Origin of the sequence: Alkaliflexus imshenetskii DSM 15055 (assembly GCF_000517065.1) — a bacterium.
Lineage (GTDB): Bacteria > Bacteroidota > Bacteroidia > Bacteroidales > Marinilabiliaceae > Alkaliflexus > Alkaliflexus imshenetskii.
Map to the genome: position 1 here is coordinate 4,067,669 of NZ_KI912105.1, position 41,052 is coordinate 4,108,720.

The 41,052-nt window shown below is 41.8% G+C and carries 34 protein-coding genes and 2 tRNA genes (1 of these 36 running past the window's edge); 7 read left to right on the forward strand and 29 right to left on the reverse strand.

Annotated features, from left to right (window positions below; all coding sequences use genetic code 11):
- A protein-coding gene (locus ALKIM_RS0116830) for a DHH family phosphoesterase (protein WP_044118041.1) crosses the window boundary here: on the reverse strand, window positions 1-902 show its 5' portion. 112 nt of this gene lie to the left of the window's left edge; the window shows 902 of its 1,014 coding nt (coding positions 1-902); the start codon lies at window positions 900-902; its stop codon lies off the left edge, out of view.
- A gap of 338 nt (window positions 903-1,240) precedes the next feature.
- Between ALKIM_RS0116830 and ndk the strand changes: the two genes are divergently transcribed.
- The gene (ndk, locus tag ALKIM_RS0116835) at window positions 1,241-1,669 is read left to right on the forward strand and encodes a nucleoside-diphosphate kinase (RefSeq protein WP_026475670.1); all 429 of its coding nucleotides are present in this window, start codon (window positions 1,241-1,243) and stop codon (window positions 1,667-1,669) included.
- Window positions 1,670-1,956: 287 nt separating this feature from the next.
- On the opposite strand, the gene ALKIM_RS0116840 is transcribed toward ndk, so the two are convergent.
- Window positions 1,957-2,262 (reverse strand): DUF721 domain-containing protein, encoded by a 306-nt coding sequence (locus ALKIM_RS0116840; RefSeq protein ID WP_026475671.1) that lies wholly within the window; start codon window positions 2,260-2,262, stop codon window positions 1,957-1,959.
- A gap of 157 nt (window positions 2,263-2,419) precedes the next feature.
- Window positions 2,420-3,544, reverse strand: a complete 1,125-nt coding sequence (gene recF / locus ALKIM_RS0116845; RefSeq protein WP_044118405.1) for a DNA replication/repair protein RecF — start codon at window positions 3,542-3,544, stop codon at window positions 2,420-2,422.
- A gap of 293 nt (window positions 3,545-3,837) precedes the next feature.
- Between recF and ALKIM_RS0116850 the strand changes: the two genes are divergently transcribed.
- The 4 genes from ALKIM_RS0116850 (at window position 3,838) to ALKIM_RS0116865 (ending at window position 5,296) form a co-directional block, all read left to right on the forward strand.
- A complete protein-coding gene (locus tag ALKIM_RS0116850) occupies window positions 3,838-4,515 on the forward strand; it encodes a tetratricopeptide repeat protein (RefSeq protein WP_026475673.1) in 678 nt (225 codons plus the stop codon).
- Window positions 4,516-4,603: 88 nt separating this feature from the next.
- Complete coding sequence (ribH, locus tag ALKIM_RS0116855; RefSeq protein ID WP_026475674.1) at window positions 4,604-5,098, forward strand: 6,7-dimethyl-8-ribityllumazine synthase; 495 nt, start codon at window positions 4,604-4,606, stop codon at window positions 5,096-5,098.
- Window positions 5,099-5,123: 25 nt separating this feature from the next.
- Window positions 5,124-5,206, forward strand: a tRNA-Tyr gene (locus tag ALKIM_RS0116860).
- Between the two features lie 17 nt (window positions 5,207-5,223).
- A tRNA-Gly gene (locus ALKIM_RS0116865) sits at window positions 5,224-5,296 on the forward strand.
- Window positions 5,297-5,358: 62 nt separating this feature from the next.
- Here ALKIM_RS0116865 and ALKIM_RS0116870 read toward each other — a convergent pair.
- From ALKIM_RS0116870 to sucD, 16 genes are all read right to left on the reverse strand, one after another.
- Window positions 5,359-6,156 carry a hypothetical protein gene (locus ALKIM_RS0116870; RefSeq protein ID WP_157363956.1) on the reverse strand — a complete coding sequence of 266 codons (798 nt, stop codon included), beginning with the start codon at window positions 6,154-6,156 and terminating at the stop codon, window positions 5,359-5,361.
- Between the two features lie 167 nt (window positions 6,157-6,323).
- Entirely contained in the window at window positions 6,324-7,394 is a 1,071-nt protein-coding gene (gene buk / locus ALKIM_RS0116875; protein ID WP_044118042.1) for a butyrate kinase, read from the reverse strand.
- 29 nt (window positions 7,395-7,423) lie between these two features.
- Window positions 7,424-8,320, reverse strand: a complete 897-nt coding sequence (locus ALKIM_RS0116880; RefSeq protein WP_044118043.1) for a bifunctional enoyl-CoA hydratase/phosphate acetyltransferase — start codon at window positions 8,318-8,320, stop codon at window positions 7,424-7,426.
- Window positions 8,321-8,502: 182 nt separating this feature from the next.
- Complete coding sequence (locus ALKIM_RS0116885; protein ID WP_026475678.1) at window positions 8,503-9,720, reverse strand: acetate/propionate family kinase; 1,218 nt, start codon at window positions 9,718-9,720, stop codon at window positions 8,503-8,505.
- Between the two features lie 115 nt (window positions 9,721-9,835).
- Entirely contained in the window at window positions 9,836-10,795 is a 960-nt protein-coding gene (locus tag ALKIM_RS0116890) for a 3-hydroxyacyl-CoA dehydrogenase family protein (protein ID WP_026475679.1), read from the reverse strand.
- A 55-nt stretch (window positions 10,796-10,850) separates the two neighbouring features.
- Window positions 10,851-11,858, reverse strand: a complete 1,008-nt coding sequence (gene pta / locus ALKIM_RS0116895; RefSeq protein ID WP_026475680.1) for a phosphate acetyltransferase — start codon at window positions 11,856-11,858, stop codon at window positions 10,851-10,853.
- Between the two features lie 691 nt (window positions 11,859-12,549).
- Window positions 12,550-13,218, reverse strand: coding sequence for an energy transducer TonB (locus ALKIM_RS0116900; RefSeq protein WP_052345621.1), 669 nt, complete (start codon window positions 13,216-13,218; stop codon window positions 12,550-12,552).
- 135 nt (window positions 13,219-13,353) lie between these two features.
- Window positions 13,354-13,638 (reverse strand): hypothetical protein, encoded by a 285-nt coding sequence (locus ALKIM_RS0116905; RefSeq protein WP_026475682.1) that lies wholly within the window; start codon window positions 13,636-13,638, stop codon window positions 13,354-13,356.
- A gap of 452 nt (window positions 13,639-14,090) precedes the next feature.
- Entirely contained in the window at window positions 14,091-14,864 is a 774-nt protein-coding gene (locus ALKIM_RS0116910; protein WP_026475683.1) for an amidohydrolase, read from the reverse strand.
- Between the two features lie 7 nt (window positions 14,865-14,871).
- Window positions 14,872-16,326 (reverse strand): D-alanyl-D-alanine carboxypeptidase/D-alanyl-D-alanine endopeptidase, encoded by a 1,455-nt coding sequence (gene dacB / locus ALKIM_RS0116915; RefSeq protein WP_052345622.1) that lies wholly within the window; start codon window positions 16,324-16,326, stop codon window positions 14,872-14,874.
- On the reverse strand, window positions 16,283-17,326 hold the full coding sequence (locus ALKIM_RS0116920; protein ID WP_026475685.1) for a DUF6340 family protein: 1,044 nt from the start codon (window positions 17,324-17,326) through the stop codon (window positions 16,283-16,285). Before ALKIM_RS0116920 ends, dacB begins: the two co-directional genes overlap by 44 nt.
- Before the next feature lie 74 nt (window positions 17,327-17,400).
- Complete coding sequence (locus tag ALKIM_RS0116925) at window positions 17,401-18,564, reverse strand: iron-containing alcohol dehydrogenase (protein ID WP_026475686.1); 1,164 nt, start codon at window positions 18,562-18,564, stop codon at window positions 17,401-17,403.
- 223 nt (window positions 18,565-18,787) lie between these two features.
- Window positions 18,788-19,534 carry a 3-oxoacyl-[acyl-carrier-protein] reductase gene (gene fabG / locus ALKIM_RS0116930; RefSeq protein WP_026475687.1) on the reverse strand — a complete coding sequence of 249 codons (747 nt, stop codon included), beginning with the start codon at window positions 19,532-19,534 and terminating at the stop codon, window positions 18,788-18,790.
- Between the two features lie 284 nt (window positions 19,535-19,818).
- On the reverse strand, window positions 19,819-20,889 hold the full coding sequence (locus ALKIM_RS0116935; RefSeq protein WP_157363958.1) for a mechanosensitive ion channel family protein: 1,071 nt from the start codon (window positions 20,887-20,889) through the stop codon (window positions 19,819-19,821).
- 266 nt (window positions 20,890-21,155) lie between these two features.
- Window positions 21,156-21,896 carry an NAD-dependent deacylase gene (locus ALKIM_RS0116940; protein ID WP_026475689.1) on the reverse strand — a complete coding sequence of 247 codons (741 nt, stop codon included), beginning with the start codon at window positions 21,894-21,896 and terminating at the stop codon, window positions 21,156-21,158.
- Between the two features lie 17 nt (window positions 21,897-21,913).
- Complete coding sequence (sucD, locus tag ALKIM_RS0116945) at window positions 21,914-22,786, reverse strand: succinate--CoA ligase subunit alpha (protein WP_026475690.1); 873 nt, start codon at window positions 22,784-22,786, stop codon at window positions 21,914-21,916.
- A gap of 259 nt (window positions 22,787-23,045) precedes the next feature.
- Between sucD and mnmE the strand changes: the two genes are divergently transcribed.
- Window positions 23,046-24,458, forward strand: a complete 1,413-nt coding sequence (gene mnmE / locus ALKIM_RS0116955) for a tRNA uridine-5-carboxymethylaminomethyl(34) synthesis GTPase MnmE (protein ID WP_026475692.1) — start codon at window positions 23,046-23,048, stop codon at window positions 24,456-24,458.
- Between the two features lie 7 nt (window positions 24,459-24,465).
- Here mnmE and ALKIM_RS0116960 read toward each other — a convergent pair whose 3' ends face one another.
- The 3 genes from ALKIM_RS0116960 to ALKIM_RS0116970 form a co-directional block, all read right to left on the reverse strand.
- A complete protein-coding gene (locus ALKIM_RS0116960) occupies window positions 24,466-25,872 on the reverse strand; it encodes an amidophosphoribosyltransferase (RefSeq protein WP_026475693.1) in 1,407 nt (468 codons plus the stop codon).
- A gap of 99 nt (window positions 25,873-25,971) precedes the next feature.
- Window positions 25,972-27,147, reverse strand: coding sequence for a PP2C family protein-serine/threonine phosphatase (locus ALKIM_RS0116965; RefSeq protein WP_026475694.1), 1,176 nt, complete (start codon window positions 27,145-27,147; stop codon window positions 25,972-25,974).
- A gap of 179 nt (window positions 27,148-27,326) precedes the next feature.
- Entirely contained in the window at window positions 27,327-27,518 is a 192-nt protein-coding gene (locus ALKIM_RS0116970) for a cold-shock protein (protein ID WP_026475695.1), read from the reverse strand.
- Between the two features lie 256 nt (window positions 27,519-27,774).
- Here ALKIM_RS0116970 and ALKIM_RS19960 point away from each other — a divergent pair, with 256 nt between their 5' ends.
- The gene (locus ALKIM_RS19960) at window positions 27,775-27,933 is read left to right on the forward strand and encodes a hypothetical protein (RefSeq protein ID WP_157363960.1); all 159 of its coding nucleotides are present in this window, start codon (window positions 27,775-27,777) and stop codon (window positions 27,931-27,933) included.
- 455 nt (window positions 27,934-28,388) lie between these two features.
- On the opposite strand, the gene ALKIM_RS0116980 is transcribed toward ALKIM_RS19960, so the two are convergent.
- From ALKIM_RS0116980 to ALKIM_RS20070, 7 genes are all read right to left on the reverse strand, one after another.
- Entirely contained in the window at window positions 28,389-31,196 is a 2,808-nt protein-coding gene (locus ALKIM_RS0116980) for a glycoside hydrolase family 2 protein (RefSeq protein WP_044118044.1), read from the reverse strand.
- A 38-nt stretch (window positions 31,197-31,234) separates the two neighbouring features.
- The gene (locus ALKIM_RS18985) at window positions 31,235-32,653 is read right to left on the reverse strand and encodes an arylsulfatase (protein ID WP_084555932.1); all 1,419 of its coding nucleotides are present in this window, start codon (window positions 32,651-32,653) and stop codon (window positions 31,235-31,237) included.
- A gap of 98 nt (window positions 32,654-32,751) precedes the next feature.
- Window positions 32,752-34,725 carry a glycoside hydrolase family 97 protein gene (locus ALKIM_RS0116990; RefSeq protein WP_026475697.1) on the reverse strand — a complete coding sequence of 658 codons (1,974 nt, stop codon included), beginning with the start codon at window positions 34,723-34,725 and terminating at the stop codon, window positions 32,752-32,754.
- 154 nt (window positions 34,726-34,879) lie between these two features.
- Window positions 34,880-35,974 (reverse strand): cellulase family glycosylhydrolase, encoded by a 1,095-nt coding sequence (locus ALKIM_RS18990; RefSeq protein WP_052345625.1) that lies wholly within the window; start codon window positions 35,972-35,974, stop codon window positions 34,880-34,882.
- A gap of 70 nt (window positions 35,975-36,044) precedes the next feature.
- Window positions 36,045-38,786, reverse strand: a complete 2,742-nt coding sequence (locus tag ALKIM_RS0117000) for a family 78 glycoside hydrolase catalytic domain (protein WP_026475698.1) — start codon at window positions 38,784-38,786, stop codon at window positions 36,045-36,047.
- Between the two features lie 153 nt (window positions 38,787-38,939).
- Window positions 38,940-40,358: a nucleoside hydrolase-like domain-containing protein gene (locus ALKIM_RS0117005; protein ID WP_026475699.1), complete on the reverse strand. Its 1,419-nt coding sequence runs from the start codon at window positions 40,356-40,358 to the stop codon at window positions 38,940-38,942.
- Between the two features lie 117 nt (window positions 40,359-40,475).
- On the reverse strand, window positions 40,476-41,052 hold a 577-nt coding region (locus ALKIM_RS20070; protein WP_026475700.1), incomplete at its 5' end, for a nucleoside hydrolase.

A 41,052-nucleotide genomic window follows, 5' to 3' on the forward strand; every position in this document is an offset into this window, starting at 1 on the left:
TACTTCTCCGAATACTTATTCACAGATATATCACCTCGTGAGCGCAGTGATATTTTAACCAACCCTTTGTCTTTTTCGGTGATTAGAGCAGACACTTCAATGCCATCAATAGACAAGGGGTAATTCACCAATCCCTCGGTATCGCCGGGTTTATAACTAAATTTTGCCAACTCTTCGGCTGACAAAGCAATAAGTGATACTTTCCCGGATGTCAGAACATCCAACTCATTACATAAAGCGTGCCCAAGAAGACGCATCCTGCTAAGAGAATTGCTGTGAAACACCTCCCGATGCACCATTTCCTTGTCAATTCCAGCTTCGAGCAAATGAGCAATTATATGGTATAACTCCGGATTTGATGAGTTGTGGTTGAGCATCCCTGTATCGGTCATAATGCCGGCATAAAGACATTCTGATGCATGCTTATCAGGCACCAGACCCATGGCAACCATTACCTTGTAGGTAAGTTCACATGTAGATGAAACTGCGGTATCTGAAATAAGCACGTTGACCACATTCTCGTCGGGAAATGGATGATGGTCTATCATCACCCTGAATGCCTGACTATTGGTAAGTGCATCAACCATCTTCCCGGTGCGGGGCAGGGAATTAAAATCCAAAAAAAGAAGTATCTCAGCTTTGGCAATTTTCGCTTTGGCAACCTCACCACTTTTCGTGAAATCAATAATCGTTTCGCTTTGATTCATCCACCTTAAACTGCCTGGCACTTCGTTTGGCGATATCACATCAACAGCAAAACCTTTGGCTAACAACACATTGCACCAAGCCAATGCGGAGCCGATGGCATCGCCGTCAGGGTCTTTATGCGGAACAATTACGATGTGATTGTGATGGGTAAGCTTTTGACTAAATGTAAATATTTCGTTGCTGAATAATGTCATATCGGAATCTATCTATCGTACAAAGATAACTAAAATTAACACCTTTGCATTGTTCAATAAAAAAATTAGCTATATTGAGATGCTGTTTAAAAATGTTGCGTATTTATATTTTTTGATGGCGCAACTTAAAGTTTAATCATCAGCATATATGGATACGTGTGTTGCGAGCAAGCACCATTCTGAAAGATTTTGAGGGGATAAGGCGTTTGGAGAGATACTTGGGAAGTGACCAGTTCTATTTCCAGAAAGCGGACAGTAGTTGCTCAGTTTATGAGCCTTTTGCGTCGAGTTATTTTTCAACCTTTGTTTAATCATATCAAACCATTAAACCCTTGTTTATGTCAACAGGAAGAATCACACTCACAATGATTAAGCCATTTGCCGTGAAAGAGCATCACGTTGGCGAAATCCTTTCTTACATCGAAAAAGCCGGTTTCCATATCCGCGCCCTAAAAATGACACAGATGCCCATGGAAAAGGCCGAGAAGTTTTATGCCGAGCATCAGGGGAAACCATTTTTTAAGGAGTTAACCGAGTTCATGTCGTCAGGCCCGGTAGTAGCTGCCATTTTAGAAAAAGACAATGCCGTTTTGGATTTCAGAACACTTATTGGCTCCACAGATCCAAGTAAAGCAGCCGAAGGAACCATACGCCGGATGTTTGCCAAAGACATGACGCGTAATGCCATTCATGGTTCCGACAGCGATGAAAGTGCTTCACGGGAGTGCAGATTCTTCTTTAGTTCGATGGAAGAGTTCTCATATTAAAATAAGAGGCTGTTTAAATCTATATTAATCTGCATTCCGATTATTAGACTATTAGATGCTGAGCAAAGCGAATTCCCGCAATGCGGAATAAGATAGTTTGACTGACAGACAAGATAAAACAGAAAATGAGATAATTACAATCATCTTCCTCAACCACTCTATCTGTCTAGAATTTAACACGCTTCGCGTCTATATCACAGAATATAGATTAGATTTAAACAGTATCTAACTCATACCCCATATATCAAAATGCCGCTGACAGGAAAAATCTCTGGTTAGCGGCATTTTTATCTCAACACCAAATCGCGAACAATTTTGCTCCCTGCTGCCCGGTTTAAATCCTCAATGATTTTATCCTTGTGCATCATCAGTTCGCTTCGTATTATGCTTGAATTCAGATTGACGTAATAGACGCCGTGACTAAGGTAGACTTTAGTTGTTATACGGGCCACAGATGTACCAACTACTTCCTCCCACGCTTTTAGGGCACGGGATTCACCTATTCCCCTGTTTAGTGCAGGATCTCCGGTAATTTCGGCCAGTATGTCGCTCAGCCGGCGTGTAGATTGGCTTCTCTCGTTGTATTTCTTCATCTGTCTGTTCTAATTAAACCTGGCGGTGAAAATGATTTTAATATTAGGATGAGAAGGCGTATTTGTTTTTTGACTCGCAATAAATCAAGGCTTCATTAAGAAGCAGTGCGTCATGCAAAGATAGCCACCATAAGTCCAACATCAAAAAATAGAACAATCAATCATTCATCACATTTTGAGCATCCTTAACCACTTCACCCTCCTTCACATCAAAAAAAGCGTAATTTTTACCTGTATGCTTAACTATATCCAACAACCGCTGTTTTTGAGTGTCGGTTATAAAAATCTGCCTAAAAAGATCACTTCCAACCAATTCGACCAGCCGATTACCCCTGTTTTCATCAAGCTTGTCAAACAAATCATCTAAAAGTAAAACTGGGGGATAACCAAAATGCGAATTCAGGAACTCAAATTGTGCCAACTTCAACGCAATAAAGAAAGTCTTTTTCTGGCCCTGCGATCCATCCTTTTTAACAGCATAACTATTTAACAACAACTCCAGATCATCGCGGTGCACTCCCCTTGTTGTGTATCCCAGCACAATGTCTTTGGCCAGATTATGCTGAAGCATCAATTCAATATCCCCTTTTTGATGATGCGAGTGGTAATTGATTTTTACGACTTCGTTGCCCCCTGATATGTAGTTATGATACTTCTGAAAAACAGGCTCTAACTGCTCCACAAACATACGCCGACGATCAAAAATAGCTTGACCGGTCAATGCCAACTGGCTATTCCAGATATCAATCTGCGACTCTATTACTCCAGATTTTCCTCTGGCCGACTTTAGCAGCGTGTTTCGCTGGTTCAATATTCTATTGTAGCGAAGCAGCTGCTCCAAATAATTTTTATCAATTTGAGAAATTACCCCATCCACAAATTTGCGACGCTGGTCGCTCCCATCAACTATCAGACGCTCATCGCCCGGCGAAATCATAACCAACGGCAAAAGCCCAATGTGCTCCGAGAGGCGTGGATACTCTTTTTTATTGCGTTTAAACTGCTTTTTCTGACTACGTTTTAAACCGGCATAAATGTCCTCTGGCTGGCTGTCACGTTCATAACGTCCCTGTACTACAAAAAACTCCTCCTCATGACAAATAAGCTGACTATCAATAGAATTAAAGTAACTTTTGCAGAATGACAGATAATAAATGGCATCCAACAAGTTGGTTTTTCCTGCACCATTGTCGCCTACGAAGCAGTTAATTCCCTCGATAAACGACAGTTCGGCCTGACGGATATTCTTAAAGTTTAATAAATTCAGATGATTCAAATGCATTTGATGCCAGATTCGTTTATGCAAAAATAGCAATTTGCCCGAAGAGCTGAGTAGCTGTTCAAATTTAAACGCATAGATAAACATGATATGCCATTTGAGCAGCTATTTGCTGATATAATTCTGGTTAAAAATGATGGTCAAATACTAGTTCGTCAAGGTATCTGAGATGACATAACCAGTAAAATTGTATTGAAAATGGATTATTCGATAGGATAACAGGGATTTTTGCCGCCATTTGTTTTATATTAACCCTAAATTATTAAATTTGCGCATCAATAAAAAACCATTGAAGTATGTCTAAGAAAGAAAAAACAGCAGAAAATAATCTCGAAAATGTTGAGCATGCCCTTGGCAGAACCGAAAGGTTTATCGAAGACAATCAGAAAAACATTACCATAATAGTTCTGGCACTTATCATCCTTGTTGGTGGTTACTGGGCCTTCAAAAAACTTTATATGGAGCCGCAATTAACTGAAGCACAGCGTCAGGTTTTCTTTGCCCAAAACTATTTTAACAACGATGACTTCCAGACAGCTCTGGACGGTGATGGAATCAATCCCGGTTTTCTTGAAATAATTGATAATTATGGCAGAACTTCAGTGGGTAAATTATCCAGATATTACGTAGGCATCAGCTATTTGCATCTTGGCGAATATGACGAAGCCATTCAATACCTGAAGCGGTTTAGAACCAAAAACACGGAACTTGCTGTAGTTGCAAACGGTGCTATTGGCGATGCTTATCTGGAAAGTGGGAATAACGCTGAGGCACTCAAATGGTATGCAAAAGCTGCAGCTGTTGACAATGAAATTACTGCACCCTTTTATCTGCTAAAGAAAGGTGTTGTTCTTGAAGCACAGGGCGACAATACCAAGGCTCTTGAAGCATACATAACCATTCGCGACAAGTATAAAAACAGTGCAGAAGCACGCCAAATTGAGAAGTACATCATTCGTGCCTCAATGAAATAGAGCGTATAAAAAGTTATTGATTTTTTCAACAATATTCAGGAGATTGCCGTTACCGTGGCAATCTCTTTTATTCTTATAAAACATCAAAATGGCAACAAGTTTAAAGAACCTGTCATCGTATGATGCAAACAGCGTACCAGCAGCCAATAAAATGAAATTTGGCATTGTGGTATCAGAATGGAACAGCGCCATAACCGACGCATTGTATAAAGGAGCTCTGGAAACACTGATTAAGCATGGAGCCAAAGAAGAGAACATTGTAACCATTGGCGTTCCGGGCAGTTTTGAATTGACTGCAGGTGCACGTATGCTGGCCAAGAATACAGACGTAGATGCAGTGATTTGTCTGGGTTGCGTGATTCAAGGGGACACACCCCATTTCGACTACGTGTGCCAAGGCGTAACACAGGGAATTGCCCATTTAAATGTAAAATACAAGATACCATTCATCTATGGCGTATTAACAACTCTAAACCAGGAACAAGCCGAAGACAGAGCTGGTGGAAAGCACGGAAACAAAGGCGATGAGGCTGCAATTACAGCAATAAAAATGGTTGAATTAAATTGCAGATTAAAAAAATAATTGTATTTTTGCATCGTCAATGTGAGGGGGGATACCAAAGCGGCCAACTGGGGCAGACTGTAAATCTGTTGTCTTACGACTTCGGAGGTTCGAATCCTCCTCCCCCCACGTTTAACATAACAATTGCGGGAATAGCTCAGTTGATAGAGCATTAGCCTTCCAAGCTAAGGGTCGCGGGTTTGAGTCCCGTTTCCCGCTCAAAAGTAAGCCTTTCAGAAAAATCTGAAAGGCTTACTGCATTTATAGGGGTTAAGAAAACACTACTCGAATTCCTGAACGCACATTACGCGAACTGGCACCGACGGACCAGAGTATGCCAAACAAATCAGGACTTCTTCAAAATTGTGATTTGTCTCTTTTCGGACACCTACCTTATAGCGTTTCCCCTCCTTTGGAACAAACCCAGCCAAAGAGGCATCGAGTGCTACGGGCTGAAGATAATGCAAAAATGAAAAGTCATTGTATTCAACTGGCATAGTCTGATCCAAGGCAAACCACAAATTGTTATACAAGCCAGCACCACAAATCACCTTACTTGCTGTAACATATACCACACACTCATCACCTTCTTCAAAGTCAAAATCATACTCCGGCGATTCATAAACCATTTCCTCTTCGGAATAAAATCCGTTGTACACACCTACTGAAAGGTTCTCCACAGCATGTGACCCAATAAGTTCGGAGACGTTAAAGACCAACTCCTCGGTAATATAAGCCTCGCAATTGTCGCCATTTGCATTATGAATCAATATCATGCGTACTGAAGGGGGATTTCCGGCAATAATTTGCTCACCCCAAATTAGCTCAAATGCGTGTTTTCTGCATCCTCCGGGGTAACCAACTGTTATTTTTACAATATCGTTATCATAATGTACAGCCAACAAATCAAACGGATCGCCAATTGAGTTCATGCGTTGTACCATGGCACTGTTAAACATATCAAACCCAACTTTAAGCACCACATCGGAGGTCTCTGAATTAGCAGGAGATTTGTCGTTGTCTTTATTACATGCACTCAGCATCAACAAACACATTGAAAGCAGAACTATAGTCTTCATAATTAAATAAAATTGGATTAATAGAGGATTATTTGTTTATGTAAGACGTTCTAATTGCAAATGGTTGCGCCCATTAAATGATAATAATGTGCTGAGAACAAGAAAGCAGGCCTGTCAACGACTTGACAGGCCTGCTTAATAAATATCATGAATGAAAACAGAATTATCTACTCATACACCTTACACTCAACCTCTCCGCGTAAAACGTTCAGTCCATTCATGGCAAGTGCCTCCATCTCATCTTCGCCCGGATATATGGTTACTTTACCCAGATAATCAATGTAATCACGAATCATGCCAACTACCAATTTGTTGTGAGCCATGCCACCGGTTAAAATGATTCCATCTACCTTCCCTTTTAAGACCACGTGGGCGCCACCAATAGCTTTTGCAACCTGATAAGCCATTGCGTGAAGAATCAGTTTGGCATGTGCATTGCCTTCATTTGCCCATTGAGCAGCCACATGGGCTTGATTGGTTCCAAGATGAGCCACAAGTCCACCTTTGCCGGTAATCATCGCCCTTACCTCTTCATGGCTATAATTTCCGCTGAAACATAAATCCACCAGCTTGCCAGCAGGCACGGTTCCGGCACGCTCAGGTGAAAACGGCCCAAACCCATCGAGCGCATTGTTTACATCCACAATACGTCCCATAAAATGCGCACCAACAGATATACCTCCACCCAGATGAGCAACTATCAGGTTTATATCCTCATATCTACGTTCAATGGTTGCAGCATATTTTCGGGCAACGGCTTTTTGATTCAGAGCGTGAAACTTCGATTGGCGGGGCATAAGTGGATGCCCGGTAATACGTGCCACATCATCAAGCTCATCCACCACCACCGGATCGGCAATAAATGCTCTTGCGCCGGCTATCACACTTGCTATGTCATCGGCAATTAAGCCACCGAGATTACTGGCATGTTGACCCATTACGCCAATTGTAAGGTCGCGTTTCAGTGCATCATTCACCTCATACACACCGGATTCAATAGGCTTAACAAGCCCACCTCTGCCTACTACGGCATTGATTTCGTTGATGTCAATCTGAGCCGACTCCAACTCTTCAAGAATTACCTGTTTGCGAAAGCTATATTGTGAAGCGATGGAGTCAAACTCATCCATTTTTTCGATTGGATGCCGAAGCGTTTTTAGCAAAACAGATTTCTCATTTTCAAAGACAGCAATCTTGGTAGATGTAGAGCCAGGATTGATTACCAGAATTTTATACATTTTAATATATTTATGATTGATCGGATGACTTATCCCAAAACAGCCAGTAATATGCTATCAAATTTGCTCTCTTCCGAATCGGAGCGCGAAGTAAGTACAATGGGGGCAGATGCACCTAAAACCACTGATGCAACCTTTGCACGAGCAAACCATACCAAGCTCTTGTACAGCACATTGCCCACCTCAATGTCGGGCATTAAAAGAATATCGGTATCTCCTGCCACTTCGCTACGGATGCCTTTTAGCTGGGCACTTTCGTAACTGATGGCATTGTCAAATGCAAGCGGACCATCAATAATGCAGTTTTTAATCTGGTCGCGCTGATTCATTTTACTGAGTAGGGCGGCATCTAAAGTAGCTTGCATATTTTCATTTACCATTTCGATGGCACCCAAAATGGCCACTTTAGGTTTTTCAATGCCCAGTTTGTTCATGTATTCCACCGCATTGGTGACGATGGAAATTTTCTCCTTCAAATTTGGAGCAATATTCATAGCAACATCGGTAACGCCAATGAGCTTATGATATGTATCTACCTCGAACAAAGAAAAATGTGACAATAACCTACCTGTACGCAGTCCCCAATCTTTATTTAAAACTCCTTTAAGCAATGCCGGCGTGGATACTTTGCCTTTCATCAAGATATCTGCACGACCATCGTGCACCATACGAACCGCAATCTCGACACATTTTTCGGGGTTGGGTTCATCAATAAAAGTAGCCCCATAAAAATTGTACCCATGCTGCTTTGCCAGCGCAATGGTACTTTCCTGCAATCCAATGAGCACTGGGTCAATTATACCAGCCTGGTAGGCATCGTGAACAGCATCCAGCGAATTGGCATCCTGTGACACTGCTAAAGCCAGCCTTTTTCGCGGTTTACTCCTATCAATAAGCGCTTGAAGATCCGATAATTTATTAAACATTAGAGAGAGAATTAAACTTCGTTCTATGGTTTATGGTTTACACCACTTCCAAAAGGTTACCAAATGTATAACAGATTAATAATTTATTGAAAATATAAGTAAAAAAACATGATAAAAGGCCTATAAAGACAAAAATGGGAGATGAAAAAAATCATCTCCCATACATATCATAGATTGTTATATTACTTACGAACCAATGATTCAACAATCTCTTTGGTATCTTGAGCAATCACGAGCTCTTCGTTGGTAGGCACTACCATAATTCGTACTTTGGCGCCATCTTTGCTAATGTCCATCTCCTTACCTCTAACACCGGCATTTTTTGTTGTGTCGAGTTCAATGCCCATGTAGTCCAATTCCTCACAAACACCGGCACGCGTGAACTCACCATTCTCCCCGATACCGCCGGTAAATATAAGAATATCCACACCGCCCATAGCTGCCACATAACTACCAATATACTTTTTGATACGGTAGTTGTACATTTGCATGCCCAGTTCAGCCATTGGGTCGTTCACTTTCATGGCATCCTCAATCTCTCGCATATCCGACGAAACACCAGTAACTCCGAGCATACCACTGTGCTTATTAAACAAGACACTGGCAGACTGTGTACCTATCATCTCTTTATCCATAATGTAAGTAACAGCTCCCACATCCAGGTCGCCGCAACGTGTGCCCATCATTAAGCCCTCGAGTGGCGTAAATCCCATTGATGTATCAATTGATTGACCATTTTTAATGGCCGCAATAGATGCTCCATTACCCAAATGACATGAGATAATGCGCTGGGTTTTGTAATCAACATTGAGAATTTCGCAGGCTCTCTTTGAAACATAGCGATGACTTGTGCCATGAAATCCATAACGACGCACCCCATACTTTTTATAAAGCGAAAATGGAATGGCATACATATAGGCATGTTTGGGCATAGTTTGATGAAAAGCCGTATCGAACACTCCAACTTGGGGAACACTGGGAAGAAGAGATGATATTGCTTTAATACCCTTTAAGTTTGGCGGATTATGAAGTGGTGCTAAATCAATGCAATCAACCATTTTGCTGATTACTTCATCGGTAATAAATACGCTAGAGTTGAACGTTTCACCACCATGTACCACACGGTGCCCCACTGCATCAATCTCCTCCAAATCGGTGATACAGCCATGACGTTCGCTGGTCATAATTCCGAGGATATAATCGATTCCGGTTTCATGATCAAGGATCTCGCCCTCGAGCAGCACTTTTTCGCCATTGCTTTTTTCATGCTTTAAAAAAGAGCCCTTTAAGCCAATCTTCTCAACACCACCCTTGGCCATTACTTGCCAGACATCCTTATCCATGAGGAAGAGCTGGTATTTTATGGAAGAACTTCCACAGTTCAGAACTAATATCTTCATTGGTTATTTTTTTAACTTTTTGGTGCACCTATCCCTATCTGGAAAATCTGGTTTAGAATGCTTAATTCGGTGCGTTTACACCAAGCAGCATATTTTCTCAGAAAGAAAACAGGATTTACTCTGCTATTTTTTTTCCATTTGCGTCGTATCGATAGAAACCTTCGCCGGTTTGAACGCCCAGGCGTTTAGCCCTTACCATTCGTTTAATAAGTGGAGATGGCTTGTACTTGGGATCTCCGAACTCTTCAAAAAGGTTATCCATCCATTTAACTACTTTATTTAACCCAATAATATCAGCAGTGTGAAACGGTCCAAAGCGCATTCCCAAACCAATAACCATTGTTTTGTCGATGTCTTTCATTGTGGCGATGCCTTCCATAAGGGTTTGACAGGCCTCGTTAAGCAGTGCAACATATAAACGCACACTGATAAGACCGGCCGACTCCTCCACAGGTATCACATCACGGTTGATTAACTTCACAAAAGTGCATACTTTGCTGTAAACCTCGTCGGTAGTATAAAGGCCTTTAACCACCTCAATAATACGAGCTTCGGAGGAGGTGACAAAGAAGTGCAGGCTTACGCAGCGATCGCGGTAAACCAATTCGGAAGCCAACTCAGAAATGACAATGGTCGTAGCGTTTGTAGCAATAATGGTGTCACGATCAACAACCGCTTCGATGCTTCTGAACACCTGTTTGCGTACATCAATGCTACGCTCGCCGGTTTTCTCGTCGGAACGAATAGCCTCAATCACAAAGTCACAATCGGCCAAATCTTTATAGTCGAGCGTACCTCTTATCCGGCCCATTATGGCTTTTTTCTCACTCAATGTTAACCCCCAGTTTTCAATGCGGTTATCGAGTTCACGGCTGATGCCCATCAGCGCTGATTCTATGCGCTCCAGGCTGAGTTCAACAAATACCACTTCGATACCATGCCACGAAGCTATACGGGCAATACTTTGCCCTTCCTTTCCACAACCAACGACCCCGATTTTTGAAAAGAGCGTTTTTACACGCTTACGTTTGTTTAGCGCATACTTTTCAATGGGTTCAACAACAATTTCTGCCATTATAATTGTATTAAAACTTGTAATATGTAATTTTTTAAAAAGTCGGTTTCAGGAACTACTCGAGCGTACCAGCAGCCTGATTGGCAGTTATGGCAATCAGATTTACAATATCGCTGACCGAACAGCCGCGGGACAAATCATTGATTGGTGCTGCCATACCTTGCAGCACCGGACCAATGGCTTCGGCATGAGCCAGTCGCTGCACCAGCTTATAGGCGATGTTACCCGATTGCAAATCGGGGAATACCAACACATTTGCTTTACCGGCAATCTCGCTGCCGGGCGCTTTCTTAGAGCCTATTGCAGGAACCAGTGCGGCATCTGCCTGCAGTTCGCCATCGATTTTAAGATCAGGCATCAATAGGCGCGCTTTTTCCGTAGCAGCCACCACTTTATCAACCATTTCGTGACTGGCACTTCCTTTAGTAGAAAAGCTTAACATGGCAATACGTGGCTCAATGCCAGCAATGGAACGCGCTGTCATGGCTGAAGCCACTGCGATATCGGCCAGCTGGTTGGCATCCGGATCCGGATGAACAGCACAATCGGCAAATATCAGGGTGCCATCTTCACCAAACTCTTTGTCTTTGAGCACCATTATAAAAGCACCAGAAACCACACTAATACCAGGTATGGTTTTTACAATCTGAAAGGCTGGACGAAGCACGTCACCTGTGGCATTTTCGGCACCAGCGACTTCTCCATCGGCATCTCCATTTTTTATCATGAGAACAGCCAGATACAGCGGATCCTTCACAAGTTGGGCTGCCTGGTCAAGCGTCAAACCTTTGCTTTTTCGCAAGTCAAACAACAGATCCCGGTATTGATCCATTTTTTCATGGTTTTGCGGATCAATGATGGTAGCTTTATGCAGGTTTTTTAAAAACAAACGGGCGGCCTCACTTTGAATCTCCTGAGGGTTACCTATCAGAATTATATCGGCAAATCCTTCTTCGAGCACGGCGTCTGCCGCTTTAAGTGTTCGCTCCTCAAGTCCTTCGGGTAACACAATCCGTTGTTTGGCGTTGAGCGCCTTCGCTTTAAGTTTTTCAATAAATTCCATAATAATATGCAGCTTTCAGAGTTCTATATTATTTTATTACTTATGTTTTCCGTTAAAACCGTGCAAACGTTTGTACAGATATAATCATTTTATTATTTCCGGTAGTTCACTACATTAATATATGAAAAATCCGGAATAATGACAATTAATAACAACTTAACTGTAACTGTTGCTAAAAATTCAAAAACTACTTGGATGATGCGATGGTTTAGACTAAAAAAATCTTTACAAAAATAGACAAAATAATGCTATCGACTTATAAAAAAAAGCTAAAATGGAACGAAACTCCTTAAAATTCAATGCAGAATAAAATCTTTAATTATCTCTAAAATCGTAAGTGTCTCTTTGAAATGATTATCACATTTTCATCTGAAACCTTCAGTCACGGATAATTAAAATACACTGAAAAGAACCATGAGAAAGCCTTTTATCAACCCAAAAGATAACTATTGGCGTTCAAGTGGCATTTGAAACTAATTTTAGACAGCTGAAACATTAAACTATTCGCGCTAAACTTATCCATCAGTCCGATAGTGGTGAAAAGAGCGTGCTCTGTAAGATCATTGTAAAAAACACAAACCGACCCTAAAGTCGGTTTTGAATATCTAGCTCCATTCAGCAAATACTCAGACGGCAAAGATGCAGTTTCTAGTGTATGTCTGAATCTGACTGCTCACGCATCCACAAAAGATTATCTTACAGGAGGTGTACCCCGCTTGGTTGAAATAACCACCGCCCCATTTTTAGCAGCATCGCCATATTTCTCGAGGGCTTTTTCACCTTTTAACACCCTAATTGAACGCACGTTATATGATGGCAGATGCACCCGGCTTTGCACTATTTTATTATCAATGACATATAGTGGTGGGTTTTTATGCAGATCAAACTTTTGCAAAGTAGAAACAAAATCACGCTCCTCAGGTGTTAACCTAAACTCAACAGGAACAGAAACACGTGCATGCACTGCCTGCCCTCCACGCATGGCTGGACGCCAGGTTGTCATTAGGTCAACTATTCTAAGGGCTTCAATGTCCAGTAATGGGTGAACACTATTTTCGATGCTGGCGTTCATAAGCATTCCCTCCTTTGTAACCACAAATGAAACCTGAACTACTCCTTCAACACCATTCATCCAGGCGTCATCAGGATATACCATGTTTTGACGGATAAAACGGTGCATGTCTGAAGGCTTCCCTCTGAATGCCGGGGGCCTGTCGACCACTGAATAGATGGAGTCAGACACTATCTGCGCACTAGCTTGTGGCGCGATAAAAAAACAGAGCACCACCAACATCACGAGATAAGATTTGTTAAAACCGTAAAAACGGTGTTTGAATTGGAAGATAGAATTTGGTATCATGGCTAAAGTATTTAGTTGGGAACACCCTATACAATAACAATAATTATACCAATAGCAACTATTACAAAAAGAAAAAGGCCTCCTGGTAGCCTGATACGCTGCCAGTGGCCTATATTATAATCATTGCAGTAACGATTAACCTTTCCTGTTCTTATCGCGCATGGCATCGATGCGCGACATTACTTCCCGAAGGCTATCAAGGTTTTTCTCCGGGTCGGAAAATAACTGCTCTTTATTTTTTCCACTATTCCGAGAGTTTCCCTTTTGAGTTTTCTCCTGGGAACGAATCTCAAAACTTGGATATATGCGTGGCTCGGCAAAGCCTTCGACTTTCTCATAATCACAAAAATCAAGATATCTCAATAACTCCTCGAAGAACTCTACTTTTTCATCCCGCACTTTTACTCTGTAATTTTTCATAATCTCTCGTTATTTGTGAAACGCTCCAATAAAAATTTATCAATTCACAATCATTAAATTTATAAACTTAATATCGAATATCACCTATATCCATTAAAATTAGAACATTTTTTTGATGTTCGCAATCCTTTGAAGGATAAACAATCAGAAAAAGAGGATTTAAATTTAATTTACATAATAAAAATGTATTATTAAAATCATTTTAAATGAGGAGTAACAGGTTATTAAACAATCGCGATGAGATAGAAATTCTATTATAAACAATTTATGATAAGCAATTTAAAGCAGAAAAAGGAGGATTTTCAAGATAAGCATCAAAATGTTAGTTGCGTGATGCGAAAGTATAGCAAGGAATATGACAAAAAACATCAGATTACCAATACATTAAGCAAATACCTACTCTGACGAAAAATAAGCAACAAACCACAATAAATAATGCAATTGCAAAGAGCTTAAACAATTTCAAATGAGTCGGCATCCATCCAGGCAGGGAAGTCGTTATGAAAAGCATTCAATTGCGTTTTTTCCAATTGAGCTGTGATTACACCTTCATCGCCATCCCCTAAAGTATTAATTAACCGCCCTTTAAAATCGATTATCATGGAGTCGCCGCTGTAGTTACCCAAATTATCTAGTCCTACGCGATTAACGCCAGCCACATAACATTGGTTTTCGATGGCGCGAGCTTTAAGCAGTGTGGTCCACACATCGGTTCTGGCAGCTGGCCAGTTTGCGACATACAACGCCAGATCATAATCGTTTCTGTTTCGGCTCCATACCGGGAAGCGCAAATCGTAACAGATAAAGAGTGCCATACGCCATCCTTTAAACTCAATCACAACCCGCTTATCACCCTGGCTATAAACTTTCTGTTCACCTGCCATGCGAAATAGATGTCGCTTGTTATAATGTTTGATTTCTCCATCGGGATAAATAGCCAACATTCGATTATAAAACAGTCCATTCTCTTTTACTGCCAGACTTCCTACCATCAGGCAGTTCATTTTATCAGCCATACGCTTCATCCATCCAACCACCTCATGTTGCATGGAAACAGAAATACTTTCTGGTTTCATGGAAAAACCGGTGGCAAACATTTCGGGAAGCACAACCACATCCGGATCCACGAGCCCATCCAACATCTGTTCCACCTTTCTAATGTTTGAGGTGGTGCCTTCCCAATTGATGTCAAACTGAACCAAAGAGATATTTAACGTGTCTGTCATTCTACAACTAAAATTTTTCAATAAGCTCACCCACAAACTGTTCCACAGAGGAGCGCACCTCCCCTACCGGCTGTGTAAAGTGATTTACCGATATACAAAAGCACAATTTACGATCATTAATGGTATGAATGTATCCAGCATAACCTAATACGCCCTCCATAAAACCACTCTTGGCAACAACACGTCCTTTCCAACGCTGATTTGGCCACATACGGGCCAATGTACCAGATTCTCCACCCACGGCAAGAGAGTTTTGAAAATGCGCTGCGTATTCGGAATTTAACATGTACATGAGCAGAGAATTGATGAATCTGGCAGAGACCAAATTCTTAGGCGACAGACCACTTCCATCATGAAAACGGACAGGCATATCAAATCCTTTATGTTTCCAATAATCAGTCATCTGCCACGAGGCCAAATCCCATAACGAATGGGGTGCACCAGCGTTAGCAACAAGGGACAGAAACAGATTATCGGCTAAAAGGTTTTGGCTGCGCTGATTCACTACCTTGACAATTTCTGATACTGGGGGGGATTCAATATTTAATAGTAACGTACTTCTTTGAGATATACTAAAATCGCTATCAGACCTTACAACGCAGGATTTCAACTCAGGAATTGACCGGACCAATTCGGCAGCAAACTGCACACCAGGATTTGGCAAAGCCCCTCTGATAACAAATGCGTTACGACCAGCCGGTATCGATCCCCTTACTTCCCACATATTTAGTCCCGGGTATCCAAAAATATAAGCACTGTCTTTACCATGACTGGCTGAATAAACAAAGCTCTTGAAATCGATTCCCTGCAATTTCGGCTCGCACTTTACAATTGCGCACAGTTCACCAGCCTGTTTCGGGGATGAGAGCGTAAGATTAAAGCTGTTATCGCGCCACGAAACAGCTGATGGCGGAGCACCATAATAATTTGCCATGTCCTCCCACAAACGACCGGCAGGATAACGCGGCTCATATAACGTTGATTCAAACACAATCACATCACCTGTTATGGATTTAATGCCATGCTTACGGATGGCAGACGAAATTTGCTCAACAACTAATTCAGGTTTTGTTTGCGTAAAGAAGGCGGAACCCAAGGAAGCATCCATTCCGCCCAACACAAGCAAATCTCCATTTAAAATTCCATTCTCTATACTTCCGGTAAAACGGATTTCGGTATTGTAGCGATGCTGAGCACCAAGAATTTCTAATGCAGTGGCTGTGGATACGAGTTTCAACATGCTTGCAGGAACAAAAAGGTCATCTGCACGCGACTCAAAAAGAACCTCACCAGTAGATGAATCGGTAACCAGAACAGACACCGAAGCCCCTGTAAAAGTGAGACGATCGATACTCTGGCTACTTATGTTGGCAGCAAATAATTGAAAGGACGATAGAAAGATGAACCAAAAGCGGGTGTTAATTAACACCGCCCAACTGCTCTTGTAACTTCTGTAATTCATATAGTCTGTTAATTAACTCCAGATTATACAAACGCGTCATGTGTTTGTCTGTAGCAGAAACCCGCAAAGGACTCATTTCTTCAAACAGTTTACTACTGATGTTTGACCAGGCAATGGCCTCATCAAAATCACCTCTCACCTCGAACGATAGAGCTAAATTGTGCGCAGAACGAGCCTTTTGAAGCTTATTGCCATTCTCATATACATAGTACCAAACTTTAGCAGCTTCGCCCCAATTATTTGCTTTGCGCAGATCATTGGCTCTTGCAAAGAGATGGTGGCCACCAATATAGAAATAGCGGCTTGCCGTTTCCCAGCGCGGCGATATCCTATCGGGATAATTACGCCCCATAAAGAAGGCAAGCGTTTCGATGGCATCTCTTATGGCAGGCACTTCACGTGGCTGTGACCCGTAGGTACCCATTGCATTGTCCCAAAATATGGAATCCCGCTGTAAATAGACATCAATCACATCACCATTTAAATCATATAGTTTCCAAAGCATTTCGCCGGAGGCATCAAGGGTAATGTAATAATAACTCCCCATGTCTTGTGCGTTGATTTTAGACTTATATCTCACATTCTCGAGCGCAATAACAGCCTGTGCATTGTTTTCCAGTGCCAATTCATTTATCGTTCGAACAGGAAGCGTTTTAAAAGGGACTCCAAGCGGAGGCTTATTCATTGGCGTATGATGTAGTTTTACTGAATCAAAAAACTCTCGTTTGTTCAAAACATCAGTCATGGCCTGTACAGCCAGCCAGCCAAAATCATCTACCTGTATTGTATCCACAACAACTGTTTCACGCGGTAAGACAATCATGTTTACACTATCGCCCCTGAACGGATAAGTGTAATCCACTACCACTACCGAAAGAATATTTGGTGATATAGACAATGATGCCGGACGCATTACATCGAGCGGCATTTTGGCCATTGAGGCACAAGAGATCAGAAGAAACGAAATCCCAATTGTCACTAGAAACTGAATACTCCTCATACAAATTGGATTCAAAAATTATTATCGTGAAATAATGCTCTTACGATACATTACTTAGAAACATCGCAATTTCACTAAATGGCGCTCGTAAGAATGGCCGTTACATCTTCAGGGTTTAACTTTTTCATTAGGCCAATAGAGCCAAAGAGGCAAGCCTTCTTACCCATTTCTGTCAAATGTAGATCGTCAATATCAGCCTCCTTAAGCGATACGGGCATGCCCAGCGATGAAAAAAACTGCTTAACCGCGGCAATACCCTTCCGGGCAGCAGACATGTCAACCTCATCCTTTACTCCCCACACATTTCGAGCCAATTGTGCAAATTTCCAGGCATTATTTTCATCTAAAACGTATTCCATCCATGCGGGATGCACTATTGCGAGGCCGGCACCATGTGTAATATCATAAATAGCACTTAACTCGTGTTCGATGCCATGTGTGGCCCAGTCACCAGGAATTTTTCCCGCAGCCAGCAGTCCATTAAGTGCCAGCGTGCTGGCCCACATAATATTGGCACGGGCTTCATAGTTGTTGGGTTGTTCAAGCAATATAGGCCCGTAGTGTATGCAAGTTTTGAGCAGTCCTTCTGCAAGCATGTCCTGCACATGGGTCCCTTTCTCTGGTGTAAAATAGAGCTCAAAAATATGGCTCATAATATCAGTAACCCCGGCAGCTGTATTCCATTTATCGACAGTAAAAGTGTAAGTAGGATCCAAAACAGAAAAAACAGGCCGCAACAATTGAGAACCCATGGCGCGCTTTTCAAGTGTCTCTTCATTTGAAATAACGGCATTGCCATTCATCTCCGAACCGGTAGCTGCCAATGTAAGAATGGTTCCAATAGGCAGCGGTTCCTGCACAGTAGCTTTCATCATCATAAAATCCCATGGGTCGCCCTGATAGGGCACTCCGGCAGCAATGGCTTTGCAGCAATCGAGCACACTCCCTCCTCCAACAGCCAGGATAAAATCAAGCTTGTGCTTTCGGCATAGCTCAACTCCTTCACGAACCGATGAGATGCGTGGATTAGGTTGTATGCCGCTAAGCTCCACGAAAAATATGTCGTTGGCATTTAAAAGTTCAACTACTTTATCATACAATCCAATTTTCTTGATTGAACCACCTCCGTAAGCCAATAAGATCCTCGAACCAGAAGCCAATATCTCTGGTGTCATCTCATTCACCTTGCCCTTTCCAAAGAGTATTCGGGTAGCCGTATCAAAATTAAAATTGCGCATATTACATATGTATTAGAATTCGACTTAAATGTACAAAAGATTTTTGAAACCTATCGACGCGGGAATATTGTAAAAACCATTGCGTGGAGGATATGTTTAATCGAAAACATGAGGGATAAAAATTTCGAGAGTGTAATAGAAAACGGTTGAGACGCAAAATTAGCGCAAAAAAAAATCCCCAAACCGTTTCGGCTGGGGATTTTTAAAACGTTTATGGTTTGGCTTACATATTCATACCACCACATACAGGAATAACCTGTCCGGTAACATAGGAAGAGAGATCTGAACCAAGGAATACACAGGTGTTGGCCACATCTTCGGGTGTTCCGCCGCGACGCATTGGAATTTGCGCTTCCCATGATTTTTTCACATCCTCAGGCAATACACCTGTCATTTCGGTGATGATGAAACCGGGAGCGATAGCGTTGCTTCGAATTCCGCGCGATCCGAGTTCTTTGGCGATGGATTTGGTAAAGCCAATCATGCCAGCCTTAGAAGCAGAATAGTTTGACTGACCAGCGTTGCCACTAACACCAACAACAGAACTCATATTGATGATAGAGCCTGAGCGCTGCTTGAGCATGGTGCCCTGAACAGCTTTGGTGAAGTTAAAACATGATTTGAGGTTCACGTTGATAACAGCATCCCACTGCTCCTCGGTCATACGCATCAACAAAGTATCTTTGGTAATACCGGCATTGTTCACAAGAATGTCGATACGGCCAAAATCTTTGGCAATCTCTTCTACTACCTTTTGCGTTTCATCAAAATTGGCAGCATTTGAAGCATACCCTTTGGCCTTAACGCCAAGAGCTTCAAGCTCCTTTTGAGTAGCAAGAGCCGCCTCATTAATGGCAAGATCGGTAAAGGCAATGTTACATCCTTCGGCAGCAAAGCGCAAAGCAATAGCTTTTCCGATACCACGGGCTGCGCCGGTTACAATAGCGGTTTTTCCTTCTAGTAATCTCATGAGTTTTAAATTTTGATTATATAAGGAAAGAAAAATAGACATTTGATTGATTTGAAAAACATCCTTTAAATGTCACATTTATTCTTCCATCACAAAATTGCAAATAACGATCACCGAATTCGACCATAAGTTCGATTTATTCGGTTGTACAAAAGAACGTTGATCAGTTATTCACGCGGGCAAAGGTAAAAAAAAACAGATAAATGTCAAGTAAAAGGTAATTGAACATGGTTGAGGGCGGGCTATGAGCACTCTAAAAACGAGATTGATACAAAATATTATGGTTAACTCTCCATTTTAGTGGATGAATTCTCAATATTAACACGGTTGCGCGGAAGATACTCCGGATAATTAACCCGCATGAATTCGAGCATGTCCTCACGCAATTTAACCCTGAGATCCCACGCAGAAGGTGAATCCTTTGCGCTGGCCAAAGCACGCAGTTGCATGGACTTTTCGGTAGCATCGGTTACTTGAAGAACGTTCACTTTTCCATCCCAGTAAGGATTGTTCTTAAGCGCTTGGGTCATAAACTCACGCATCTTATCAACCGGGAAACCATAATCCACATAGATAAAAACGGTGCCCAAAATCTCTGATGTTTGTCGCGTCCAGTTCTGAAATGGATTATCAATAAAGTAATTTACCGGAACAATTAACCGTCGCTTATCCCAAATGGCAACTACCACGTAAGTAAGAGTTATTTCCTCTATCCTGCCCCATTCGCCTTCCACAATCACCACATCATCCAGCCGGATGGGCTGCGTCATGGCCAGCTGAAAACCTGCCAACAACATCGATATGCTTTTTTGAGCTGCAAAACCAATGATAATACCTGCAATACCTGCCGAAGCGAGCAGACTCACACCAATTTGCCTGATTGACTCAAAACTCAACAAAATCATAGCCAGCGACACAAACAGAATGACGAAGATACCAATGCGCTCCAAAACTTTAATTTGCGTATGTATTTTGCGGGCCTTGAGGTTGTCTGAAGCCTCCACATCGAAATTGGAGATTACAATCATTTTTACCGCCTTCACAATGGCTATGCCCATCCATGCAGTCGCCAACAAAAACAACACGTAAAATAGCTGCTGCAAATCCAATCCCTCAACAGCATGACTCTCAACGTATGTTCTGATGATGTTAACTGCAACGAGCACAATTACCGCTTTAAACGGATACTGTATGATGGATGCGACCTTATAAAAAGCGGGATTTTTTTGTTTGCGAAAAATGCGCTTAATAAGCCTGAACAGCCAAATGGCCGCAATCATTCCTGCGATAAAAATCAGCGATGAAATAAGTATGGCAACAGCAAAATCATTATCCTTAAAAAACTGTATCATCATCTATACTTTTGAAGTTAACAATGACCTCCTCCGTCAAAAAAGGCAACTGTCGATTGCTAAATAGTGAGAGCCTGTTTAAATTAACATTAAATATACTTTGAAGATTATTAGATGTTAGACATTTAGACTGATGGACAAGATAAAACAGAAAGTAAGACAGAACTAATACTCATACTTAACTACTCTATCTGTCTAAAATCAAAAACTCGTCGTGGCTATAGCATCTCTTACAGTTTATATTTTAACAGTTACTGAGCCCCCTCTTACTATTTGAGATATTGATTGAGCAAGCCAAAAATCTCACTCGCTTTGCCTCTCAGGTGGATGTCGGTGATATCACGTGTAAAAAGCGATTCTTCCGGATTGATTTCGATAATAACAGCACCTGAACGTTTGGCCTCGGCCGGTATTAAAGCGGCAGGCATCACTTCACCTGTACTGCCAACCACAATGCATACATCTGATTTGCGGGCAGCACCCATACTTAACTGATAAGCCTTTTCGGGAATCTGTTCACCGAAAAAGATAAAATCAGGCTTCATCAATCCTCCACATTTGGGACAATAGAGTGGCAGAACGGATAAATCGGCCTCGGCCGCCATTTCATGAAAATCGCACTGCAAACATACAAGACGCTGAGAGTTACCATGAAACTCATATACTTCGCGAGAACCGGCCTCCTGATGCAGGTTGTCGATATTTTGTGTTACAAGCGCCCTAATGATACCATCCTGCTCAAGCTTGGCAAGCGCATAGTGAGCGGCATTGGGTTTTGCCTTCCCAAAAAAATCGTAAAATATCTCTTTGATAACCGGCCAACACGTTTCAGGATGACTTTTAAAATATCTCAACTCGAGTAATGAGGGATCATATCGGCTCCAAATGCTGTTTTCGCCACGAAAGGGCGGAATGCCACTTTCAACCGAAACGCCAGCACCGGTAAAAGCCATGCAGTGTTTTGACAACCTGATAATCTCCGCAGCGTTCTGTATCTCTGTACTACTCATCAAACATGAATATCAATTTATTTACCTAAAGCCTGCTTCATTGTCACTCCTATGTTTGCAGGGCTATCCACCACATTAATGCCGCACGCACGCATCACCTTCATTTTAGCTTCGGCAGTATCGTCTTTTCCACCAACAATGGCGCCCGCGTGCCCCATTCGTCTGCCGGGAGGCGCCGTTTGTCCGGCAATAAACCCAACCACCGGCTTAGTTCCATGCTCTTTTATCCATAAAGCGGCTTCGGTTTCCATACTTCCACCAATTTCGCCAATCATTACAATACCTTCGGTATCGGGGTCGTTCATCAACATCTTAACGGCATTAAGCGTGGTAGTACCAATAATCGGATCTCCACCAATGCCTATGCAAGTGCTCTGTCCTAAGCCCAGTTTTGTAAGCTGATCCACAGCTTCGTATGTGAGTGTACCGGAACGACTAACGACCCCAATAGATCCTTCCTGATGAATAAAACCTGGCATAATGCCAATTTTTGCTTTACCGGGTGAAATCACGCCGGGACAATTTGGCCCTACAAGTATGGTGCTTTTTGTATCGATAAAAGATTTTACACGAACCATGTCGGCCACGGGAATACCTTCGGTGATAGCCACAATAACTTTAATTCCTGCATCAGCAGCTTCCATGATGGCATCGGCGGCAAATGCCGGCGGAACAAAAACCACAGAAGTATCGGCACCCGTTTGACCGATGGCCTCAGCCACGGTATTAAAAACAGGTAGATTGAGATGGGTGGATCCACCTTTTCCAGGCACTACACCCCCTACCACTTTTGTTCCATATTCGAGCATCTGTCCGGCATGAAATGTCCCCTCACCACCGGTAAGTCCCTGAACGATTACTTTGGATTGCTGATTGATAAGTACGCTCATAATTTAACTATAAACAGTTTAACTTGATTTGACTGATTTAAACGAATTCATTGCGACCGATAATTACTCATCGGAATCGACACAGATAAAACATCCTCTTAAATTAGTGAAATATTCTATAAAATAGTAAACAGGTGCCAAAAACAAATGTTCAACCACATCATATATGTAGCCGGGTGCAACAACTACTCGCGCAGTTGAAATGGGTTTCAAAGCCGGCTTATAATTTGTATTTTTGCACTTTAATTCTTCGAAAAACATGATAACCGACGATACAATTTGTGCCATATCCACCGCCCAAGGCATGGGCGCAATTGCTGTGATTCGCATTGCCGGACCCAATGCCCTGTTAGTTTGCAAAAAAGTTTTCACACCAGCTAAAGCGGGCAAAAAAATATCGGAACAAAAAGCCAACACCATACATTTCGGGAAAATATCAGACGGAGATAAAGACATAGACGAAGTGTTGGTGTCACTGTTTCGCTCACCGCACTCCTTCACAGGCGATGACATCATTGAAATAGCATGCCATGGCGCACCCTATATTCAACAGCAAATACTTCAACTGCTCACAAAAAATGGTGCGAGACTAGCACTACCGGGAGAGTTTACTCAACGGGCTTTTTTAAATGGCAAGATGGATTTAAGTCAGGCAGAAGCAGTGGCAGACCTTATTGCTTCGCGAAGTGAAGCGGCTAGACGCGTGGCGCTACAGCAAATGCGTGGCGGTTTTTCATCGGAACTGATACACCTCCGTGAACGTTTGCTCTGGTTCATATCCATGATAGAGCTGGAACTTGATTTCAGCGAAGAGGACGTAGAATTTGCCAACCGTGACGAGCTTATTGGCCTGGTGAATGAAATAGAGCAACACCTTTCGCGACTGGTAAACTCTTTTGCGCTTGGCAATGCCATAAAAAATGGCATACCGGTGGCCATTGCCGGACACACCAACGCTGGAAAAAGCACTCTGCTCAATGCGCTACTAAACGAGGAAAGGGCCATCGTTTCCGATATTCATGGCACCACCCGCGATGCCATCGAAGATACCATCAATATTCAGGGAATCACATTCAGATTTATTGATACTGCCGGCATACGCACCACAGCTGACAAAATCGAAAGTCTTGGCATAGAACTCACATACAGCAAAATAAAGCAAGCCGCCATTATTCTGTTAATGGTTGATGTGACCGATCCGGATGAAAAAATCCATACCGCCATATCAGAGATAATGACAAAAATGGAACTGGAACGACAGCAACTTATTGTGGTGGTCAACAAAACAGACCTTAGCGATGAGGCATCTATCCAAAAGCGATTCTCGCAGACCCAATTCACCGAAATAACAGGCCAAAACAGTGTGGTTCCCTTATCAGCAAAATATAAAGTAAACCTAGACAAACTTACCGATGAACTGCTTCGCACCATTAATCTGCAAGCTGTTGACAACGACGAAGTGATCGTTACCAACGCCCGTCATCACGAAGCCTTATCCAATGCTCTGGAAAGCATCCTGCGCGTGAAAGAGGGACTCCACAACGGCATCTCAGGCGACTTCCTGGCACAAGACATCAGAGAAGTGCTACATTACCTTGGTAGCATCACTGGTCAGATATCTACGGATGAGATTTTAGGAAATATTTTTAAGCATTTTTGTATCGGAAAATAACCCCTAACTAAAGAGAGCTTGAATTGTCCCAGCAGTGTGTGCAGAGTTTCTCTTTGGGCAACCCAATAGCAGTCACTAAATCGTCCAGATTTTGGAATTTCAGCGTAGTGAGACCCAAATCCTGGCGTATATACTCCACCATGGCAGCATATTTTTCACTTTTAGGATCAGCATACTGATCCAGATTGGCATTTTCATCACCTTCGAGATGCTTAATGGCCTTTCGTGTGGCCAGGTCGAGGCTGCTTCGGGAACTGCTGAAGTTAAGAAATGGACAAGGGAAAATAATTGGCGGGCAAGCAATTCGCATGTGAATTTCTTTAATTCCACCTGCGTGAAGATCTTTCACATTGTCACGCAACTGGGTTCCTCTAACGATGGAATCATCAAGAAAAATACCGCTTTTCCCTTCCAACACAGCTTTGTTGGGGATGAGTTTCATCTTGGCAACCAAATCACGCGTTTCCTGGTTTTGAGGCATGAAACTGCGTGGCCATGTAGGCGTATATTTAGAATAGGGTCGTTTTAGAGGAATACCCGTTTCGCCACTGAATCCCATTGCGTGCCCAATACCTGAATCGGGAATGGCAGCCACAAAATCTGCTTTCACGGTTTCGTGCTTTGCCAATACCGCACCGCAATTGTAACGTGACTCATCTACATTGATATTCTCATAGATTGATGGCGGATATCCATAATAAACCCATAAAAATGCACAAGCCTGCATTTTATCACCGGGCTTTTGAAGTTGCCTGAAACCATCAACATCCACCTCAACAATTTCGCCGGCACCGAGGTAGTGAATTGGCTCATAACTCAAATTAGGGAAAGCACTGGTTTCAAAGGTTAGCGCATAAGCTCCCTCTTTCATTCCAATTACAATGGGTGTACGCCCATAGCTGTCGCGTGCAGCTATAATACGGTCATCAGTCATAATGAGCATGGTACAGGAGCCTTTGATGTTGGCAAACACGTTGTTGATGCCTGAAACAAAGTCATCGCACTCAGCAATCAACATGGCCACTAACTCCGTTGGATTCACTGAACCCTGGCTGGTTTCGGCAAACGTACGACGCTCATTGATGAAGCGTTGTTCCAGCTCATTGATATTGGTAATTCGGCAAACTGTGACCACAGCAAACCGCCCAAGATGAGATGACACCAAAATGGGTTGTGCTTCATGGTCGCTGATTACACCTAAACCGATGTTACCACGAAAACCTTTTATATCGTTATCAAACTTATTACGGAAATAACCATCTTCCAGACTATGAATGGCGCGCTGAAAAGCTTTCTCTTTTGAATAGAAGGCCATGCCGGCCCTTTTTGTACCAAGATGCGAATGGTAGTCAGTACCATAAAATACATCCATTACACAGTCGTTCTTTGAGACGCTACCAAAAAAACCACTCATTGTTTTTTGTTTTAGAGTTGAAAAAGCGCTCAAAGATAGATTAAAAATCTACTTGCGGTTTTGTTGTTTAATAAAATGGTGAGAAATGTTGATAAGTTATCAAACCTTCAACCCCATCATCAGCACATCATCTATTTGCTCGCCAGCGCCCTTCCAGTTGTCAAAAAAGGCCTCAAAGCCTTTTCTTTGTTCCTGCATGGACAAATGTGACAGCTCCACCAACAGACGTCTTAAGCCACTCTTCTTTAGCTTTTTACCCTGAGGACCTCCAAACTGACTGGCATAACCATCAGTAAGCAGATAGAATTGATCACCATGTTGGTATTGCAACATATTGTTTTTAAAAGGCCTATTGATTTCGCCATACGATACCGGCATGTGATCTCCCCTAAGTTCGGTGAGTGTTCCGTTTCGAATATGGTAAACCGACATAAATGCGCCAGCATACTCAATTCTACAATTTCGTGAGTCGATGGATATGATACTGATATCCATACCATCTTTAACCTCACTATCTTCGCTTTGCTGAAGAAATTCTATCAAAATCCTTCTAAGCTCCTCAATAATCACAGCAGGCGTTTTTTCTCTCTTAACACCCACAATCTCATGCAAAAAAGCAATGCCAAACATACTCATAATGGCACCAGGCACCCCGTGACCTGTACAGTCGGCCACCGCAATAACCGTGTGATCATCCACTTCGCCAGCCCAATAGAAGTCGCCACTCACAATATCAAGTGGTTTCAAGAGAATAAAATGTTCCGGTAAAAGTTTTGTTAGAAACTCGGCTTTAGGCAGACTTGCCTTTTGAATTTTCTGAGCATAACGTATGCTGTCGGTAAGTTTTAGGTTGATGGATTCAATTTTCCGCACAAGACGTCGGTTTTGATCTCGAGCCATCTTAATGGCGAGTTGCGTTTTAACGCGTGCTTTAAGTTCCACCACATTGAATGGTTTGGATATGTAATCAATAGCTCCGGCTTCAAAGCCATTAAGTATGCTCTCCGGGTCAGTCTGTCCGGTTACAAATACAATGGGGATGTCGCTTGTTTTCTCATTGTGTCTGATTTGGCGGCACACCTCATAACCATCCATTCCCGGCATCATCACGTCAAGCAGAATAAGGTCGGGTTTTGGTTCAGACAGACTAAGGCGAACCGCATCGGGACCGTTGTTTGCATCCAGAATATTGTATCGTCTCAACACATTTCGAAGAAGTTGGATGTTTACACCCGAATCATCTACTATCAGTATGGTGGCGGTATTGTCCGTCATTAATATGGGATTTATATGAGATGGCTAAACTAAAAATAGTGAATTACAATTTGTTTTGCCAGATAAACCCCAAGAAATCATTGTTTTTCAGAATCAACAGTCAGATTCTGAAAATGACGAAGGGGCTGTCTTTACAGACAGCCCCTTGCTAAATCTTAAATGTATATAGATGAATGAAACTATGCAAGTTTCACATTTACAGCATTTAATCCTTTACGTCCTTCAACTAGATCATAAGTAACTTCGTCGTTTTCACGAACATCGTCCTTTAAACCTGATACGTGTACGAAATACTCTGTTGAAGAATTTTCGTCTTTAATGAATCCGAAACCTTTCGTTTCATTGAAGAATTTTACTACTCCTTTGTTCATAATATGAATTTAAATTGATAATGCAAAGATAGTAAAACAATTGTGGTTAAAACAAATATTGAGAGATAAAAAATTAAAATTTAACATTTTAAGGGATTGGTGCTGCAAATGCAGTTAACAGAAGTTAATAACCGACTGGATATTTTTTATTTAGATTTATTATAACTAAATTGTCACATTATCAGTAATTGAAGTGTACTAAAAGTACCACAGCTCAAAGCCGATATGCAATTTTTACTTACAGAAAAATAAAATCATGATTCAAAACAAGCAAAAAGAAGTAAAGTCTCCAGATTTAAGTAAGATGCAGGCTGTTATTATAGATACAAAAACAACTATCTATATTCCTGTTGAATCAGATCCGGAAGAGGCACGTATGCGCTATCTGGAAAGACGTCAGGGACCAAGAAAATAAGGTTCCGGCCACTAAACAGACTATTTTTCACAACATCGGACTCAGTTTAGCGTCATTTGTTTATGTGATTTAACTGATTACGTATTATTGTATCAATATCTCAATAGGCTCCGACAGTTTAAATCTTAAATATATATTGGGATGTTAACCTGAAGGATGTCTCAACACTACCGTCGATGCAACTTGTCGGCAAGGTCTGGTTCTCACTGTGCTTTTCTACTACCAGATAGAAGAACTCCGCAGTGAGAACACGATCTAAAACCCACCGCATTATTCAATATCTACCCGGTATATTTCCTTAGCTTCCATTTGTATTGGGATAAACATAGAACAGACATTTCACTATTCTTCCTAATTGGCTGCCTATCCTGATGTCTTGTATCTCAACATGAACTGACTTTAATATGTTTTTTTTTAAACCGTGTATAATTTGCAGTCTTTTAACATACCACTTTTTAGTCAATGGTTGGTCGGAAATCAAACCATAATTTAATTGGATATGGCTGATCGCCATTTTGGCTTCCATACCAGCCTTGCGTGCTCCTGTAACCAAGTTGTTCAGGCATCTTGAACTTGGTCCCAATAGCTGGAATCTCATACAAAAACGAAATGTCAGCATTGGGAAATGGTGGGTTTGTTCCACCTAAAATATGCTTTGATGATTGCGGAGTAAATAGTTGAAAGAACAAGTTTGGAGTGCCTGAAATAATGGAAAAATTCGAATTATGGCCAATTATTGTCATCCAATAAAGGTTTGCATGATATCCTTTAAACTCCGGATAGATAAGATTTTTAAAGCTTTCGCCTGTAACTGTATTGTTATAATCCTTTTCCCAAACCCCAAAGGATGTACCCTTAATACGGTTTTTCCAAACCCTGTAAGGTCCACGACCATACCATCGCACAGCCATGCACTCTTCCTCTGGATACGAAAAGCCAATTCCCAAATAATTAAAGTGTCCTCTAAAGTTATTGAGTAAATAAGCTTCCATATGAAGCAGTCCAGAATTATCGAACGTCCAGACAATTTTCCGGTTTGGATGGTCTGTAAATGCTTCTAAGACAAAACTACCATCAGAATTAATTCCCCACTTAGTAGATTTTATGGGCATTTCGACACCGGAAACTTGGCCCCCCCTCAATGGGACAACTCCATTCTTGCCCACAACAGATTGAATTGTGGCATCTGCTTTATTAAATGTAATAAACAAGTCAGATGACGAAGCTGTAACTGAAACCTCATCTTCAGTAAACTTAACATGTGCGGATGAACCAACTTGAATCAATTCCAAAATATCTTCTGCCAACTGCCATGTTTGCAACAATGGCCAGCTCCATGTATAAAGTTCTCTACCTTGATTATCAAAAGCGGTGAAGTAGAACAAATCAGAATCATTTAGTTCTCCATTAATTTCAACATCTATTGCAACTTTTTCGCCAGGTCGGGCATTAACACCAGAAATTGAACCAGTGGCTATTACATCAGTTTCGATACTATTATAGCGTGTGCGTGTGGCTTTCCATTCAAATGCACATTGATTGAGATTGGTATAGATAAATTTATTCTCGATGAATAATCTTCCATTCCATTTTCTGTTTATGATTAGTGGAGCAACCTGTACCGGTGACCATATCTCCTTTATGGTGTTGAAACTACCGCCTTTTTCTCGAAAAGGACCAAGAATTCCGTCAGGCGCATGATCCCCATCACTGTCGTACACTTCCCCATCCATGTCGGTACGCAATACAGCTTCATCAGAAAACACCCATAAGAAACCTCCTGCATGTAATGCAGATGATTGGTAATAATCCCAATAATCCTCAAGTCCTGCACCATGTCCACCATCATACAATCCATGCAGGAACTCAGTTGGCATAAACGGATCGTTTCCATTGACAAATCGTGCCACGCCGAAATTGAAGGAGGGATAATGATGCAAATCAATACCGTTTCGAAGCAGCCATGGGTATAGAACCGGTCGTTTCTGCACGTCATAATTGTGAAACCACTTCTCATTTTCGAAATCCCATCCACCTTCATTTCCATGACACCAAGCCACCACTGACGGATGGTTTTCGTCCCTTAACACAGAAGATCTAATAACTCTGGGTCCTACTTTAATGTCGTACCCATCCTGCCAACCGGCCACTTCGTTTAATACAAAAAGGCCAATAGAATCACATAATTCCAAGAAGCGTTTGTCGGGAGGATAATGCGCCATGCGAACAGCATTCATGTTCATCTCTTTCATTAGCATAATGTCATCAAGATGGTTTCTATCAGATAATGCTCTGCCAGTTTCAGGCCAAAAGGAATGACGATTTACCCCTTTAAAGACGACTTTTTCACCATTCACATAAAACCCATCATGTGTGCGAAACTCAACCGTTCTAAAACCGATGCGATGCACCACTTCATGCAAAACTTCTCCCCCTTTCTGTAATGACGCCTTTATTATATATAGGTTCGGATTCTCAGGATTCCATGCCAATATATCCTTATACGCCCCTTCGATTTGCACTGACCCGGCCCGCTGCGGGAAATTCTGCACAAAGATGTCTCCAACTGAACTTCCATCCAAAGTAGCCAATTCGATATGCAAAGAGGCTCCAGGCAGAGGTTTGTTAATCTCAGCAATGGCAGTAAATGAACCATCATCCCTTGCATCAACAGCCAACCGAGTAATATGCTCATTGGGTAATATTTCAAGATAAACAGGACGATAAATTCCCCCAAAGATCCAGTAATCAGCTTGTCGTTCAGCTCTATTTACAGACTCATTTTCAGAATGTTTGGCTACCTCAACCTCCAATAAATTAGATGAACCATATTTCAGAAACTTACTTATATTGAACCTAAACCTATAAAATCCACCTTGATGAACTGGTCCTACCTGCTTCCCGTTAACGGACACACGCGTATCGGTAATTGCACCTTCAAATACGATGTTAACCGTTTTGCCTTTCCATTTACTAGGCACATTGAAACGATGTCGGTATAAACCTTTTTCCTTTCCCACTTTAAGGTCGGAATTGCGCCAATCATGACCATAATTATATGAACCAAAGCCCTGAAGTTCCCAATTAGAGGGTACTGGAATGGTTGTCCAGTGGCCACTGTTGCGGCCATCGGTACATAAAAACTCCCAATTTACCGTATTGGCCGCATCAGTTCCAGACAAGTATATAATTTCACTATGCTGAGCCTTGGCGAGACCACCAACAATAAATAGGAATAATAAAATGAGCTTAAATTTATCCATTATCAAACGTATAGAATCAATAAAAGATCTTTAATGTTTTAATCAAATAAAGGCCAGACAGGATCCCATGACCTTGCAGTTCGCATCAGAGTGTGTATACGTTCAACTATATCAGGATAATTGGCTGATAAATCTAACGATTCTGAAGGATCAGTTTTAATATTATACAACTCTAAAGGAGCGTCTGGATTTTGTCTAATGTTTACCCTGACACCTTTCCAGTGATCGAGCAAAATAGCCTGGGCTTTGCTCCCCTCGTGAAACTCCCAATATAGAAATTCATGTTTTTGTTGTTCATTACCAAGCAACTCGGGCAAGAATGAAATCCCATCAGTAGGTTCGCATAAAGCGACTCCAGCAACATCGCAAAAGGTGGGCAATATATCCCAAAAGGCAGAAACATGGTTGCTGATACTTCCAGGTTTTATTTTCTCAGGCCACCGGACTACAAATGGCACACGCAAGCCTCCCTCATAAAGGTCACGTTTCACTCCTCTGAAGGGATAGTTACTTAGTTCATAGAACATTCCGGGCGAATCACCACCATTATCACTGGTGAAAATAATCAAAGTATTATCTCGAAGCCCCAGCTCGTCCAATTTTTTAAGCAGGATACCCACTTCATTGTCGAGATGTGATATCATCGCTGCATATCCCTTTTCCTCTTCAGTCCACAGGGAATCGGCATAAATACCAAACGAAGGCACTTCAGAATAACGTTTTCCGAGCAAGGCCTCGCCATTATCGTGAGGAATAATAACTGGGAGATAGAGAAAGAATGGGTCTTTTCTATTATTGTCGATAAAGTTCAAAGCCTCACGGGTAAAATGGTCTTGTGAATACTCGCCCATCCTCAACGGATAACTTCCTAAGCCATTAGACCAGTGTGATGTATCGAGGTATTGCACGTCATTATCAAGATATACTCTTTCTCCGTTCCTGATTAAAAACTCAGGATAGTGATTATGAGCTAATACCTGATCGAGATAGCCGAAATAATAATCGAAACCATGATTTGAGGGCTCACCCTCGCTACCTTCGATACCAAGTCCCCACTTTCCAATCAATGCTGTTGTATAACCGGCTTGTTTCAATTTTGTAGCAACAGTAGTAGTTCCTTTTGGCAGCGGCATTTGCCCGCTAGGCTCAACCTGAAGATTGCCTCTTATTGGTGTATTACCAGTATGCAATCCGGTCATTAACACCGATCGGGATGGCGCACAAACCGACGAACCTGCGTAATGATTTGTAAATATGACACCTTCAGAAGCAAGTTGGTCGATATTAGGTGTTTTAATAATTGTTGACCCATAACATCCTAAATCGTTATATCCCAAGTCATCTGCCATAATAAAGATAATATTTGGCAATTGTTGAACTTCTTTTCTGGTGCATGAGAAGAGAGAAGCGGTTGCCAACACAGCTACCTCTAAAAAGCCTCTTTTATTTAATAGCATATCTAATTCAATTAAAATTAAGACAGAACTTTTTGAAACTAAGAATAATTAAACAACAAGCCCAATTCAACCCGATGCTAGGTTAAATCGGGCTACGATTATGGTTGTATAATGAACATGGCATTATATTTGGTAAGAACAAGAACGAATCCGCCGCCCATTTTCATGACTATGTTAATTCTATCATGACTATCAACGTCGAAACGCTCAACCAGATAATCTTCAGCCTGACGGTTTGCATTTACACCATCCTTAATCATTTTTGCACTGTATGCGCCATTTAAAAACCTTGACAAATCTACCTCAACGGTACGCTCGTCCCAGTTGTTGAGTCCGCCAATAAACCAGTCCTCTCCTTTTCGTCTGGCAATCAGAACATACTCACCAATTTTTCCATCGAGGACAACGGTTTCGTCCCAGGTTACAGGCACTTCAGAAAGAAACTCTAAAATATCGGGATATTGTTCATAAGCTGTAGGTGCATCACATAACATCTGAAGGGGTGAGAAATAAGCCACAAACATTGCCAATTGATGACATCTGGTGCCCTTACTCATAGGGTTATCATTTCTCTGATGAAAATCTCCCTGAATAGAATTTCTCATAGCTCCTGGCGTGTAATCCATAGGTCCGGCCATCAATCTCGTAAAAACCAAATCAACATTGTGTCCCGGTTCCGGTCCATTTGAGAACTTATTGTATTCATTGCCTCGCACTGCCTCGTAGGTGATAAGATTAGGATAAGTCCTGTCTAAGCCGGTAGGTTTGGAACATCCATGATAATTCACCAGAAGTTGATATTTGGCAGCCTCCCTTACAAGACGTTCATAGAACTCAATAGCCAACTGGTCATCACGATCGATGAAATCCACTTTTATACCTTTAACGCCCCATTTATGGAACAGTTTAAAAGCCTCTTCGTATTGCCTGTCAATTGTGTGCCATACACACCATAATATAAGGCCAACACCTTTTTCTTTGGCATAGGCAGTTAAATGCTCCATGTCAACATGAGGAGTAGGGAGCAATACATCAAACTGGTCTGACCAACCTTCATCCATAATTACATAATCGATACCGTTGGCAGCGGCAAAATCGATGAAATACTCGTAAGTTTTATTGTTAATCCCAGTTTCAAAATCAACACCTTTTAGATTGAGGGCATTCCACCAATCCCATGCCACCTTTCCAGGTTTAATCCAATCGGTAGAAATCTTCGCTGGTCTGGCCAACCTGTAAACCATATCCGAATCGGCCAAATCGACATCCTGCCGCGCTACTACAACAATTCGCCATGGGAAACTTCTTGCACCTGTTGTTTTTGCAATGTAATCGGCAGTTTTCGTAACTTTTAGATTAAAACGATTGTGCCCCCCCTCTCTCCACTCGAGGGGATATCTAGGAAATTTCCCATTTAAATATGGCCAGGTATGAGCCAATGTTTTGGATAGATACATTCCAGGATAATTATACACATCAGACTCCAGTATGGCCAACTTTAAATTCTCCTGATCAATAATGGAAGGCAGACTTACAAGGTTCGATGGAGTCACATCAAGGATATTTTGACGCGTGTTGACCTCTTCATAAGATGTATCAAAAGCATCTACCACATGATTAATCATTCTAAAATTATTCCAAAATCTAAACTCTACCTCCTCATCAAACACCACAAGGTCTCCTTTAAAGTTTGTTTGAAATCTATATGCAACTCCGTCATCATAAACTCTGAACAAAAGAGAGTAGGATGGATTAAAATCGAGTTTTAGCTCATTGTAACTATTTTGCACCTGGCTTCGAATGCCCCAGACTGTTTGAATGGTTTCATTAACTGATGTAATGTTACTTGAAACAAGTTTAGGCGATTGGCCTAACAAACCTCTGCTTGTGTTCATTGAAACAGGTGAAAACCACATAACCTCCTGCCCATCAACCTCCAGATTATAATATATTCTATCAGTAAGTTTTAGGTTAACGCGGATACGCCCATCAGGTGAACTAACATTTAATGTTTGAGTCCACGCTCCCAGTGCCCATAAAAAAAGCAAAGTAGATAAAAGAAATTTCATCATAACAAAATTATTTTTAGAAAATTGACGAAATACCCATGTTATCAATTTCGCTCTTATTGCGCTTGTATAACAGGGTGCTTCATATTAATAGTTTCAAACTTATCAATCAACAGTATTAAAGAAATGGTGATTGTTAGGTTAAATCAAAGAGCAATCAGTTAATAAATGAAGGCCTTACTGAGGTATTGAAAATACTGTTTGGATGTGTAAGTGCTACTTCGAGCCCCCATCCGTGCAACGATTCAAACGTTCCATCATGAGTCATATCCATGGCCGGACAATCCTTGTTACCCGGCCCCCATGACCATGCCAGCCAACCAATTTCCAGTTTCTGGCAAATATCCATTATATAATGGTATGGGATGCAGCATTTGCATTTAACCTCCATTGGCGCATATTCTCCAATGATAAAGGGAATATCGCTATCTATGGAACGCTTTAACGCATCGTAGATTCTTTCATTAGAAATACCTGAATCCCAGATGTGCCATGAAAAAATAAGATTATGCAATGGGTCGTTTTTTATCAGCTGCTCAGCAGTAGCTAATAAATTCTCCTCGTTGCGCCCCCAATTGGAAGCATCGATTACCAATGGCACCCTAATACCTGCACTTCTCATCCGGAACACAATATCGGAATACACCTTAGCAAACTCGTCATTTGGAACCACGTAGCCGCCAGCCTCATTGGCAATATTGAGCAAAATGTAACCTTCATATTTCTTAATGACTTCCAGCACATCCTCTCGCAGCCAAAAATCAACGCAAGCGTAAAGGTCTTCACCCCATTTTCCGGTTGCATCATGCAGTTCAATCATTGGAATTAAGTTGTTGCGAATGCTGTTTCTGATAATCACATTGAGTTCGGGTCCACCTCCACCCCATTTCATCCACATTATCCGAACTACATTGGCACCGGTTTTTCTAATTTCAGGGAACGATTGTTCACCAGTTATATCCGTAACGACATTCATTTTATTCACCCCTCTGAGGATGATCTTTTCACCATTTGGTGCATACAAAAACCGCCCGGATGTATAACAGGTTTCACGAGCCGTTATTTTCGTTGATGTTGTTTGGGATGGGTTACTGCAAGCCGAAAAATAGCCAGCCAGGACAATCCAGACAGTCACTAAGAATACCTTAACAGGCGAAAAACCTATTTGGCCCAATTCTAAAAAGTAAAAGGAAACCTTACATATATTAAATTGTGAAGTAACCCATTTCGTTGTATTCAATTTGTCACGCATTATCAATCACTTAAAGTTCTCTAAAAACGTAAGTTTAATTAGCATCGACCACATCAAGGAAAATCGTCTACTACCGTACCTCAAAACTATATTCCCCACTTTCAACCTTTACCATATGATACCCATCGACCCAATTAACATATTGCACATGCGGTTGATTTTTAAGAGGACTGCCGCTTTCGGTAAGCTTACTATTTTTCTCGCCTGGCACATATACAGTGGCATAGCTGCCAACAGGTACTGTTATGTTCATTGTAAAACAGCTCTCACCTTTTTTCCAATGAATACCTGCTTTACCAAAGGCTGTAGTGTTATAATATTTGACGAATGATAAACATCCAACGGGTTGGGGGCGAAAGAGAATATGCCTGTATCCAGGTTCATCGGGATTTGTATTTATTCCAGCCAACTTCCTGTAAAACCAAGTTATACCGCTGCCAAACATGGGGTGATTGTGCGAACCGCCAGTATCCCAATACTCCCACATTGTTGTTGCTCCTAGTGCCAGCCAACGTCCATAACTAGGTTCATCGGTTTTTACCATTGCTTCCCACGCAAGCTCATGCATTCCATGTTCCGACAAGGTTTCAAAAAAGAACTGAGTACCAAAAATTCCAGTATCCAAATGTCCATTATTGGCTGCAATTTCCTTTTTGAGAGCGCTGACAACCCTTTCATAGCGGTCTGACGGGACACCCATTACCAAGGCGAATAAATTACCTCCAAATGGCCCATATGTGCCATGCTGCGAGTTATAGAACCTTTTGTGAAAAGCCCTTTTCGTTGCCTCTGCAAGTTTTGCGTAACGGTTTGCTTCTTTTGTTTTTCCAAGAACAGCAGCAGTTTTGGCAGTATAATCAACACATCTCCAGAAATAAAAAGTATGAACCAATGCTTCATCCGGCAATTGATATGGCACGGCCCAATCACCTAAATTAAACCATCTTAGCACATTTCCATCGCGACCTTTTCTCTGCGAGTGCACAATTCCATCCTTTCCAAGCCATGTTTGCAAATACCGGAGATACTCTTTCATGGCCGGATATGAATCCTCAAGAATATCAACTGCGCCATAATGCACATAGTATTCCCATGGCATTATACTAATGGCTGCTCCCCAAGCTACGCCGCCACCGCACCCGGGTTGCCAGGGAGCGCAATTAGGTACATAACCTGTTTTCGTTATTTGTGCCCCAATTATATCGTGAATCCATTTCTGATAAAAGTTACGGGCATCATAATTATGCATTACGGTGATGCAAGTTACCTGTCCGTCGCCGGTATAGGCAGAACGCTCACGATGCGGACAGTCGCTCACAATGCCTCCGTGCATGTTGTTGGTTTGGGTTCTTTTCCAGATTTTATTGATATCGTTTAACAATGTGGAAGAAGTTTCAAATAGTGCTGTTTCATCAATTGATGTATAGACCACTTCGGCGGTAATTTGCTCCGGATGTAAAACACCAGGCCAATTCAGAACCTCTACCTGCCTAAATACAAACCAGTTAAATCTCGCAGCATAGGATTCATTGCCTTTACCACTAAACACATAACTATTGTCGCCAGACCACGAGTTACTTAAATACCGAGTTTCAATTTTATGTCCTTCAGGGCCGTTCATATCAGTTAACCTAACCCATCCAGAAACCTCTTCACCAAAATCAACAATCCACCTTCCATCATACATTTTTTCTATACGGCATGGCTTCAGCCTTTCCATGACTTTATCGGTATTAGCTGTGTGGGCTACTAGTTTCCCCTCTGGCGCATTTCGACAAATCACATTTTCCCAATCTGAATCATCAAACCCCGGCGCATTCCAGCCTGGCTGTTCCATACGGGCATCGTAATGCTCTCCGTAATAAACCATGTCCATTATTATGGCACTTTTACTTACTTTCCAACTATCATCGGTTACAATGACCTCTTCTGTTCCGTCGGTATAAGTAATGTGTAATTGAGCAATAAACCGAGGGGAGCCATAACCTTGAGCCCAAAACTTGGCAGGATTATAAAATCCGTTGCCAAGGATACTGCCCACAATGTTTTCCCCTTGCACAAGTCCTTCTGTCACATCATAGGCCAAATACATTACTTTATACTCTTTAAAATCATCAGGCAGCGGGATATTCTGTTCTTCCAGACCATCCCTTTTTCCATAATTGGTTTGGTTTGGCACCAACACATCGTCACCTACCTTGTGCCCATTCAGATAAATTTCGAAATAGCCCAGGCCAGAAGTAAATACTAAAGCTTTCTTAATATCTTTATTTATGTTGAACGATTTACGCATAAGAGGTGCTGGCGGGGGGAGTTCATCCGGAAGGAAGTCACCTGGCCAGCCAGGCTTCGGCAATGTAGCTTCACCCTGCCATGGAGCGCCTATCCATCGCGCATCCCAATCGGTGGGTTTAAGAAGTCCCATACGCCAGAAAGCGGGTTCGCTCCATTCAGAAACATGCCCGTCTTTATCCCAAACCCTAACCTGCCACCAACATTCTTGTCTTGAATGAAGAGATATACCAGAATATTCAATGCGATTGGATTGATTACCCAAAACCTTGCCACTATCCCAAAGATCGGGTTGTTCTAGTTGTTCAGGGGCAGAGGCTACCCTTATTTGCCATGCAGTTTGTTTCTGACCTCGAACATTTTCGTGGGCAATATTTACCCATGAAAGACGGGGATTGACAACGTCAACTACAGATGGATTTGTCGTATACTCACACAACAGATTAGTTGGACTAATCATAGCTACACTAATATACCACTTCATTAAAATAAAGGACAAGAGCACCAGTGTTTTCTTCATGTTTTAGAATTTAACATTCAACATTTATATTAACTCGTAGAAATATTCAAATGAATGTTGGTTTTCTACCCAACTACAACCAACCTAATACTGAGAAACTGGCTATAAAAAACACTTCTGAGCGATTAGGCTTTACAGAAGCTCAATAACCAATCAAGGGATCACATTAACTATAACACGTTTGTAGCGTGTAAGCGATGGCTTTCCACTGTCACTTACCTGCAATATTATATGTGTAACTTGTGGGCTCCTCAATTCAACCTCCTTTGGAATTGTAATTGTCATTACAGGGCTGTTTCCATTCTCAATGATCACTCCCCTATTTCCTCTCCAGTGCCAATAGCTGCCAGCCTCGGGATAATGTATCCACTCGAAAACCAACTCATCACCATCCGAATCGTAACTCGAAGTGGCATCAATTGTTATACTTTCGCCGACCTTTAAATTAATCTCGTTGCCTCCTGCCACTCTAACTACCGGTGGATGGTTTGCTTCTTTGTATGGTTTAATCGTCCAGTCCATACGTGCCGCAAAATCGTTCTGAAAAGCACTGCGCCAGCGCCATATCGTTGCATGGTTACTGATATGTACAGTCCCGTCCGCGGCTGTAACCTCATCACGTGCATCCGTCCAGATAGGACGTGGTTCTGGTTCGTGGTAATCGTAGCGTAAGTATTTTGAAAAATGAGGGATATATAATTCGTATCGCCCTCCCCATCCGCCAAAATCAGGTCGTTCTGGATTGTTGAGCCCATTATTGATTAAAGAAAGAAAACTTGGGGTATCTCCTTCCATTATATATTCTGATAAAGGATATTGAGCCCCCAATGGCCCATGGTTTTCGATAATATTATGACGCAACCAGTTATTGCCAACTATTATTGTATCTGCATCAGAAGAAAATCGATAGAATTGTTCCCCAGAAATTCCTGACCAAGTAGCTTGTCTGTAGTACCCCCCCGGACTTACAATATAAAACAAACCGGGAAACTCTTTTCTTAACCAATAGCCAGAATCATCCTGATCCGATATAGTATAAACCCTTAGTTTTGAAACGAACTTATTTAGCTGCTCAGTTGTTCTGGTTTGTCTAACCTTCCATAGAGCCTGTGCCAATGTATTAGGTCCACCCCATACAGATATCCATACCGGCCTTGGATCATCCATATCAACTACGCGAATAATCCATTCAGAACCTTCGGAATCCATACCGCAGCCCACACCAGTCATACCATATTTGGGGATTCCACTTTTTATGACTGATCTTAGATATTCTTCTGATGGAAATCCTGGCTCATGAAGATTCAGATTATCCCTTACTTTACCAAAAGCCTGAACAATCTCTTGAATACGCCATTCAGCGGTACGGTTTCGAAGATGAGTCGAGGTGGTTGCAATTAAACCCTCCACATCAAAATGATTGGAATATAAAAGAAAACGCACCAAAGACTGCGCATCATCTGGCTCATTTTCAATATCTGTTAGCACAATAACCCTGGGTTTCTCCTCAGACATAAGGGGCTGAGTAAATGCCAACAATAAAATAGATATATACAAAGTATAGGTTTTCATCCGGAAATATTTATTTCTCCACTGGTTGGATGGAACGAGAATGATTCAACATATTCATTTTTTGACCTGATAAATAATATTCATTAAAACTATAAGCCTTTAACACTAACCGACTCTCTACATGCTTGGCGGCAAGCCTAGCATTTCGTTCAATAAATTGGCAAGCATCTCATCAGTGCCATCTATCTGCCTCACAAAATAATGATTTGCGTTATTTTCAGTATTATTCCACCTACTACCAAATTCTTTATCAAACTCAAGAGTACCAAATTCAACTACAGAAAAGAAACCTGCCTCTCCCCTAACAGCGAACAGCACCGCTGCAAGATCCCAAGAAGGCCTTTGCTCATCGAGCGTTAAGTTTTTATAATTCCATAACCAATCGCGATAAGCCGTGCGTACAATATTGCCAGGAGCTGTAGTCATCAAGCTTTTACCCGTCATTGTTTCAGAACCACCATCAACAAAATAGGCCGGCTTTGAAAAATTTTCTATCAAATACTGAGTGTATGGCGCTGTATTGTTGAAAAAGAAATTCCAATCCTTTACGAAATAGTACCCCTCATTATATGCACCCAATGCACCGAGTGCAACCCAGCGATTCAGTTTCTTATCCAACAGCTCTTTACCTGTTAGGGGCGATAGGTCATCGGGTTCAGATACAAAGGTAATGTGGCAAATAATAGTTGGTGAC

What these genes read in the sequence shown, in the direction of transcription:
- ndk (WP_026475670.1), top strand. Translation starts at nt 1,241, where the DNA reads ATGTCAACAGGAAGAATCACACTCACAATGATTAAGCCATTTGCCGTG.
- ALKIM_RS0116840 (WP_026475671.1), bottom strand. Translation starts at nt 2,262, where the DNA reads ATGAAGAAATACAACGAGAGAAGCCAATCTACACGCCGGCTGAGCGAC.
- recF (WP_044118405.1), bottom strand. Translation starts at nt 3,544, where the DNA reads ATGCATTTGAATCATCTGAATTTATTAAACTTTAAGAATATCCGTCAG.
- ALKIM_RS0116850 (WP_026475673.1), top strand. Translation starts at nt 3,838, where the DNA reads ATGTCTAAGAAAGAAAAAACAGCAGAAAATAATCTCGAAAATGTTGAG.
- ribH (WP_026475674.1), top strand. Translation starts at nt 4,604, where the DNA reads ATGGCAACAAGTTTAAAGAACCTGTCATCGTATGATGCAAACAGCGTA.
- ALKIM_RS0116870 (WP_157363956.1), bottom strand. Translation starts at nt 6,156, where the DNA reads ATGAAGACTATAGTTCTGCTTTCAATGTGTTTGTTGATGCTGAGTGCA.
- buk (WP_044118042.1), bottom strand. Translation starts at nt 7,394, where the DNA reads ATGTATAAAATTCTGGTAATCAATCCTGGCTCTACATCTACCAAGATT.
- ALKIM_RS0116880 (WP_044118043.1), bottom strand. Translation starts at nt 8,320, where the DNA reads ATGTTTAATAAATTATCGGATCTTCAAGCGCTTATTGATAGGAGTAAA.
- ALKIM_RS0116885 (WP_026475678.1), bottom strand. Translation starts at nt 9,720, where the DNA reads ATGAAGATATTAGTTCTGAACTGTGGAAGTTCTTCCATAAAATACCAG.
- ALKIM_RS0116890 (WP_026475679.1), bottom strand. Translation starts at nt 10,795, where the DNA reads ATGGCAGAAATTGTTGTTGAACCCATTGAAAAGTATGCGCTAAACAAA.
- pta (WP_026475680.1), bottom strand. Translation starts at nt 11,858, where the DNA reads ATGGAATTTATTGAAAAACTTAAAGCGAAGGCGCTCAACGCCAAACAA.
- ALKIM_RS0116900 (WP_052345621.1), bottom strand. Translation starts at nt 13,218, where the DNA reads ATGATACCAAATTCTATCTTCCAATTCAAACACCGTTTTTACGGTTTT.
- ALKIM_RS0116905 (WP_026475682.1), bottom strand. Translation starts at nt 13,638, where the DNA reads ATGAAAAATTACAGAGTAAAAGTGCGGGATGAAAAAGTAGAGTTCTTC.
- ALKIM_RS0116910 (WP_026475683.1), bottom strand. Translation starts at nt 14,864, where the DNA reads ATGACAGACACGTTAAATATCTCTTTGGTTCAGTTTGACATCAATTGG.
- dacB (WP_052345622.1), bottom strand. Translation starts at nt 16,326, where the DNA reads ATGAATTACAGAAGTTACAAGAGCAGTTGGGCGGTGTTAATTAACACC.
- ALKIM_RS0116920 (WP_026475685.1), bottom strand. Translation starts at nt 17,326, where the DNA reads ATGAGGAGTATTCAGTTTCTAGTGACAATTGGGATTTCGTTTCTTCTG.
- ALKIM_RS0116925 (WP_026475686.1), bottom strand. Translation starts at nt 18,564, where the DNA reads ATGCGCAATTTTAATTTTGATACGGCTACCCGAATACTCTTTGGAAAG.
- fabG (WP_026475687.1), bottom strand. Translation starts at nt 19,534, where the DNA reads ATGAGATTACTAGAAGGAAAAACCGCTATTGTAACCGGCGCAGCCCGT.
- ALKIM_RS0116935 (WP_157363958.1), bottom strand. Translation starts at nt 20,889, where the DNA reads ATGATGATACAGTTTTTTAAGGATAATGATTTTGCTGTTGCCATACTT.
- ALKIM_RS0116940 (WP_026475689.1), bottom strand. Translation starts at nt 21,896, where the DNA reads ATGAGTAGTACAGAGATACAGAACGCTGCGGAGATTATCAGGTTGTCA.
- sucD (WP_026475690.1), bottom strand. Translation starts at nt 22,786, where the DNA reads ATGAGCGTACTTATCAATCAGCAATCCAAAGTAATCGTTCAGGGACTT.
- mnmE (WP_026475692.1), top strand. Translation starts at nt 23,046, where the DNA reads ATGATAACCGACGATACAATTTGTGCCATATCCACCGCCCAAGGCATG.
- ALKIM_RS0116960 (WP_026475693.1), bottom strand. Translation starts at nt 25,872, where the DNA reads ATGAGTGGTTTTTTTGGTAGCGTCTCAAAGAACGACTGTGTAATGGAT.
- ALKIM_RS0116965 (WP_026475694.1), bottom strand. Translation starts at nt 27,147, where the DNA reads ATGACGGACAATACCGCCACCATACTGATAGTAGATGATTCGGGTGTA.
- ALKIM_RS0116970 (WP_026475695.1), bottom strand. Translation starts at nt 27,518, where the DNA reads ATGAACAAAGGAGTAGTAAAATTCTTCAATGAAACGAAAGGTTTCGGA.
- ALKIM_RS19960 (WP_157363960.1), top strand. Translation starts at nt 27,775, where the DNA reads ATGATTCAAAACAAGCAAAAAGAAGTAAAGTCTCCAGATTTAAGTAAG.
- ALKIM_RS0116980 (WP_044118044.1), bottom strand. Translation starts at nt 31,196, where the DNA reads ATGGATAAATTTAAGCTCATTTTATTATTCCTATTTATTGTTGGTGGT.
- ALKIM_RS18985 (WP_084555932.1), bottom strand. Translation starts at nt 32,653, where the DNA reads ATGCTATTAAATAAAAGAGGCTTTTTAGAGGTAGCTGTGTTGGCAACC.
- ALKIM_RS0116990 (WP_026475697.1), bottom strand. Translation starts at nt 34,725, where the DNA reads ATGATGAAATTTCTTTTATCTACTTTGCTTTTTTTATGGGCACTGGGA.
- ALKIM_RS18990 (WP_052345625.1), bottom strand. Translation starts at nt 35,974, where the DNA reads ATGCGTGACAAATTGAATACAACGAAATGGGTTACTTCACAATTTAAT.
- ALKIM_RS0117000 (WP_026475698.1), bottom strand. Translation starts at nt 38,786, where the DNA reads ATGAAGAAAACACTGGTGCTCTTGTCCTTTATTTTAATGAAGTGGTAT.
- ALKIM_RS0117005 (WP_026475699.1), bottom strand. Translation starts at nt 40,358, where the DNA reads ATGAAAACCTATACTTTGTATATATCTATTTTATTGTTGGCATTTACT.